The 57,671-nt window shown below is 44.1% G+C and carries 50 protein-coding genes, 3 tRNA genes, 1 other RNA gene, 1 riboswitch and 1 other annotated feature (1 of these 56 running past the window's edge); of the genes, 3 read left to right on the top strand and 51 right to left on the bottom strand.

What is annotated here, in order from left to right; all coding sequences use genetic code 11:
• From BLV86_RS01660 to BLV86_RS01630, 7 genes are all read right to left on the bottom strand, one after another.
• Positions 1–89, bottom strand: the beginning of a protein-coding gene (locus tag BLV86_RS01660) for a C40 family peptidase (protein ID WP_242873210.1). Its footprint begins 1,567 nt before the window's first position; only the first 89 of its 1,656 coding nucleotides appear in the window; its start codon is at positions 87–89; its stop codon lies beyond the left edge, outside the window.
• A gap of 287 nt (positions 90–376) precedes the next feature.
• Complete coding sequence (locus BLV86_RS01655) at positions 377–1,174, bottom strand: ABC transporter ATP-binding protein (RefSeq protein WP_031548547.1); 798 nt, start codon at positions 1,172–1,174, stop codon at positions 377–379.
• A complete protein-coding gene (locus BLV86_RS01650; RefSeq protein ID WP_031548549.1) occupies positions 1,174–2,157 on the bottom strand; it encodes an ABC transporter permease in 984 nt (327 codons plus the stop codon). Before BLV86_RS01650 ends, BLV86_RS01655 begins: the two co-directional genes overlap by 1 nt.
• Positions 2,158–2,321: 164 nt before the next feature.
• The gene (locus tag BLV86_RS01645) at positions 2,322–3,392 is read right to left on the bottom strand and encodes an ABC transporter substrate-binding protein (protein WP_090814910.1); all 1,071 of its coding nucleotides are present in this window, start codon (positions 3,390–3,392) and stop codon (positions 2,322–2,324) included.
• Positions 3,393–3,736: 344 nt separating this feature from the next.
• Entirely contained in the window at positions 3,737–4,777 is a 1,041-nt protein-coding gene (locus BLV86_RS01640; protein WP_090814909.1) for a TIGR03943 family putative permease subunit, read from the bottom strand.
• Positions 4,778–4,885: 108 nt separating this feature from the next.
• Positions 4,886–6,226, bottom strand: a complete 1,341-nt coding sequence (locus BLV86_RS01635) for a GTP-binding protein (protein ID WP_090814908.1) — start codon at positions 6,224–6,226, stop codon at positions 4,886–4,888.
• 217 nt (positions 6,227–6,443) lie between these two features.
• Positions 6,444–7,196 carry an HAD family hydrolase gene (locus BLV86_RS01630; protein WP_090814907.1) on the bottom strand — a complete coding sequence of 251 codons (753 nt, stop codon included), beginning with the start codon at positions 7,194–7,196 and terminating at the stop codon, positions 6,444–6,446.
• Positions 7,197–7,621: 425 nt separating this feature from the next.
• Here BLV86_RS01630 and BLV86_RS01625 point away from each other — a divergent pair, with 425 nt between their 5' ends.
• Positions 7,622–8,392, top strand: a complete 771-nt coding sequence (locus tag BLV86_RS01625; protein WP_090814906.1) for a ribonuclease H family protein — start codon at positions 7,622–7,624, stop codon at positions 8,390–8,392.
• Positions 8,393–8,466: 74 nt separating this feature from the next.
• Here the strand turns inward: BLV86_RS01625 and BLV86_RS01620 are convergent, their stop codons facing one another.
• From BLV86_RS01620 to BLV86_RS01545, 16 genes are all read right to left on the bottom strand, one after another.
• On the bottom strand, positions 8,467–9,081 hold the full coding sequence (locus BLV86_RS01620; protein ID WP_090814905.1) for an NUDIX hydrolase: 615 nt from the start codon (positions 9,079–9,081) through the stop codon (positions 8,467–8,469).
• A gap of 119 nt (positions 9,082–9,200) precedes the next feature.
• Entirely contained in the window at positions 9,201–10,208 is a 1,008-nt protein-coding gene (gene asnA, locus BLV86_RS01615; RefSeq protein ID WP_090814904.1) for an aspartate--ammonia ligase, read from the bottom strand.
• A gap of 171 nt (positions 10,209–10,379) precedes the next feature.
• On the bottom strand, positions 10,380–11,597 hold the full coding sequence (locus BLV86_RS01610) for a dicarboxylate/amino acid:cation symporter (RefSeq protein WP_090814903.1): 1,218 nt from the start codon (positions 11,595–11,597) through the stop codon (positions 10,380–10,382).
• 137 nt (positions 11,598–11,734) lie between these two features.
• Positions 11,735–12,766, bottom strand: a complete 1,032-nt coding sequence (locus tag BLV86_RS01605; protein WP_242873209.1) for a DUF4186 family protein — start codon at positions 12,764–12,766, stop codon at positions 11,735–11,737.
• 158 nt (positions 12,767–12,924) lie between these two features.
• The gene (locus BLV86_RS01600) at positions 12,925–13,572 is read right to left on the bottom strand and encodes an RluA family pseudouridine synthase (RefSeq protein WP_090814902.1); all 648 of its coding nucleotides are present in this window, start codon (positions 13,570–13,572) and stop codon (positions 12,925–12,927) included.
• A gap of 130 nt (positions 13,573–13,702) precedes the next feature.
• Positions 13,703–13,933: a hypothetical protein gene (locus tag BLV86_RS01595; RefSeq protein WP_090814901.1), complete on the bottom strand. Its 231-nt coding sequence runs from the start codon at positions 13,931–13,933 to the stop codon at positions 13,703–13,705.
• Positions 13,934–14,059: 126 nt separating this feature from the next.
• Positions 14,060–14,932 (bottom strand): peptidoglycan editing factor PgeF, encoded by an 873-nt coding sequence (pgeF, locus tag BLV86_RS01590; protein ID WP_090814900.1) that lies wholly within the window; start codon positions 14,930–14,932, stop codon positions 14,060–14,062.
• A gap of 193 nt (positions 14,933–15,125) precedes the next feature.
• A tRNA-Glu gene (locus BLV86_RS01585) sits at positions 15,126–15,197 on the bottom strand.
• A gap of 26 nt (positions 15,198–15,223) precedes the next feature.
• A tRNA-Glu gene (locus BLV86_RS01580) sits at positions 15,224–15,295 on the bottom strand.
• A 178-nt stretch (positions 15,296–15,473) separates the two neighbouring features.
• The gene (gene aroA, locus BLV86_RS01575; protein ID WP_090814899.1) at positions 15,474–16,799 is read right to left on the bottom strand and encodes a 3-phosphoshikimate 1-carboxyvinyltransferase; all 1,326 of its coding nucleotides are present in this window, start codon (positions 16,797–16,799) and stop codon (positions 15,474–15,476) included.
• Entirely contained in the window at positions 16,799–17,437 is a 639-nt protein-coding gene (locus BLV86_RS01570; RefSeq protein WP_031548577.1) for a cytidylate kinase-like family protein, read from the bottom strand. The genes aroA and BLV86_RS01570 overlap by 1 nt, the downstream gene beginning before the upstream one ends.
• Positions 17,438–17,795: 358 nt before the next feature.
• Positions 17,796–18,917, bottom strand: a complete 1,122-nt coding sequence (locus BLV86_RS01565; RefSeq protein ID WP_242873208.1) for a KamA family radical SAM protein — start codon at positions 18,915–18,917, stop codon at positions 17,796–17,798.
• Positions 18,918–19,191: 274 nt separating this feature from the next.
• Positions 19,192–20,007, bottom strand: coding sequence for an ABC transporter ATP-binding protein (locus tag BLV86_RS01560; RefSeq protein ID WP_090814897.1), 816 nt, complete (start codon positions 20,005–20,007; stop codon positions 19,192–19,194).
• A complete protein-coding gene (locus BLV86_RS01555; protein ID WP_031548583.1) occupies positions 20,000–20,953 on the bottom strand; it encodes an ABC transporter permease in 954 nt (317 codons plus the stop codon). Before BLV86_RS01555 ends, BLV86_RS01560 begins: the two co-directional genes overlap by 8 nt.
• A gap of 263 nt (positions 20,954–21,216) precedes the next feature.
• Complete coding sequence (locus BLV86_RS01550; RefSeq protein ID WP_090814896.1) at positions 21,217–22,344, bottom strand: ABC transporter substrate-binding protein; 1,128 nt, start codon at positions 22,342–22,344, stop codon at positions 21,217–21,219.
• Between the two features lie 152 nt (positions 22,345–22,496).
• Positions 22,497–22,746: a binding site (T-box leader), on the bottom strand.
• 446 nt (positions 22,747–23,192) lie between these two features.
• Positions 23,193–24,224, bottom strand: a complete 1,032-nt coding sequence (locus BLV86_RS01545; protein ID WP_090814895.1) for a sugar kinase — start codon at positions 24,222–24,224, stop codon at positions 23,193–23,195.
• 258 nt (positions 24,225–24,482) lie between these two features.
• On the opposite strand from BLV86_RS01545, the gene BLV86_RS01540 reads away from it, so the two are divergent.
• Both BLV86_RS01540 and uxaC read left to right on the top strand, forming a co-directional pair.
• Positions 24,483–25,511 (top strand): LacI family DNA-binding transcriptional regulator, encoded by a 1,029-nt coding sequence (locus BLV86_RS01540; protein WP_090814894.1) that lies wholly within the window; start codon positions 24,483–24,485, stop codon positions 25,509–25,511.
• A 132-nt stretch (positions 25,512–25,643) separates the two neighbouring features.
• Entirely contained in the window at positions 25,644–27,059 is a 1,416-nt protein-coding gene (gene uxaC, locus BLV86_RS01535) for a glucuronate isomerase (protein ID WP_090814893.1), read from the top strand.
• A 300-nt stretch (positions 27,060–27,359) separates the two neighbouring features.
• Here the strand turns inward: uxaC and BLV86_RS01530 are convergent, their stop codons facing one another.
• The 28 genes from BLV86_RS01530 to BLV86_RS01395 form a co-directional block, all read right to left on the bottom strand.
• Positions 27,360–27,695, bottom strand: coding sequence for a hypothetical protein (locus BLV86_RS01530; RefSeq protein WP_090814892.1), 336 nt, complete (start codon positions 27,693–27,695; stop codon positions 27,360–27,362).
• Between the two features lie 221 nt (positions 27,696–27,916).
• The gene (locus BLV86_RS01525) at positions 27,917–29,098 is read right to left on the bottom strand and encodes a hypothetical protein (RefSeq protein WP_090814891.1); all 1,182 of its coding nucleotides are present in this window, start codon (positions 29,096–29,098) and stop codon (positions 27,917–27,919) included.
• 99 nt (positions 29,099–29,197) lie between these two features.
• Positions 29,198–29,746 (bottom strand): DUF3592 domain-containing protein, encoded by a 549-nt coding sequence (locus BLV86_RS01520; RefSeq protein WP_090814890.1) that lies wholly within the window; start codon positions 29,744–29,746, stop codon positions 29,198–29,200.
• Between the two features lie 186 nt (positions 29,747–29,932).
• Positions 29,933–30,364, bottom strand: a complete 432-nt coding sequence (locus BLV86_RS01515; protein ID WP_049962239.1) for a DUF3021 domain-containing protein — start codon at positions 30,362–30,364, stop codon at positions 29,933–29,935.
• Positions 30,365–30,517: 153 nt separating this feature from the next.
• Positions 30,518–30,988 (bottom strand): LytTR family DNA-binding domain-containing protein, encoded by a 471-nt coding sequence (locus tag BLV86_RS01510; RefSeq protein ID WP_090814889.1) that lies wholly within the window; start codon positions 30,986–30,988, stop codon positions 30,518–30,520.
• A 12-nt stretch (positions 30,989–31,000) separates the two neighbouring features.
• Complete coding sequence (locus BLV86_RS01505; RefSeq protein ID WP_090814888.1) at positions 31,001–31,198, bottom strand: hypothetical protein; 198 nt, start codon at positions 31,196–31,198, stop codon at positions 31,001–31,003.
• Between the two features lie 92 nt (positions 31,199–31,290).
• The gene (locus BLV86_RS01500) at positions 31,291–31,560 is read right to left on the bottom strand and encodes a hypothetical protein (protein WP_090814887.1); all 270 of its coding nucleotides are present in this window, start codon (positions 31,558–31,560) and stop codon (positions 31,291–31,293) included.
• A gap of 14 nt (positions 31,561–31,574) precedes the next feature.
• A complete protein-coding gene (locus BLV86_RS01495) occupies positions 31,575–31,838 on the bottom strand; it encodes a hypothetical protein (RefSeq protein ID WP_090814886.1) in 264 nt (87 codons plus the stop codon).
• 248 nt (positions 31,839–32,086) lie between these two features.
• Complete coding sequence (locus tag BLV86_RS01490; RefSeq protein ID WP_090814885.1) at positions 32,087–34,270, bottom strand: ATP-binding cassette domain-containing protein; 2,184 nt, start codon at positions 34,268–34,270, stop codon at positions 32,087–32,089.
• Between the two features lie 5 nt (positions 34,271–34,275).
• Positions 34,276–36,456, bottom strand: a complete 2,181-nt coding sequence (locus BLV86_RS01485; RefSeq protein ID WP_090814884.1) for an NHLP family bacteriocin export ABC transporter peptidase/permease/ATPase subunit — start codon at positions 36,454–36,456, stop codon at positions 34,276–34,278.
• Positions 36,453–36,935: a hypothetical protein gene (locus BLV86_RS01480; protein ID WP_090814883.1), complete on the bottom strand. Its 483-nt coding sequence runs from the start codon at positions 36,933–36,935 to the stop codon at positions 36,453–36,455. Before BLV86_RS01480 ends, BLV86_RS01485 begins: the two co-directional genes overlap by 4 nt.
• A 627-nt stretch (positions 36,936–37,562) precedes the next feature.
• Positions 37,563–37,910, bottom strand: an RNA gene (gene rnpB, locus BLV86_RS01475) — RNase P RNA component class A.
• 275 nt (positions 37,911–38,185) lie between these two features.
• Positions 38,186–39,838, bottom strand: a complete 1,653-nt coding sequence (locus BLV86_RS01470) for a nucleoside kinase (protein WP_031548616.1) — start codon at positions 39,836–39,838, stop codon at positions 38,186–38,188.
• A 161-nt stretch (positions 39,839–39,999) separates the two neighbouring features.
• Entirely contained in the window at positions 40,000–40,872 is an 873-nt protein-coding gene (locus BLV86_RS01465) for a Nif3-like dinuclear metal center hexameric protein (protein ID WP_090814882.1), read from the bottom strand.
• A complete protein-coding gene (locus tag BLV86_RS01460) occupies positions 40,866–41,555 on the bottom strand; it encodes a tRNA (adenine(22)-N(1))-methyltransferase (protein WP_090814881.1) in 690 nt (229 codons plus the stop codon). The genes BLV86_RS01465 and BLV86_RS01460 overlap by 7 nt, the downstream gene beginning before the upstream one ends.
• Positions 41,555–43,318 carry a DNA primase gene (gene dnaG, locus BLV86_RS01455; protein ID WP_090814880.1) on the bottom strand — a complete coding sequence of 588 codons (1,764 nt, stop codon included), beginning with the start codon at positions 43,316–43,318 and terminating at the stop codon, positions 41,555–41,557. Before dnaG ends, BLV86_RS01460 begins: the two co-directional genes overlap by 1 nt.
• A 137-nt stretch (positions 43,319–43,455) precedes the next feature.
• Complete coding sequence (locus BLV86_RS01450; protein ID WP_090814879.1) at positions 43,456–44,514, bottom strand: deoxyguanosinetriphosphate triphosphohydrolase; 1,059 nt, start codon at positions 44,512–44,514, stop codon at positions 43,456–43,458.
• Between the two features lie 182 nt (positions 44,515–44,696).
• Positions 44,697–45,065: a RidA family protein gene (locus BLV86_RS01445; RefSeq protein ID WP_090814878.1), complete on the bottom strand. Its 369-nt coding sequence runs from the start codon at positions 45,063–45,065 to the stop codon at positions 44,697–44,699.
• A 97-nt stretch (positions 45,066–45,162) separates the two neighbouring features.
• Complete coding sequence (gene ilvN / locus BLV86_RS01440) at positions 45,163–45,651, bottom strand: acetolactate synthase small subunit (protein WP_029201123.1); 489 nt, start codon at positions 45,649–45,651, stop codon at positions 45,163–45,165.
• Positions 45,652–45,661: 10 nt separating this feature from the next.
• Positions 45,662–47,296: a biosynthetic-type acetolactate synthase large subunit gene (gene ilvB, locus BLV86_RS01435; protein ID WP_090814877.1), complete on the bottom strand. Its 1,635-nt coding sequence runs from the start codon at positions 47,294–47,296 to the stop codon at positions 45,662–45,664.
• 16 nt (positions 47,297–47,312) lie between these two features.
• Entirely contained in the window at positions 47,313–48,521 is a 1,209-nt protein-coding gene (ilvA, locus tag BLV86_RS01430; protein ID WP_031548630.1) for a threonine ammonia-lyase, read from the bottom strand.
• Between the two features lie 169 nt (positions 48,522–48,690).
• Positions 48,691–48,945 (bottom strand): acetolactate synthase small subunit, encoded by a 255-nt coding sequence (gene ilvN / locus BLV86_RS01425; protein ID WP_029201126.1) that lies wholly within the window; start codon positions 48,943–48,945, stop codon positions 48,691–48,693.
• A 117-nt stretch (positions 48,946–49,062) separates the two neighbouring features.
• Positions 49,063–50,721 (bottom strand): biosynthetic-type acetolactate synthase large subunit, encoded by a 1,659-nt coding sequence (gene ilvB, locus BLV86_RS01420; RefSeq protein WP_090814876.1) that lies wholly within the window; start codon positions 50,719–50,721, stop codon positions 49,063–49,065.
• A gap of 568 nt (positions 50,722–51,289) precedes the next feature.
• A complete protein-coding gene (locus tag BLV86_RS01415; RefSeq protein ID WP_031548670.1) occupies positions 51,290–52,609 on the bottom strand; it encodes an ATP-binding protein in 1,320 nt (439 codons plus the stop codon).
• A 287-nt stretch (positions 52,610–52,896) separates the two neighbouring features.
• Entirely contained in the window at positions 52,897–53,916 is a 1,020-nt protein-coding gene (gene ilvC / locus BLV86_RS01410) for a ketol-acid reductoisomerase (protein ID WP_031548671.1), read from the bottom strand.
• A 193-nt stretch (positions 53,917–54,109) separates the two neighbouring features.
• Entirely contained in the window at positions 54,110–55,489 is a 1,380-nt protein-coding gene (locus BLV86_RS01405) for an NAD(P)/FAD-dependent oxidoreductase (protein ID WP_031548673.1), read from the bottom strand.
• 36 nt (positions 55,490–55,525) lie between these two features.
• A riboswitch (purine riboswitch) is annotated at positions 55,526–55,624 on the bottom strand.
• Between the two features lie 89 nt (positions 55,625–55,713).
• Positions 55,714–56,985, bottom strand: a complete 1,272-nt coding sequence (locus BLV86_RS01400) for an O-acetylhomoserine aminocarboxypropyltransferase/cysteine synthase family protein (RefSeq protein WP_090814875.1) — start codon at positions 56,983–56,985, stop codon at positions 55,714–55,716.
• Positions 56,986–57,200: 215 nt separating this feature from the next.
• A tRNA-Pro gene (locus BLV86_RS01395) sits at positions 57,201–57,274 on the bottom strand.
• Positions 57,275–57,671 lie beyond the last annotated feature (397 nt).

Here is a 57,671-nt window from a genome sequence, read left to right as displayed (position 1 = left end):
ATAATGGCTATGACCAGTACACATAGAATTCCTGCCGAAACAAAAAGCATTGTATGTTCTCTGTCATAATTCATTTTTGGATTTCCCATATATTGATACTCCTGTGAAAATTGGCATGAGATGTATTATATCATATATATTTTAGCATAATTCTGAAGTTTTGCTGAACATGTATTTATGCATTGAGAGTGTAAGTTTAATGTTGGATTTAAATAGCGGGAATCGTCTGAGAAGCGCCTTCCTATGATAGATAGCTCCACAAAATCTTTCATGCTTCACTGACAGTTATTCTGACACACAGGGCCGGCAAGAATCGTCCCCGGTGGTTATATATTAAAAAAGGTTGCAGCGTTTTACTGCAGCCTGAGAGTTTTTGTTATTTTGACAGGAGCATTCTGTCGTTTGCAAAGTTTCCGCCGGATAGTTCTTCAAACTTATGAAGGAGATCCTCAACGGTAAGTTTTTTCTTCTCTTCACCTGAAATATCAAGAGCAACTCTGCCTTCGTTCATCATTATGAGACGGTTACCGTGGGCTATGGCATCACGCATGTTGTGTGTAACCATAAGAGTTGTAAGGTGATGTTCTTCTACAACCTTGTCGGTTGCTGCAAGAACCTTTGAAGCAGTCTTGGGATCCAGAGCCGCGGTGTGCTCGTCCAGGAGCAGAACCTTCGGCTTTTTCATGGTGGCCATAATAAGTGTAAGAGCCTGTCTCTGACCACCGGAGAGGAGTCCTACCTTTGCTGTAAGCCTGTCCTCAAGTCCAAGATCAAGATCCTTAAGGTACTCCTGATACTGCTCTCTTTCTTTTTTGGTAACGCCCCAGCGGAGGGTGCGCCTCTGACCTCTTCTTGCGGCAAGGGCCATGTTTTCATCGATCTGCATGTCGCCTGCGGTTCCTGTCATAGGGTCCTGGAAAACTCTGCCGAAATAAGGAGCACGCTGGTACTCTGAAAGTCCTGATACATCAACTCCGTCAACAAGTATCATGCCTGAATCCAGAGGCCATACGCCGGCAACAGCATTCATAATTGTGGATTTTCCGGCGCCGTTACCGCCTATGACTGTACAGAAATCCCCGTCATTAAGGGTAATGCTTACATCGATGAGAGCCTTCTTTTCGTTAATGGTACCGGGATTAAAGGTTTTGTTAATGTTTCTGATTTCCAGCATTAGTCTGCCTCCTTACCGTTATTTGCTGATTCAGCCTGAAGCTTTGCGTTTCGCTTGGCCAAACCGGAAAAAGAATTATTGCTGCGTTCTTTTAGATAAGGTACTGCAAGGAATGCTGCAACCACGATTGCTGTAAGAAGCTTCATATCGTCAGCAGGGAACTTAAGCCACAGAACGAATACATAAACCATGTAGTAGATGATGGCACCGATAACAGTGAAGCTGAGTCTCATGATAAAATTGAGACGTTTTCCTACGAGGGTTTCGGCAAGAACTTCACCGATGATAACGGCAGCAAGACCGATAACGATGGAACCCTGTCCCATCTTAACATCAGCAAAACCCTGATACTCTGAAAGGATACCGCCTGAAAGAGCTACGAGACCGTTGCCCAGCATAAGGGCTATGATCTTCATTTTGTTTGTGTCGATACCCTGGGCTCTGGACATATTCGGATTTATACCCGTGGCACGGATGGAGCTTCCAAGCTCTGTTCCCAGGAACCAATAGATAACGGCGATGATACATATGTCAACTACCAGTGTTAATGTCAGAGTCTGTCCGAGATAACGGATATTTGAAGTAAAGAATACTCTTACCGAATTTATAGGTACAGCCTGGTTTGCCTTTCCCATTATATTGAGGTTTATGGAATAAAGCGATATCTGGGTGAGGATTCCTGCCAGAATATCCGGGATACCGAGTTTTGTGTGAAGGATACCTGTTATGCATCCAGAAAGGATACCGGAGAAAAAGGAAGCTATGAGAACTATCTGAGGATCTACTCCGTTTAATATGAGCATAACTGCAACAGCTCCTCCAAGTGAAAAGGAACCATCGACTGTCATATCCGCAAATTTAAGGACACGGAAGGTGATATAGACACCCAGTGCCATGATGCCCCAGATCAGTCCCTGGGCAATACCACCCGGAGCTGCATTCCACAGAGCTACAGGATTAAGTGAAGAAAAATAAGCTTGCATTTAGTGAATCTCCGTTATCTTGAATAATTGATTTTAATGTTTCTAAAGCAACACGCAGAATTGCGATGCGCCTTATCCATAATGAAAAATAATTCAGTGCAATATATGTAACAATATTGCACTGATCTTTATTGAATATGATTTGATACTATAGATTTAAGATATTACTCTACTGCTGTGTAAGAATCAGGAATTGTGATACCGATAGCATCTGCATAAGCCTTGTTGTATTCCTTTGTTGTAGCTTCAGCGTAAGCGATAGGCATTGTAGAAACGTCTGCACCGTTTGAAAGGATTTCGATTGCCTGCTTACCTGTTGCACGTCCCAGATCTTCATAGCTGATGGAAAGTGTAGCAAGAGCTCCGGACTTCATCATGTTCTCTTCTCCGCAGATGATAGGGATACCTGCAGGCTGAACTATGTTATTGATAACAGTCATGTTGGAAGCTGCTGTATTGTCGGTAGGGATATACATAGCATCACAATCTGCAACAGCTGACTGAACTACTGACTGAAGATCGTTTGAATCCGAGAATGTGAACTCCTTATAAGCGATTCCGTCTTCTTCAAGATATTTCTCGATCTGGGATGCCTGGTACTGAGAGTTGGCCTCTGCTGAGCAATAAAGGATAGAAACATTCTTAACATCAGGAACGAGCTCAAGGATCATATCTTCCTGCTGATCAAGCGGAGCAAGATCTGAAGTTCCGGAAATGTTTATGCCTGTACCCTTTGATGCGTCAAAGTTGTCCATCGCAAGTGCTGTGCCGTAATCTGTTACGGAGGTACCAAGGATTGGGATATCCTGAGTAGCATTCATGGCTGACTGAAGTGCAGGTGTTGCATTTGCAAGGATGAGGTCATATTCATTGGATACGAATCCATTGATGATGGTTGTACATGTAGCTGAATCACCCTGTGCGTTCTGCTCGTCAATGAATACATTGTCGCCGTACTCTTCCTTAAGGACGTCGATGAAGCCCTTTGTAGCTGCATCAAGTGCACTGTGCTGAACAAGCTGGCAGATACCAACTTTGAGCTGCTTATCTGATGCTACACCATCAGCCGGAGCTGCGGATTCTTCTTTTGCAGCTTCAGTTGCGCCTGCGGCTTCAGCTTTAGTCTCCGCTGCAGAACTTGCTACAGGTGTTGTTGATGAACCACAAGCTGTGAGTGAAGCTGCTGCAAGAACAGCTGCCATGGAAACTGCTGTCAATTTAGTCATTTTTTTCATAACTTTTTCTCCCTTTTCCAGATGATGATTCGCGCCGATACTTTAGCGCTTTAAATCGTTTTATTTTTTATATTATAGGACATGGAAACAGCTATATCAAGACAGTTTTTATGATATTTTTTTTTGATATTACAATTGGTTATACAAGGGATGAATAATTTATGAAACGTGAGAGAAACCGAAGCGGATGGGTGCCGAGCTTGCGAGTTGGAAGAACAAATAGCCTGACATGTACGTAGCCGACACACGTCAGTGTGATCGGATGCGAACATGTCAGGCTATTTGTTCTTCCAATCGAGTGGGCCGGCACCCATCCGCTTCGGTTTCTCGTACCATTTAATTGTTTAAAATGCCACAGGCTCCTCGATAGGACCTGTACGAACGATAGTCTTAAGCTCGAGGACAGGCCCCTCTCCGCTGTACTCTTCTCTTTCTTCCATACCTACAGTGGCAGTGATCTTGACCCAGTCCCTTGTGTTGAAAGGAGCAAGAACTTTAGGATCGCCCTTTGTTACGAATCCAAGGAATGTCATGTCCTGAGCGCAGCAGGTCATTGCCATACGACCGGGTACACACTCGTTAGCAGGCATGTTCTTTCTTTTCAGCATCATGCCGGTAAAGGTAATGTCTTTGCCGATATATCGATCCGGGTTATCCATGCAATCCATAAACCAGGTTCCATAGTCTTCCGGTTTAACATCGATTGAGGAGGCATTGATATCATAGGGAAGATCTTCAGGAAGTGTATCCTGAGGAATCTCACCGTCTTTGCCCTCAAGGACTATAACAGCATTCTGTCCCATGGCTCTTATTTTGCGGCGGTAGTCTACAAGCTTTTCGTTGGGAATATTATCACAACGGTTCACAATGGCAAGTTCTGCAGAACGGAGCATCTGACCGATAAGGCTCTTCATGTTGTTTAAATAAAGATCAAAGGTTGAACCGTCAATGATAGTTATTATCTGATAGATTGCCCAGGATTCCGGAAGTGAAAGCTCGTAAGCCGGCTCGCGGTTCTGCTGCTCTGCAAGAGCTGTTTCTGACATGGGGCCGTCCAGAAGATCATCCTGGTTCCACATTCCGTTCCACTCAATGATTATACGCTCAGGATTATACTTGTCCTGAAGCTTCTTCAGGTTCTCTTCGTTGAAATCAGTCTCATTTTCTATAAGAACCTTAACTGTGTTGTATTTTTCAAGAGTGGCATCATCGAATTCTGACTCACCTTCTTCGCAAAGAAGCAAAAGTGTGGTGCCCTGTGCCTGAAAGTACTCCTGTGCCATGGTGAATTTTAAAAAATCAGTTTTTCCTGCCTCGAGAAATCCGTTAATGAGGAATACGGGAATCTGATCGTCTCTTAATTCATAATTATCACTTGTTGCCATATTGTCTCCATTTCAATTTTTTATCTGTTGATATAAATGGTTTTTACTTTAACCTGTCACGTCATCATATAATAAATCGACGGTGATGAGAATCACCGTCGTCAAATATTACATTCCTGCAAAAGCTTCACGGAGTTCGTGCTCGTTGAGATCCGCACCGATAACTACAACCTTTCCTGTATATTCAGGTGAGCCGGTTCTGATTTCGGTCTGCTCCGGAACGAGGTCAAAGTACATCCATTCGCCGTCCTTTGTAGGAAGCATTCCCTTACATCTTACAACCTTGCCGTACTTCTCTGAGTGAGCCATCTCCTCAAGGATCTGGGAAAGTTTGTCCTTCTCGAAAGGATATGGAGTCTCCACGCCCCAGGTCTTAAATATTTCATCTGCATCGTGGTCATGACCGCAGCTGCATCCCTCATGGTGATGCTCGTGCTCATGATCGTGATCGTGGTGGTGATGCTCGTGCTCCTCGTGGTCATGGTGGCAGCAGCACTCTTCGCCATCCTCGTGATGATGGTGATGCTCGTGCTCCTCGTGGTCATGGTGGCAGCAGCACTCTTCGCCATCTTCGTGATGGTGGTGCTCATGTTCGTCTTCATCATGATGATGGTGTTCATGTTCGTCTTCATCATGGTCATGATGATGTTCATGTTCTTCATGATCGTGGTGATGATGCTCATGTTCATGTTCATCGTGATCATGATGGTGATGATGATGGTGTGAATGGCTGTGATGGATCTGAACGCCGTTTGGAAGTGTCTCGACCTCATCATGCTCATCTTCGTGCTCATGATCTTCATGCTCGTGAACACGCTCCATTACATCCTGAAGCATCTCCTCTGCAAGATCATACTTCTTTGAGATAATGTTCACCAGCTGCTCACCTGTAAGCTTATCTGCAGGAGTTGTGATAACAGTGGCTCTTTCATTGATTCCCTTTATTATGGAAACAGCCTCACCAACCTTTGCTTCATCAGCGATATCTGTTCTTGAAAGTACAACGGTTCCAGCGTATTCGATCTGGTTGTTGAAGAACTCACCGAAGTTCTTGGAATACATCTTTGCCTTCTTTGCATCCACAACGGTAACTGCTGCGTGAAGCTCTACATCAAGGCTTTCTGAAACTGACTTCACAGCACCGATGATGTCTGAAAGCTTACCTACACCTGATGGCTCGATGATGATACGGTCAGGTTTATAAGTATTAACAACTTCTGTAAGAGACTGCTCGAAGTTTCCAACCAGTGAGCAGCAGATACAGCCCTGATTCATCTCACGGATCTCAATTCCGGAGTCCTTGAGGAAACCGCTGTCGATTCCTATCTCACCGAACTCGTTCTCGATGAGAACTACCTTTTCTGTTTTTAATGCTTCATCCAGAAGTCTCTGGATAAATGTTGTCTTGCCGGCTCCAAGGAAACCGGAAACGATATCTATACTTGTCATGATTACTCCTTCCAGTATAACATTTATATATCAAGATGATCGATTAATCTCATAAGGAGTTAACATAATCATCGGGCAAGCGAATCACGTGTATACAAAATTAGCACTCTTGATTCGGCATTGCTAATTATAGGTTTATGAAATTTTATTGTCAACCGATGAAACCGCCATAAAAAGTGCGAAATTGTGAAAATTCTGTAAAATCGGTTTTACACAATCATTCAGCTTCAAAGTATTCGATTGCCTTTCCGATATCTTCCGCACTTTTTATCAGCACATCGGCACCGGCTTCCTCCAGCTCTTTCTTATCGCGGAATCCGTATAGACAACCGATGGACTTAATGCCGGCTCTTTTTGCGGTTTCCATATCTGTGTTGGTGTCACCGACATAAATACATTCCTCTTTTTTGCAGCCGATGTGATTTAATGTATCATCCACTACACCTGTGTCAGGCTTCAAAGGATGGGTTCCGTCGTCACCTGAAATGTAATCAAAATACCCTTCGCCAAAGGCATGATTAAGAACTGTCACAGCCTCTGCCATTGGCTTGTTTGTAATGCAGGCAACCTTCCAGCCCTTTGCCTTCAAAGCATCAAGAGATTTTCTCATTCCGGGATACGGTTCTGCCTTATATATGCAGTTCTCTTTAAATATCTCCATATATGCATCGTGAACATCATCGATCTGCTCCATAACCTCGTCTGCCTGCTGGTCAAGGTCAAATGCTTTATCCTCGTCTTTCTCTTCCCACTTTTCTGCTTCCCTGTAGAGACGATTGGCGGTGGCTTCCACAGAACGCTCAACAAACTTGTGGCTGCCGATGCCTACGTACTTTTTTGTCTGCTCCAGGGTTACCGGGTCAAAGCCGAAACGTTCCAGAGCTTTATTCACAGTGTCCTGAAGACTGTAGAGAGTGTTTACAAGTGTGCCATCGAGATCTAAAAGAATTGCATTGAATTTCTGCGACATGGTGAAGGTCCTTTCTTAATTAATATCCGTTTGATGATATATGACAGAAATGTTAATATACAAATATAAAAGAGGTGTTGCCGATAGACGGCTAGCCCTTGGATGATAAGTTGCAAAAATAACTGCTCAAGTTTCTCAGGCTTAGGGGCGGTTATTTTTTTGCGAGCCTGTATCCACCGGGGACGGTTCTAGCCGGTGAGAATCGTCCCCGGTGGATATCTTTTGACGCTCACATCATAACACTAAATCTTAGGCATCTAAAGAGGATTTAGAATCTTTATAAAACATTTACTTCTTAATCTGTGGTAATGTTTTTTACTTTTAGGTAAAATGAGAAACAGTTTAGCGGGTTCAGGTTTTTATACATAATCGACGGAACTATTTACCGGCATATTTTTTTAAGCTTGAAATACAGGAAGGAATATATGGCATTTTATTACGCAGTTCAAAAAGGAAAGAAACCCGGAGTTTACAGCAACTGGAATGACTGCAAAGCCCAGGTGACGGGATTTTCCGGAGCAGTATATAAGAAGTTTGGCACAAAAGCAGAGGCGGAAGCATTTGCGGCAGCAGACACTGGATATGATATAAAAAAAGATTCCGGAGAATCCTCCGGGGTAAAGAAATCCGGATCGTCTACCGGTATGTCAGGCAAGGCGAAAGGTTTGGCAGATGGACGTTCTTCTGCATCCGCCAAGGTTCCCGAGGGTCCTCAGTTCCATTCTGTGGATGACATCAAAAGTGAAGATATAATAGCTGAGTTTGCGGGGGTAGATACGGAAGCTCTTGCCTATGTTGACGGAAGCTACAATGTAGTATCAAAGAAATTCGGCTACGGCGGGATTCTCATGAGGAGGGACGGAACCTTCGAGACGGTTCAGGGTTCAGGTTCAGACCCATCTCTCGCTTCCATGAGAAATGTTGCCGGCGAGATTCACGGTTCCATGGCAGCCATCAGGGCAGCCGCAAAACAGGGCGTAAAAAGCATTACCATCTTCTATGATTATATGGGGATTGAGATGTGGGCCGATGACAAGTGGAAGGCTAATAAAGAAGGAACCATTGAATACAAGGCGTTTATCGCTGAAATGCGAAACAGTATGGAGATACGTTTTCAAAAGGTAGCCGCCCACACCGGCGTCAGATTCAACGAACTGGTGGACAAGCTGGCGAAGGGTTCTGTTGGGATATTGTGATATGATTTAAGTTGTAATTGCCATATCGTTTTGTCTTTTATGCTAATGTTTATGAATGTTGTAATCATTATAACTTATTTCTGAGCCAGCAGCCATGCCATGATATGCACTGCCTGCTGGAATTTACCGGCAGAGATCATTCCCTCGATTTCGTCGGGAGTATATTTCTTCATATTCAGAAACTCTGTTTCATCCAGGGCCTGATCGGCTACTCTTCTGCAGTTTTTTGCCCGGTAGATATAGGCATAATTGTCTGCGATGGTTGCATTGGAGGGAACAGTGATGAGATGGCTCCATTCATCGGATTCATATCCGGTTTCCTCAAGCAGTTCCCGTTTTGCAGCCTGAAGTGCATCTTCTGAAGAATCATCTTTGATGTCTCTGTATTCTTTATTGTCCTTACGCTCAATGCCTCCGGCCGGGAACTCGGTGGTCACTTCCTTTATTCCCTGCCGGAACTGCTTAACACATAGATAATTCCCATCTGTGTCGGAAGCCACGATAACAACATAATTTTTGCGGCTATAGCAGTAGTAAGGTTCAAATATACTTCCGTCCGGGAATCTGTAGGATAATCTTTTGAAATCTATCCACTCGTCTTTTACTATATGCTCGCAGCTGACTTCCTCCCAGGCAAGGGGATCTTTCCGGCTGTTATCAGTTAAAGAGTTATTTTTATTCTCATCCATTTTTATACCTCAACATATACTATTGCTAGTATAATTAAAATAAAAAAATCGTTCAAGCCACTGGATGACTTGAACGATTTTTTCTTTTTTGGGATTAATATATCGTTTAGCTCAATACATCAAAGCAATGTGATATTATGCTTTGCACACTCATCGATCATGTCCTGAGGCCAGATACTTGCCTGAACCTCGCCGATGTGTGCTCTGTCGAGAAGGAGCATGCAGAGACGGGACTGTCCGATACCACCGCCGATGGTGTAAGGAAGCTCGCTGTTAAGGAGCATCTTGTGGTAAGGAAGCTCTGCTCTTTCCTCACAGCCTGCTTTCTTCAGCTGTTCTGCAAGTGACTTCTCATCAACACGGATACCCATGGAGCTTACTTCAAGGGCACAGTTAAGTGTAGGATACCAGAAAAGGATATCTCCGTTGAGAGCCCAGTCATCATAGTCCGGTGCTCTTCCGTCATGAGGTTCGCCATTTGAAAGCTTATCACCAATCTTGCTGATGAAAACGCAGCCGTGCTCCTTGGTGATGGCATTCTCACGCTCCTTGGCAGTCTTGTCAGGATACATCTTGAGAAGAGTCTCTGAATCGATGAAATAGATATCATCAGGAAGCTTGTTTACGGCATTGGGATACTTGTACCAAACCTCATGCTCCATGTGCTTGATGATACGGAAAATCATGCGGACAGTACCCTCGAGAGTTTCCTGTGTACGCTCTTCCTTATTGATGACCATCTCCCAGTCCCACTGGTCAACGTAGCAGCTGTGAAGATTGTCAAGCTCCTCGTCGCGGCGGATAGCGTTCATGTTGGTATAAAGACCTTCACCCGGTTTGAAGCCGTAGCGCTTAAGAGCCATACGCTTCCACTTTGCAAGTGAATGAACAACCTCTATAGTTTCTTCCGGCCACCATGGAACATCAAAGCTTACCGGACGCTCATAACCATTGAGATTATCATTGAGACCGCTGCTCTTCGGTACGAAAAGTGGTGCAGAAATACGGCTCAAGTTCATCTCACGGCCGAATTCTTTCTGGAATGTATCGCGAATGTACTTGATGGCTTCCTGTGTTTCGCGAACAGAAAGTCGTGGATCATAGTCCTTAGGAAAAATAAGTCCCATAGTTGCCTCCCTATTGTTATATTCTTTAAAGCACTATCTTAGCGCTATCGAAAACCCACTGCAAGTATTAATCTGCAAGACATCCATGACTTTTTGCATTTTTATAAGTAATGACTAAACATAAAAAATGGGAGTGTTGCCACTCCCATAGAATAATAAAGACTATTTTGATTACTTCATCTCGTGAATTTTTGAAATACATACTGCGCAGGAAGCGTCGCCGGTAATGTTAAGAACTGTACGACCCATATCGAAGATTCTGTCAACGCCCGCAACCAGAGCGATACCTTCAACAGGAAGTCCTACGGATTGAAGAACCATTGCAAGCATGACCATGCCGGCACCCGGCACACCCGCTGTTCCGATGGAAGCAAGTGTAGCGGTAAGAACGATTGTGAGCATCTGAGACATTGACAGGTCGATGCCGTAGCAGGCTGCTATGAAGATTGCACACACGCCCTGATAGATAGCGGTTCCGTCCATGTTTATGGTTGCTCCCAGAGGAAGTACAAAGGATGAAACCTCCTTTGATGCACCGAGGTTCGTTACACATTCCATGTTAAGTGGTAATGTTCCCACGCTGGAGGCGCTGGAGAATGCGAACATCATGGCCGGTGCCATCTTCTTGAAAAAGTGGATCGGACTTATATTTGCAATGAGTTTTACTGTTAATGAATATACCACAACTGCATGAACTATATAACAGATATAGGCTGTAAGAAGCACCATTGCAAGTGAGCCAAGGATCATGGGACCGTTCTTTGCGATTACGGGGCAAAGGAGACAGAATACACCTATAGGTGAAAGCTTCAGGATCATTTCCATGACACGCATGAATACATTGCTGAGGTCGTTAATGTCATTGATGATTCTCTCATTGGCATCCGGTGCAACATCTGCGATGAGAATGACTGCAAATCCAAGAAGCAGAGCCATAACGATGATCTGAAGCATATTGGCATCCAGAAGCGGTTTTACAAAGTTGCTTGGGAAAATATTTACGATGGTATCCATAAAGGATGTGGGTTCAGCGGCCTCGTAACTAAGGTCTGTGGTGGAAAGTGCAGGGAATCCGCCCTTGAAGATATTTCCGAAAACAAGACCTATGGTTATGGCAAATGCTGTGGTTACGAGATAATAGGCAACAGTCATACCGCCGATAGCGCCTACCTTCTTTATATCCTTCATGGAAACAACGCCTGCCATGATGGAGAAAAGAACGATAGGACAGACAATGAACTTGATCAGATTGAGAAAGATCGTTCCGAATGGCTTGATGTAGTCATTTGCAAAGTCGGCATTGTTCTGCATGAGAAGGCCGACAATGACAGCCAGGATCAAAGCAACGAAAATTTGCCCGGCTAAAGATAATTTGTTTTTCTTTTCCATAGTTCCCCCTTTAAAAAGCACACGTAAACAAATTGATGATAATATTTTACACTACTATGGGAACTGTTGAAAATATTTTTCTTTATCGGAGACCTAAAAAATAATTACATTTTATTAACGGTTCTGGCGTTTCTTAGTCAGCTGTCTTCTGTGGAACTGTTTCTCATATCATTTCTGATCCAGGACAAAAGGATTTTGACTATATACTGCTGTTCGCTTTCTGTCAGAGGCCTGTGCTCCGGGACATGGTGCCACTTATGGAGACAGCCCCGGCAGCAGCAGGCGGTGGCATGCTGGGCGATAAAAACGGGATGTCCCTTCATGGGAGTCTGCTTTCCGTCATTCTCTGGCTCGGCAGGCGCCAGTTTTTTGGAAACAAAATCCATGGCATGTTGTTTTATGGTCTCTTCACTATGTGACAGGCAGTAGCTTCTCTCCTGCTCACGTAAGTGAAATGAGGAACGGAATTTGCTATGGCTTATGCGGTTAAAAAGTTCATCAATGTATCTGTCCTCAGGGTCTATTTCAATCTCATAGTTGATGCCGGGGATGGAAATGTTTTCGGCTTCGGAAGTCACTACGGGGATAGTGTGTTCAGATTCGAAATTTTCATCCGTCGGGTTAGAGTCTTCGAAGTTTAAAGATTCTTGAACACAGGAAGTGTTTGTGTTTTTAGAAGAAGGGGCTTCATTGATTTTGGTATCTGTGTCATGAATTACAGAGCTTGTGGGTGCGACTGTGGTTTGAAATACAGGCGGATTGAAGGCTCGGGAAACCGGAAAGTAATGAACATCAGCTTTTGCGGCCTGAGATTCACGGAACTTTTCGCCGATATGATAGTCACGTCCCCTCATGCGGAAGTTAGCACCGGTTGAAGTGAAATAAAAGGGGATGTCATGAAGGATGCATTGGCGCCTCAGGTCCAGTACCCAGTCGAAGTCAAGAACAGAGCCGTCATCAGCATTATCCCCGGAGCAGCTAAGGTATGAAATGTTTTCGAAGTCAAGAAAAGAAGCGATATCTATTTTTTCTGTCAGGGGCTCTGCCAGAAGCGCAACGCCATCCGGGATTTTTTCAAGATTAAGTTCGTTGATTGCAGACAGCTTCTCGTCTGCCTCCCTTTGATTTGAAAAACTAATGGATAAAGAAGCTTTTACAGGAATATCCATTTGATGCCTCCATTAATGTGACATGATAGTTTTGATCTGAAATACCTACAGCAGGACAGGTATTTCAGAATAAAATGCGGAAAAGTTCAAAACTCAGAGCTGAAATTGTTTGTCCGGTCCCCGTGGGAATGACTCGATTCCGTCGTATACGGAAAAGATTATAATACGGTACTGAAAACGGTCCAGGGTTCTTCTGCAGGTGGATCGGCTGTGAAAGCGACCTCTGTTTTCTCAACAGAGTCATAGAAGCTCAGGCTCCGGCAGAATAGACAGAGACTTTTCGTTTTGATCCTTGAACCGTATTTTCCGTCTCCCAAAAGCGGCAGGCCGCGGGACGCAAACTGGCAGCGGATCTGATGGAAACGACCGGTTTTAAGGCTTATTTCCAAAAGGGATATGACATTTCCGTCCCATTCTTTAGTGTCAGCAACTTTGAAACTCAGGACAGCTTCCTTTACACCCTTTCTCATGCGCTTCACCGGGAACATCTTTTGCTTTGTTTTATCTTTATATAAAAGATCCCTGAGAATACCTTCAGTCTGTTCCGGTATTCCCGGGACGATGGCGAGATAAGATTTCTTCAGAGTGCCCTCCTGGAGCTGCTTTGTGAGCTCTGCGGCGGCAGCTTTGTTTTTGCCGTAGACCAGAAGTCCTCCGGCGGTTTTATCAAGTCTGTGAATACAGAGAAAACCAGTGTTTTCTTTCTTTAGTGCCTCTGCCAAAAGGCGTGGAACGTCATGCTCGGAGTCTTCTCCCGGGGCTTTATTTACAACTATATAGTTTTGGGTTTCTTTAATGATTTCCATAGGCGTTAAAAAAACTCTTAGCTATAAACCAAGAGTTTTGGGAATATTAAGTGATTTGTTTTTGGAATATTTTATCCGATGCTTAACCGCTGTTGTTCCGGTTTATCGGAATAGTTCATCCGGTGCCGGACTACTTTTGTTCAGATTGAACTGAGGCTTCTTTATCGATGGTACTGCATTTACCAAGCTTTGAATCATTGCAATAGTGAGACATCCTGCAAGTGGAGCAGCGTGACCTGATGATGGTCTCCTGTTCTTCTTTTGTAAGCTTGTCCATGCGGGCTCCGTTTTTGAAAATATAAACGGTGATGGATGCCAAAAATATGATGATCAAAATAGCTAATGGTAAATTCATAGTCATAGTTAAAGTCTCCTTTTCGTGATTCTAACACGAAACAGAAAAAACCACATCAAAGTTTTTTAAAAAGTACTTATTTAGTGACATATAAACCGGCTTGAGCCTGATTCCACAAGGTCGGAATGCATCTTATTTTAGCATTATAAAGGCTCCGTTGTTTCCTCTTTGGCCATGGGTGAACCTGTGGCTGAAAAGAAGGTCCGGATTACAATTGGTACAAAGATCAGTGATGCAAATGTTTTCGCTCTTTACACCGGCTTCCTCCAGTAGGATTCGGTTGGCTGCCCAGAGATCAAGATGGTACTTGTGCTCGTTGTTTTCATTGAAACCGTCATCTGTCAGAATCTCATCTTTGTGATTGGGAAATGCTTTTATAAATTCCATAGCAACATCCTCTGATATCTCATAACAATGTCTGCAAATGCTGGGACCTATGGCGCAGATCAGATCCTCCGGCTTTGTACCGAAGTGCTCCTGCATCTTCTTTATAGTTACCTCTCCCATGCGGTTCACAGTACCCCTCCATCCTGAATGGCTGGCGCCTATGGCTTTCCGTACAGGATCCAGAAAAAGTAGCGGCACACAGTCGGCTGCGAAAACTCCCAGAACCAGGCCGGGAACATCAGTTATGAGACCGTCCACATCAGTATAGTCTCTTGGAACCGTGAAGCCTTTGCCACCATCTTCTTCCGTTACATAACGGACATTGGTAGTGTGTGTCTGGAAGGTGAAGACCATACGGTCATCTGATACATTAAAGAGTCTTGCGTATCTGTGGAAGTTCTCATAAACAGCATCCGGATCATCGCCTCTTGTGAAGCTTAAGTTCATGGTGGACCAGATGCCCTTGCTTACACCCCCAAGACGGGTTGAAAAAGCATGTTCGGCAATGCCTTGAGAATTAAAAGCAGGGAACTCAAGATAGGTCAGGTCGCTGCCATCATCGTTTTTTGCTGCTTTTATTTTCATGACAGAGTTGTCGGAAAAACGTCTTATTTTCATATGAACCTCCGGATTTCGGAATTTGTATAAGTCCTCTGCATAGAATTGATAACCCTCGTTGGTGATGTCATCACAGTGTAATTCACTTCATGAGATCTGAAGCTATTTGGCTGGTTATATAGGAAAATCTACCGCAAACCGAGATACAGGACTAATAAACTAAAAAGCCTCAGGTCTTAGACCTGAGGCTAAGTGACGGATCCGGGAATCGAACCCGGGATTCAGCCGTGAGAGGGCTGCGTCTTAACCGCTTGACCAATCCGCCATAATATATAAATTTTTGAAATCAAGTGACGGATCCGGGAATCGAACCCGGGATTCAGCCGTGAGAGGGCTGCGTCTTAACCGCTTGACCAATCCGCCATATTATCAAGCCGCTTTTTATGCGACTTGAATAATTTATCAGAGAGTCACTAGAATGTCAACAACCTTTTGATATTACATTTGGTTATCAACTATGTGTGTTGTATAACTTGGCCAGAATCGCCGACAATCAGGTGGAAAGAAACATCAGCAGTGCGATTCAGTATGTGTTTTATGATCAGAGACTTGCCAAATCCTCGTAGAATGTCGGATAGGAAATATTGATACAATCTCCGTCAATAAGTGTCACCTCGGTATTCTGTGATCCCGCAAGGGCAAGTACAGCAAAGGTCATGGCGATACGGTGATCCTTATGGGTATCGATCTCGCCTGAACATATCTTAAGTCCACTGCCCTGTCCTTCGACGATCATTCCGTCTTCTGTTTCGGTGGCTTTAACTCCGACTTTTTCAAGACCATCCACCATAACAGCAATTCGGTTAGATTCCTTGACCTTAAGCTCCGATGCATTTTTTATCACCGTTTTTCCTGAAGCACCTGCAGCCACTGCAGCTATAACAGGAAGCTCATCGATAAGCCTCGGGATAAGGGATCCCCCTATCTCAGCTCCGTGGAGTCCTTCTGTGTATCTCACATGAACATCCGCAACATCTTCAGAACCTGAAACTCTCTTATTTTCAAGAGTTATATCCGCACCCATACTTAGATAAGCTTCGATGATGCCGTCTCTTGTGGGGTTAATGCCTACATTTCTGATGATCACATCAGAACCCGGCACCAGAAGAGCCGCTGAAATAAAGTAAGCTGCAGAAGAAATGTCTCCGGGAATCTCCAGAACTTCCTTAGGCGCCACCAGCTTATCACAGTGCTCAATGCTTATCTCCGCTCTTCCGTCTGGAAGCATACGGGTAGAAACCTCGGCACCAAGGGCTCTCAGCATTCTTTCACTATGGTCCCTTGATAATGTGGGTTCTATAACGGTGGTTTTCCCATCTGCGTAAAGTCCGGCGAAAAGTATGGAAGACTTTACCTGAGCACTGGCTACAGGGGATTCATAGGTTATGCCGTGAAGTGCCTTTCCGTGAATGCTTAAAGGCGCGCAGTCATTACCCTTTACAGAAGTGATATCAGCTCCCATTTCCATAAGAGGCTTCATGATACGTTTCATGGGACGCTTCTGAATGCTCTCATCTCCAGTGAGTTCTGAGTCGAAGCTCTGGGCTGAAAGAATGCCTGATATAAGTCTCGTTGTGGTGCCGGAGTTTCCGCAGTCCAGAACCCCGCTGTAGGCATTAAGCCCATGGAGACCCTTTCCGTGTATGGTAACTTCCTTTTCGTCATCACTAAGCTCTATCTCTATTCCGAGATTTCTGAAGCATCCGATGGTAGAAAGACAATCGGCTCCGTTAAGGAAGCCCTTGACACGTGTTACCCCTTCAGAAAGTGATCCCAGCATCACGGCACGGTGGGAAATGCTTTTGTCTCCGGGAACAGTGAGCTCTCCCCGAAGTGGTCGTTCGATGCCTTTTACAGTTTTATTCATCAGTCGATAAATCCCTTCATGCGAATATAGTCTTTCATAAGGACTTCCATCTCATCGTAGCTGATACGGGAAGCATTGATCATAAGGTCATAGCTTTCAGGATTCATCCAGTCCTGACCGGTATAGTATTTATGGTATTTCTTTCTTTCGTTGTTTATGCGCTTGATGCGCTTGATGGCTTCTTCTCTTTCGATCTTATTGTAGTCCATTGCCCTTTGGATACGGGTCTCCTCGTCTGCATATACGAAGAAGTCTACGTGATCATCCATTTTAGCCTCGGACAGTACGAAATTACTGCAGCGGCCGGCGATGATGCAGGTCTCGTTTTTAGCGATCTCACGGATTACTTCGGCCTGGAATCTGAAGAGATTTTCCGGGGATACGATGTTTTCGTCAAGCTTCGGGCTTGAGATATCCGGAGTCAGGTGTGAAACGATCTTATAGAGGATGTTGTTGCCTGCTTTTTCGTCTGCAAGACGGAAGTACTGCTCTCCTATGGCTGTGCGCTCCGATGTGAGTTTCAATATGTCATTATCATAAAAATGAATGCCTAATTCTTCTGCGAGGCGCTTACCAACTACACGTCCGCCTGAACCATACTGTCTGTCAATGGTGATGACAAAATGCTTTTTTATCATAATTGCCTCCTGAAAAGTTTTTTCTACATAAAGTATATATAATGGTACAGAAAATGCAAGGGATGCGCGGCGGCCCACGGGATTGAAAGAACATCTCGTGCCGTTTGTTCGTCTAGTTCGCACTGACGTGCGCCCTAGCCGTACAAACAACACGAGATGTTCTTTCAACCCGCAAGCCTAGCCGCACATCCCTTGCATTTTCTTCCGCTTTCTATATATTTACAGATAATGCAAAAAACCATTCAGGAGTTCTTTCAACCCGCAAGCCTAGCCGCACATCCCTTGCATTTTCTTCCGCTTTCTACATATTTACTGTTTGTTAATGCAAAAAAACATTCAGGTGTTCTTTCAACCTTTTTTAGTTCCCGTTGGGTATATGATCCTCTAGCCAGCAATTGTCTTTGGGATCGCAGAGGAAAATCCTGGATTGATCCTGCGGGGCTTTGGACTGGTGATATTTGAAGAGCATGGTTTTACCGTCCGTCATAGGACCGAGGATTTCAATCTTCCCTGTCCTATGAGACATGACGTAATGAAGGCTCTTGGACTGGCCGTTCATTCGTTTCCTGGCTTCCTCAACCAGCCTGGAGCCTTCGCGGATAGGAATCTGGAATTCGTTAAGAACGCCCTTGGCCGGACGGCACTGGAATATGTAATAGGGAATGACTCGATAGCTGAGTAATCTGTTCTGCAGGGTGCTCAGCACCTCAGGGTCATCGTTGATTCCCCGAAGGAGAACCGTCTGGTTTCGAACTATACAACCTGCTGCATGAAGGGAATGAATGGCTTTTTTTGCTTCCGGAGTGAGTTCTTTAGGATGGTTAAAATGTGTGACTATGATGATTTGTTTTACGGCGCAGTATTTCCTGAGTATTTCCAAAAGCTCTGCGTCATCATAAATCCGCATGGGAAGTACAACAGGTGTACGGGTTCCGATACGGATGAAATCCAGTTGCTCAAGCTTACTAAAGGTTTCGAGATAGCGTTCTATGACTTCGTTTGAGTTGATGAGTGCGTCTCCACCGGATAGCAGGATATTGTCGATTTCAGAATGGTTTTTGATATATGCAAGCATTGCAGGAATTTGAGAGGCGATCTCATCGGAAGTGTTGCCGACCATACGTTTACGGAAACAGTGGCGACAGTACATGGCACACTGGTTGGTGGTCAGAATCAGGGCTGTCTGTTGATATTTATGCTGTAAACCTGCGACAACAGTGTTGTCCGTCTCACCTGACTGATCTTCCAGGCCGCCATCGATAAATTCCGCCGCAGTGGGAATACACATTTTGCGGATGGGATCCTGATCGTCATTTTTGTCTATCAAGCTCAGGTAGTAGGGAGTGATACAGATAGGGTATTTCTCTTCGATATGTCTGATCTGATCAGCAATTTCGGGTGAAAGACTGAAGACTTTCTCTAACTGGTCGACAGATCGGATACATTGGGACATAAGGAAAGATAGTGTAGAATTACTCATATGCGCTCCTTTCTTTTTCTCTGGAAAGATGTTTTCAAAACCATTTTTGTTTAGTGAATATGGACATTGATAAAAAGAATTTCTTTATCGACTGTCACGATAGCTGCACTGTTTTAATAACTAACTATAAAGAAATTATATACCAAATAAAAGAAATTCACGATTCAAACGATAAAAAAAGAAGTGATTTTTTTCGCTGTCAGATAAAATACAGCCGGGACATGATCATAAATACGTCCCGGCTGTATTGATTTATCAGCGATCGAGTTTGTGATCAAACTCTTTCTTTTGTTGATAGTAATATTCTGTCGTTATTGAGACCTTTTCCGGCGCGCTCCTCAAACTTATCAAGGAGGTTCTGGATGGTCATGTGGGAGCGCTCTTCGCCCTTGACGTCGAAGACGATGTTTCCGCTGTTCATCATCAGGGTTCGGTTGCCGAGCTCCAGGGCCTGGTTCATGTTGTGAGTTACCATGAGGCAGGTAATGTGGTTCTCCGCAACTATCTTCTTTGTAAGTTCAAGGACTTTGGCGGCGGTAGATGGATCCAGAGCCGCGGTGTGTTCGTCAAGAAGAAGGATCTTCGGAGTTACCATGGTAGCCATCAGGAGTGTCAGAGCCTGGCGCTGTCCTCCGGAAAGAAGTCCCACAGGGTGATCCATACGATCCTCAAGTCCCATATCAAGAAGTGAAAGCTGCTGTCTGAACTTCTCTCTTTCTGCCTTTGAAACATGGCTGAAAAGACCACGCTTATGCTCATTGGCCCTGAGATATGCAACGGAAAGGTTCTCTTCTATGGTCATGTGTGGTGCTGTACCCATGAGAGGATCCTGGAAAAGGCGTCCGATGTAGCGGCTTCTCACATGCTCCTGCTCGAAGGTGATGTCCTTTCCGTCAAGCTCTATGAAACCCGAATCGGTGTAAAAGGAGCCGGCGATGGCATTGAATAATGTAGATTTTCCGGCACCGTTTGAACCGATAATGGTTGCAAAATCTCCATCCTCAAGAGTGAGGCATAGGTCTGTCAGAGCTCTTTTTTCATTTACTGTTCCGGTGTTAAAGGTCTTAAAGATATGTTCGATCTTAAGCATCTGCCCTGCCTCCTCTCATAGCTTTTCTTTCCTGCATTGCAGTGAGCTGCTTATGTTTAAATGCAATAAGCTGTTTCGCCCGTGGTGCCGCGATTGCGATGGCAACGATAACTGCCGATACCAGCTTAAATGCCTCGGTAGGAACATTGAGACGAAGGGCAATGGAAATGATGAAACGATACAGGCAGGAACCGATGACCATGCCAAGTATCCTTACTATCATCTTTCCTTTTCCACACAGGGTTTCACCGATGACAAGGGATGCAAGTGCTATGGTTACCATACCTGTACCAAGGTTAATGTCACAGGTCTTGTTGTACTGGCCGATGAGGCAGCCTGCGAGACCGGTAAGGGAATTTGAGAAGCAAAGTCCCACTGTGATGGTAAATATCGGGTTGATGGAGGAAGCTCTCACCATGGCAGGGCTGTCGCCGGTTGCACGGATGGAAAGACCGAGAGTCGTTCCCAGGAACCATTTGATAAGTGCGCAGACCAGTATAACTACAACTGCCAGCAGAATAAGTGCGGACCAGTCCTTCCAGAAGGCAGAGTCACTGAGTCCCTTGAATAGAGAAAAAATGGTGTCTGTGCCGAAGATGGAGACATTGGAACTGAAACCCATGACGGCCAGATTCACCGTGTATAGTCCTGTGTTTACAATGATTCCGGCGAGAATGCTTTCAACTCCGAATTTTGTCTGAAGCAGAGCCGTTACGTAGCCGGAGCAGATACCCGCCAGCATTGCGGCAGGGATTGCCAGGAAGGGGTGACCTGCTATGGTAATGATTGCGCCTACTGCACAGCCAAGGGTGTAGCATCCATCAGTTGAAAGATCGCAGATGTTAAGGATTGAGTAGCTGATGAAAAGTGAAAGTGCAACAAGTGAATAGATAAGTCCCACCTCAAGGGCGGTGCGGACTATGCCTGCTGTTAAAAATCCGGTCAATGGAATTTCCTCCTGAAATTTCGACCACCGGGGTTGTCTACCGGGGAAAGTTCTCGCCTACGAGAGCTTTCCCCGGTAGACAGGTAAAAACCGTCCCGGTGGATAAGTGTTACAAAACAAAGTGCTTCCCGGTCGGTTTCCCCGGGAAGCTTGAGAGTGTATTGCTGTTATGATTATAGGTTAAAAAATCAGTTTTGAGAATAACTGAAAAACTTCGGAATGAAACCGCTGAAAGTCAAAGGAAGCGGCTCAGGGCTGAAGCATTATTTTGAGAATTCCTTCTCTGTCTTTGTCTCCACGATCTGTGTGCAAAGCGGCTCGATGGCTTTCTTTACATCATCAAGGTTGAGACCGAGAACCTCGCAGGTATCTGTGTTAATGGTTGCGATACCGTTATCGAAGGTCTGAACTGAAGTTGTTGCAACATCATTGCCGTTTACAAGAATATCGGCAACCATATCAGCTGTAGCAACTCCGAGGTATGAGTAGTCAACTCCGTAGCCCATGAAAGCACCGTTAAGAGCGAAGCTGTCGGCACCTGCGTAGTGAGCGATCTTTGCATCCTGGAACTTCTCGTAGATACCAAGCTCAGCCTGCTGGATGGTATTGTCGGTCGGTGTAAATACCGCATCAACGCCTTCTGCTACAAGTGCATCTGCCGCTGCCTGAATCTCGTCAGTCTTTGTTCCTGTTTTTTCAATGTACTTGATGCCCTTATCGTCAAGATACTTCTTGGCATCCTCTATAGGCTGCTTTGAAGCATCCTCTGAATTTGAGTAAAGAAGACCTACATAATCTGTTTCCGGGTTTACTGCAAACATGAGATCCATGATGGCATTTGTATTAAGTGCATCTGAGGTGCCGGTAATGTTTGAGCCGGGAGTTTCCATGGAGCTTACCAGCTTTGCTGTTACAGGATCTGAAACTGCTGAGAATACAACCGGAATACCCTTATCTTCCACAGCTGCCTGTACAACCTGTGCAGCAGGAGTTGCGATTGGGATGATAACGTCAACTTCATCAGATATAAGCTCACTTGCGATCTGATTGAGAACCGTTGCATCTCCCTGACCGTTGAAGGTGTAGTCTGCATAGTTGAAGGTTACACCCATATCTCCGGAAAGCTTGTCAAGCTCAGAGGCAACATTGTCCTTGATCTGATTAAGTGACGGATGATCCATGAAAAGGACGATACCAACTTTGAAATCTTTCTTATCAGCTGAGTCTGCATCAGCATTTTCTTTTGAGGTATCTGATCCAGCTGCATCAGTGGCTGCTGCTTCAGAAGCTGCGGCTCCGGATGTAGCCTCAGGTGCTGTGTTTGAACTGCAGCCCATAAGAGATGCTGCTATAAGAACTGCCATAGATGCTGCGATTAACTGTTTTTTCATTTGATTTTTCCTCCATAATGTAAAAAGATGTTTACTGGAGCGCCATTGTGATACAGATTTATCGTCCTCCCCGGGGTCAGGCATCGTACTTGGATTGATAGCCTGCCAACCTTCGGACTAAAAAGAAAAGCCCCATGTCAGGATCACTCCCGACATGAGGCGAATATATAAATCCGTGGTACCACTCATATTACCTTAATAAAAAGGTCACTCTTCACATACCAGCATATGTGCTGCCTGATAACGGTGCAGAACCCGTTGCCGCATACTCGACTCATGATCTTCAAGTCTTTCTGAGCACCCTCCAGAGTCCATTCACTTATCCGCCCGTACCGCAATCCCACCACCTGCGGCTCTCTGTGACGATAAAGATAAACTACTTCTCTCTGTCATCGGTTTGTTTTATTAATTTACACGTACTTTAACACGTTGAACTTTTGATGTCAAACATTTTTTTGGATTACTAACTCCGTACCCATGGTCCATCAAGAAATATAGGTCAAGATGAAACAGGTTCTCACATGACTCATAAGCATTTTTTTTGAATATAGGTCATGGCGAAACAGGTTCTCACATGACTCATAACCAGTTTTTTTGAATATAAGTCATGGTGAATCATGTTAATCCATGACCTATATTTCTTTTTTTGAGATATAGGTCATAGTAAAAAACGCTCTTCATTGACCCTATATTTAGAAATTGAGTTTTGAAGTCAATCGATTATTACTATTGAATTGATTCAAAAACGCTAATTCTAATATGTGGTCAATCCTAACACACTGATTATTATGGAGCGTTGAGACTTTAAGTCAATTTCTGTGCCATTTCATCACTTGACGGTAACACAGTCACCTATTCATTTCGCTGTGGAATCCAGTGGAGTAATGGTCCTCAATAACAGCATTGATCTCCTTCAGATTGCTCTGAGGAAGGTCGCCGGGGATGGTGTTCTTCATTGCGGAGGTAGCATTACCGTACTTCACTGCTTCTCTCACGTCTCCGCCGGAACTGATGAGACCGTACAGGGCGCCTGAAATGTAGGAATCGCCGGAACCGATACGATCTACAACGTCGATGTTCTCGTATGGCGGCTCCTCGAAATAAGCATCCTTTTCGGCATCGTAAGCAAGTGAGCCGAAAGAATGAGATTTCGGACTATGTACTGTTCTCTGTGTGGCAAATACCGCTTTAATCGGATAGTCCTTTGTAAAACTCTTTATCATTTCGCGGCAGCTACCTTCTTTAAGGAAGGTGAGTTTTGCGGTGGACTCTGAGCAGAAGAAAATGTCTACGTAAGGAAGGATTTCAAGAATAGTTTCTCTTGCCTCGTCTCCTGACCAAAGGTTGCCGCGGAAGTTCACATCAAAGGAAATAAGGGCTCCGTTTTCCTTGAATTTTTTTATGGCCTCAATGGTTGTCTTTCTGATCTCCGGTGAAAGCGCAAGGGTGATTCCGGAAGTGTGGAAACACTTGGTTTTTTCATAAACTTCCTGAGGAATTTCTTCAGGGGATAATGAGAAAAAGCTGGAATTACGTCTGTCGTAGATTACCTGCGGTTTTCTCGGATATGCGCCGTACTCGTAAAAGTAAACCGCTACTCTCGCTTCCGGTGAATCATCATATATAAAGAAATCATCGGAAACACCGTAGCTTCGGATGGTTCCCTTCATATACTGACCGAGGTCGTGTGAAGGAAGCTTTGAAATGATACCTGTGTGTAGGCCCAGAAGGGATGCTCCGACGGCAACATTAAGCTCTGCTCCGCCTACATTTTTCTCAAAAACATCGCTTCTTGCGATGCGCTCATTTCCCGGAGGAGAAAGTCTCAGCATAAGCTGTCCCATGGTAACAAGGTCAAAAGAACGGTTTGGAAAATTCATGATAGGCTCCTTTATTGATATTTAAAATACATGTCTCAAATTTTTCATAATGCATTGATTTTATATCAAGATATGGTTATAATCAAGAAGAAATGTAAGCGTTTACAGCGAGGACTTTGCATCAGCAAACGTCCGAGCGATATGGCAAGAGCTTTTGCTCTTGTCCCGAAGGGATCAGGTGAGGCTATCAACGCCGAACCTGACCGGCGGAGCGCCAGCGGGTATGGTCAATTTAACCAATTCAAAAAGGAAATTTTTATGAATATTTACGACATATCAAAAGCAGCAGGCGTGTCCATAGCCTCTGTGTCCCGTGTTATCAACGGAGCGGATAATGTCTCTGAGAAAACACGAAAAAAAGTCATGGATGTTATAGATGAATACGGATACACTCCCAATGCCTACGCAAGAGGTTTGGGACGAGGTTCCATGAAAACCATCGGTATCATGTGTTCGGACTCTTCCGATATATATCTTGCCAATGCCATCTACTATCTCGAAACCGATCTCAGGAAAAACGGTTATAACAGTATCCTGTGCTGCACCGGCTACGACCTTGAGAATAAGAAGGCAAGCTTTGAGCTTCTGAAATCACGTCAGGTAGATGCGGTTATTCTTGCCGGTTCAAAATATGTTGAGAAAAATCCTGAGGACCATCAGTACATAATCGATGGTGCAAAGGAACATCCGGTGATGATGCTGAACGGCTTCATTGATGCGGATAATGTTTATTCCGTGGCCAGTGATGACAAGGGCGGAACAAAGGATGCCTTTATCAAGCTTCACGAATCAGGCGCAAGAAAAACCATCTATGTTTATTCCAGTGACAGTTATTCAGGATCAAAGAAAATAGATGGTATCAAAGAAGGCGCAAAGGAATGTGGTATTCCTGCGGATTCCGTGCGTATCGTCAAGGGTGAAAAGAGCTATAAGGGTATAGAGGAACTTTTAACCAGGGAATATGAAAAGGAACCCTTCGATTCCGTCATCTCTTCGTCCGACACTACCGGTGTAGGTGCTCTTAAGTTCGCTATTCACAAAGGACTCAGGATCCCGGAGGACATTCAGATTATAAGCTTTAATAATTCAAAGCTTGCCAATGCGGTGAACCCGGAGCTTACCAGTGTGGACGCAAGACTGGAGGAATCCTGCTCGAAAGTTTGCAAGCTCATTATGAAGATACTTAATCCCCCTCTTGATGAGGAGGGCAATCCGGAACCGGTTTCCATACCTAAGAAAACAAAGGTAAAGACAAAACTGGTTACCAGAGAAACAACACGATTTTAACGTCGGATATCACGACGTTTAAATATAAAAAAACGTAACAGCTCAGCCGCTGGAACACTTACCCTGTCACCATAGTTCACCGGCGAACTGGTACAAGAAAACAATGTATTATGCTTATGGAGGTAATTTAAAATGAAACCATTTATGGATAAGGATTTCCTGCTTTCAACAGATGTAGCAAAGCAGCTTTATCATGATTATGCTGAGAATGCACCTATTCTCGACTATCACTGTCACATCAATCCTCAGGAGATTGCTGAGGATCGTCAGTTTGATAACATTTTCCAGGTATGGCTTGGAGGCGATCACTACAAGTGGAGACAGATGAGAACAAACGGTGTTCCTGAGGAGTATATCACAGGTGACAAGTCAGATCGTGAGAAGTTCCAGAAGTGGGCAGAGACCATGCCTAAGCTTATCGGAAACCCTCTTTATCACTGGTCTCACCTTGAGCTTCGTAAGTATTTCGGATATGAGGGTTACCTTAACGGAGATACAGCCGAGGAGGTTTGGAATCTTTGCAATGAAAAGCTTCACCAGAAGTCAATGTCTGTAAGAAATATCATTAAGGCTTCCAATGTTACTCTTATCTGCACAACAGATGATCCTGTTGATACTCTTGAGTGGCATCAGAAGATCAAGGATGACCCTACCTTTGATGTTCAGGTTCTTCCTGCATGGAGACCTGACAAGGTTACTAATATTGAGAAGCCTGAGTTCCCTTCATACATGAAGAAGCTTTCTGAGAGATCAGGCATCGAGGTTAAGGATTTCGCATCACTAAAGGAAGCTCTCAAGAACCGTCTTGATTTCTTCCAGTCAATGGGATGTATCGTAACAGACCATGCTCTTCGTTATGTTATGTACGCTCCTGCTACAGATGCAGAGGTTGATGAGATTCTCAAGAAGGGTCTTAAGGGCGAGACATTAACACAGGAGGAATGTGCAAAGTACAGAACAGCCGAGATGCAGTTCCTTGCAAAGGAGTACAACAAGAGAGACCTTGTATTCCAGATCCACTTCGGCTGTGTTCGTGACAACAATGCTGATATGTATAACAAGCTTGGCGCTGATACAGGTTTTGATGCTGTTGACAACTACGCTCCTGCTGACCAGCTTGCTGCATTCTTCAATGCACTTTCAGCAACAGATGAGATTCCAAAGACCATCCTTTACTCACTGAATCCTTGTGATAACACAACCATTAATACAATCTGCGGATGTTTCTGCAAGGCTCCGACACAGAACCGTATCACTCAGGGTGCTGCATGGTGGTTCAATGATCACAAGCAGGGCATGACAGACCAGCTTATCAACTACGCTAACCTGTCAACACTCGGAAACTTCAACGGAATGCTCACAGATTCACGTTCATTCCTCTCCTACACACGTCATGACTACTTCCGTCGCATCCTTTGTGAGCTCGTAGGTGGCTGGGTAGAGAACGGTGAGTATCCTTACGACAAGAAGGCTTTGGAAGAAATTATCAAGGGAATTTCTTATAATAATGCTGCAAGATATTTTGGATTTGATCTTGAGCAGTGCTGAACTGTATAATTTGAATCAGATTTAAAGGTAAATATATACACTGAAGAAAATAAAAGGGACGTGTGCCAGGCTTGCGAGTTGAGAGCACATCCCGCGCAGATTGTACGGCTAGGGCGTACGTTAGTACGAACTAGACGAACAATCTGTGTGGGATGTGATATCAATCGAGTGAGCCGTCACACGTCCCTTTTATTTTCGCGATAAAGCTGTCACGCGGGCGTTGTGCTTGTACAAACGCACATGTGACGGCTAACGTGAAATCGAGTAGAGGTCATCCTCTACTCGATTTGGAGTAAACCATTATTTTGGAATCTGATTCCACCATACAGGATAAACCATTCCCTGTGTCATACCTGTAGACTCAAGAACCTTTAACAGTTCAATATATTCTGCATCAGACATGCACTGATATGTATTGCAGGAAGGACATACCCAGGTTTTATCACCATACTCGCCATTTGCGTTAACAACGTTCATAGGTGTGCCGCATTGAGGGCAGGTTGCTTCATTAGCTCCGCCTACACCGCCGGTCACTTTGGCCATTTCTTCATCAGAAATTGCGGTATTCTTTGCCTTGAACTTCTCTACTTCTCCGCGATGCTTCTTGATAAACTCGGTAAACTTGTTGTCTTCCATAAAGTACTCCTTTCATGTTTTGTACGCCTTCAGGAATCAGCAGTTATATTTAAAAACTAAACTATGTTTTTCATTGCCTTCCTGTCTTTTAATTGTTGAATCGAGTATAACATTGCATTAATTTAAGTACAATATTTAATGTCTATTCGGTAGGTTTTAATGTCTGTTCGGTCACGGTTCAGACATTTCCACTATGTTTCTGATCTAAAGCCTGATTTCAATCACGGTGATACCTTTACTGTGCTTATGAGTACTCCATCGTAGTAAATACTTGCCTCTTCTTCAGGTGCAAGATCCTTTGTGTCCACGAGGGTGAATGAGTGGGAGGTCTGAGTATCGCTCTTTACGGTTACGACACCATCATCATCCATGAGGCAAGGATATACGAGTTGACCGCTCTTGGTCTCGATCATGAACTTTGTAGGATCAAAATCCTTTGGCTCACCGGTTTCATTGTAAAGGTAAAGACAGAACCAATACATCCTTTCTCCGGTAGCACCATCTCCATACTTGATTTTTACTTCACGGCACTGAACCTCATCCTTTGTAACGAAGTGACCGTCCTCTAAAGAATTTACATCGTCAGAGGAATCCTTCTTATCCAGAGTGAGTTTTGTGTTTGCAACCTTCTCAGCTATCATAGCCTGAACCATCTTCTGATACTCTTCCGACATAAGGAAGGAGTAGTCAGGAGTGTCACCCTGAGCCTGGGCTTCTTCAGAAGCTTCCGTAGGTGTTGTGGTGATACTGTTTATGATGGCCTTAGTAAGCTCCTCAGCTTCATCGCCGTCCTGCCAGAAGGACAGCTCTCCGAAATCATTACCGGAAACGAAAATGTAGTTTGCTACTATATATTCTTTTTCACCTTCGTACTTCTCTTTTGAGAAATATAGTCCAAGATCGGTATCATTTATGGTAACTTCTGTAATGCCGTCAGCATTATACTGTTTGGCTTCAGTTTCGGTATAAGCGTAAAGGTCTCTTCCTTCGTTTGGAAATTGATACACATCGAAATCCATCAGGAATTCGTCGCTCTTATAGTATGCGATCATATCATCCTTGCGTTCATTATCCTTTACATCTCCCTGATAGTAGCTCTTCGGGACTTTGATGAAATATCCGGTGGTTCCGACCTCCATGTATTGGGCGTCTTTGAATATTTCCTGAAAAATAACAGAGCTGACGTTTTCTTCTTTAGCTTCGGAAGTTTCTTCCTTGACAGCTTCTGTTGTTTCGGCTAATGTCTCTGCCTTTGTTGCTTCAGTCGTCACCTGAGCTGTGGTTTCCACAACTGTCTCTGCAGACTTTGATTCAGCAGAGGTTTTCTGAACTTCACCACATCCGGAAAGAAGGGCTGCTGAGCAGGCTGCTATCATAAGTGAATATAACGCTTTTTTGTTCATGTTGTTCCTCCTGGTTTGTAACAGGCTTTTCAGAAGCCTATGTTAAAAGATGATGATTAATGCTTTTTCTAAAACTTTGGATTTTTTTAAAGATGTGGATTAACTCTGCTGATCTTTCTTCTTGAATAATTCCATAAGTGCCAGACCTATAGCTCCTCCTATTGCAATCACCACTGCCAGAGAAATCATAAATGATATGATTCCAAAAACAATAAGGCCAACTCCGCCCCACCTTAATATTTTCAGGATGGTTCCGTCTGATTTGGAGATATCTTCTGAATACAGCTCCATAGGATCGTTAGGATCTACATATATAGTGTATTGACTTCCTACCCTGAAAGTATCCTTAAAAGTACTGCTGTAGGTGGTTGCGTTAGATGAATAGGTCTTTCCGTTTAAATCATATTCAAATACCGGTGTTACTGAGGACGAATTCGAACTTCCTTTTTCAGAGCTTTCCGATCTTGCAAAACCGGTTACTGTTGCCTGTACCTGAGTTGTGCAGCGTTCTTTTAATGCGGCATTTTGTTTTGTTATAAAGGATGATGCAAATATAAATATTATTCCAAGTATCACCATGATGACAGATCCAAATAGTCCTCCTAAAGGGCCGCTATTCCGACGGGTTGTAGTTGTAGTGACTCTCATGATAAATCCTCCTCGAGATTTTTATTGTTCCTTGGAATCTTCCTTCGATTCCCGGCTCGGTTTCTTTATGAGTTGACTGTACCATGGCTGGATTTTGGTTACAATAATTCCTGTCTATTCGGTCGTTTTTCCTGCCTATTTGGTCAAATTACTGGATTTTTTTCGTTTTTCACAGTAACTGTGTGGCTATGTCGGTATATTGGAACTGAATTTTACGAGTTCCAGTTGTCCGTTGATTTTTGCTATCTCCTTCTTCCAGAGATAGTATTCTGTCAGCCAAATGGCCAGATATACTATAGAAAAGGCTAAAAATACCCAGAACAGAATTCCCTGTGGGAACCATCCCAGAATCTTACTTGTGATAAACATGGAGACAAATGTTACCAAATAGTGTGTGAGCGTGGCTCTTCCGAGGCTCCAGGATTCAAAGTCATATACGATGGCTCCTCCGTTTGCTATAGCACCATATAAGCCTGAACCAAACAGCTGCATCAGAAGAAATCTTTTGTTAAGTGGTTCGGTTTCACTTGTAAAGATAACATAGGTGATGGCACCGATCGAAATTCCGAGAGAGAAACCAACCAGAGCCCGTATTATAAATTTTGTTTTGATGTTCATGACTGACCTCCTCCTCATCTATAAATGCATGTTTTCCGCCGTTTATCTCTGACACACAGATGTCAATCTAACCGGCTCTATAAATGTATGTTTTCTGTTGTTTATCTCTGACATACAGATGCAGATCTATCCGGCTCATCTATAAATGTTGATTTAAATGACTGCCTTTGAAAGAGCAGCTTTGATTTCCTTTACTCTTCTTCTTGAAACGTAGGTTTTTTCTCCGTTTTCAAGTTCCACCTCTATAGTTCCGGTGGAAGAAAAATCAAAATTCTTAACCCTTTTTATATTCAGAATCTCTGACTGTGAAATACGTATAAAGCTTTCCGAATCCAGCAGTTCTTCGAGGTCTCGGAGATTCTTTCGGACTTCATATAGTCTTTCTGAGGTCTGGATCAGGATCTTTCTGTTAACGATGTAGATTCTGAATATCTTCCTCTGTGGCAGCATAACAACGCTACCCTTGAAATATGCCTGAATCATAGGTTTCTGATTATTGGCATAGCTCTGGATAGCGTTTATTACGCCTTCGACATCTTCATTATTTTCCCTGTTTTTTATTATGACAGTCAGTTTCTCAAATGCTTCATCGATAATGAGCTTAATATCTGGTAAGTCGGACATTTTTTAAATCCTTCAATTGGTGTCGTTTTTATCACTATTGCTGCTTTCGTCTTTATAAAACATTGAAACTATGGTCATGGCTATTCCGCCTGCAAAAACTGCAAGCCAGGCATGCTGGTAGGATCCGGCAACGGTTCCCCATGCAATCATGACAAAAACTGATATCATGGCTATAGCTGCAATGATTTTTGATTTTTTCTTGTCTTTCATTTTTTCACCTCATCAATAAACGTAGGTAATTCACGGGTTATCTCTGAAAAACAGAGTCTTATCCACAAGGATCCCATAGGATGTCGGTTTAATCAGTGTTTTCCCGGAACCTGCAGTATCCAACCGCCTGTAACAGCATAAAGACCTACTTTTAAGTTTGCGGGTAGTATATCGTCCGTCTGACTGTTGGCAACCAGTTCTGCACCGTCACTGAAGCGTACCTGATAAAGCCTGCCTCCCAGGTGCATTACGATGGTCCCCATGGCATCATATTCAGGGTCTTTTTGTCGGTCTATAGAAATTCCTCCATTGGCCCCCATCAGCATTTCATCCGAAAGCTGTATGTTCTTTTCGTCGTTCATGGTATTTCCTTCTATCAGATAAATTCAGCAATTTCCCACTTGCCCATACCTACAAGAGCGATCATTACTCTGGTTCCCGGTTTAAGCAGTGGTCCTACTCTATCGTATGAAGCAATAGCTTCAGGACCTTGATCACGCTTTACTCTATATGTATTCTGTGACTCATCAAAAGGCCCTATTACTGTTCCGGGTTCTTTACGTACCCTGCTCTCTCCTTCGCCGCCTGTTACGTTCTCCATCAACTCATCATTGAGTTCCATATTCTTATTTTCTGACATTTTGATCTCCTCCTCATCTATAAATGCATGTTTTTTGCTGTTTATCTCTGACATACAGATGCAGATCTAAGTGGCTATTAGAATTTTGCCGGCTGTTCTATAGAATCATTCGAAGATTCCGTTTCTTCATGATTCGACTTTACCATGTATAGGTTGACCCTACAATATTTCATGTCTATTCGGCTGTTTTTCATGTCTATTCGGTCATTGCAGTGTCTGAAGTTTAAGGGGTACTTCCAATACAGGTTTTACTTATCCAGTCTCTGACGGGAAACAAGGTCTGCAAAATAACCATTCAGTGCTATAAGCTCATCATAGGTTCCGTCTTCGACTATATGACCTCCGTCGAATACCAGAATTCTGTCGCATTGCTTTATGGTTGAGAGTCTGTGGGCAATGACGATCCTGGTGCAATTCATCCGGTCGAGAGCATTGGCTACCTTTTTCTGGGTAATGTTGTCGAGAGCTGAGGTTGCCTCGTCAAAAATAAGTATCTTCGGCTTCGGTGCCACGGCTCTCGCTATCATAAGTCTCTGCCGCTGCCCTCCCGAAATGCCTCCGCTGCCTTCTGAAATAAGTGTGTTCATACCCATAGGCATACGGCGTATGTCTTCGTCGATGCCTGCGATCTTTGCAGCTTCCCAGGCCTCATCAAGAGTAAGCTGAGGAGCCGAAATCACGATATTGGAGTATATATCGCCGGAAAACAGCTTTCCGTTCTGAGTAACAACCCCGATATGCTTTCTGAGGGAATTAAGATCCACCGTAGAGAGATCCTTTCCGTCATAGAATATGTTTCCTTTTGTTGGTGTTTCAAAACCTATGAGAAGTCTCACCAGTGTGGATTTTCCGCATCCGGTCTTTCCCACGATGGCAACATACTGTCCCGGGTTTATCTTCAGGGAAAGGTTGTCAATGATTATCGGTGAGTTTTCAGTGTACTTGAAGCTGAGGTTTACGATTTCTATCATTCCGGATAGTCTTGACAGGTTTTCCTTATTTCCGGAAATCTCAGGTTCCGCCTTAAGTATCGGCTCAGCCATCTCCAGGGTAGGTTTAATGTTTGCGGCCGTTATCGCTACGCTGAAAAGTGCCATAAAGGCTCCGAAGACCATTGCGTAAGCTGTATTAAAAGCGTAGTACTCAGCAGGGGACACATGGTTCACTATAGCCTGATTGTAAATCACAATAGTACCGATAAGGGTTATGGCTATGCTTATAACACCGTTGATCTTTATGAACAAAGGCGGATTATACAGAAGCTCGGCATTTTTTGAATAAAGGTCTCCCCATCTTGCAAAAACACGCTTCTCCGCGCCGGTAAGCTTAACCTTCTGGATTCCGGAAACAACCGCATAGCTCATACCATTTTCCTGAGAACTAAGCAGCATCTGTTTTTTGGTTATCCGCATCTGTACCAGAGATGATATAACTGAAAAACCCACTGTGATGATAATGATGGAAAGAGCCGGTATCACAAGTCCCGGTGCAAAGGCAAAAATCTCAAATATGTAGACCAAGGAGAATACCGAAGTTAAGCCCGTGTTCAGCACCACAGAAACCAGCGTGGAACATAATGAGTTAACATGATTTGCTCTTGCTGCAAGATCGCCGGAACTAAACTTCTTAAAGAAGTCTGCCGGTAATGACAACACTCTCATCATGGTAGCTGCTTCAACACAGATACTCATTTTGGTATCTATCCTTGTGGAAATGAGATTTCTTGCCGCACTGAAAATAAGGGTACTCCAGGACACACATAAAAGAAACATTGCAGTTGTCACAAGAAGTGATATCTTTCCGTTGTCTATTACGTTACGGAACAGAAAGAGGTTGATCCTGGGAGTAAGAAGCCCCACAAGAGTCAATGCCAGTGTGGTCAGGAATACCATCACATAATCTGAAATATCGATGACACCAAGGATATATTTTGAAAGCTCCAGTAAGGAAAGCTTTTTAAGCGGGAAGGGTTTATAAAAGGCGTAAGCCCTTTGGGAAAACATAGCTTCGGTTTTCTTTGTGACAATCCGGTATTTATCAGAGGTATCATCATAATATTTATAGCTGCTGAGGCCATAAGGGATAAGTACGACAGGGTAATTATCCTTCTTCTTAAATCCCAGCATCAGCCCGTAGGCATCCTTGCTCCACCCGGGGGTAAGATTCACCGCCCTGTGCATAACCCCATGAGGATGCAGAGCATAATCAAGCTTATCCTCTATGGAAAACAAATTTTCGGGCAGCTCTTTCTTAGGGATATGAAGGTGCTGAAGGATATCGTTTATCGCACTGTCTTCTACGTCGGATTCCTCCTCCGTGGATGCTCTGTACTTTATACCTGTAACAGCTCCTGCGATGTTTCGGAAGGCGCGATCAAAAGCCTGAGCATCTTTTTGTTTTCTCTGTTTTATTTGATCATCAAACCAACCCATATATCTTACTCGCTTTGTACTAATTCTCTGTAATAGTCGCTGTTTTGGAAAAGCTCATCGTGGGTTCCTCTGTCCACTACTTCTCCGTTTTTGAGGACGATTATTTCGTCACAATCTCTTATGGTGGACAGCCTGTGTGCTATAACTATGGAGGTAATGCCTCTGTCCTTTATGGCCTTCACAACATCATATTCTGTTTTTGCATCCAGGGCTGAGGTGGCCTCGTCAAGAACTATGATGGTTGGATCCTGGGCAAGAACCCGGGCGATCTCCATGCGCTGCCTTTGACCTCCCGAGAAGTCTTTACCCCCTTCACTCATTTTATAATCATAGCCATTTTCTCTTGCGATTATATCCTTATGGATTTGAGCGTCCCTGGCAGCCATGATCACTTCGAAATCCTTGATGGTACTGTCCCACATTCTGATATTTGCGGAAATCGTATCTTCAAACATAATGATGTCCTGATCCACTACCGCAAGGGAACCCTTGAACACGTCTTTATCGATTTTTTTAAGGGGAGTTCCGTCAAACAGGATCTCGCCTTCCCATGGATCATACAGACCGGAAAGTATCTTTGCCAATGTTGACTTTCCGCAGCCGCTTTCGCCAACGAAGGCAATCCTCATTCCGGGTGAAAGCTTTAATGAAAAGTCTTTGATCAGCGGCTCTGCAAGCCTTGAATATCCGAAGGTGACATTACGCAGCTCTATATCACCGCTGAGCTTATTGTATACTTCGGCTTTTACGGTTGATTTTGAAGCACCGTTTTTATCCTCGGGGTATTCCATAACATCTTCTATACGTTCCATCTCAGTCCTTAACTCCTGTAAGGTCTGCCCTGTGGAGATAAAGGTTTCCGCAGGAGCCGAGAAGGAACTGAGAAATCCCTGAAAGGCGGTGACCATACCAAGAGTAAATTTACCCTGTATCACCAGAAGGACGCCCATTGAAAGTACCAGGGTATTGGTCACGGCAGATACCACTCCGGGAAGGATTCCCAGATATTGATTAAGCTTTGCAAATCGAACCTTCTGGGTGTTGACGCTTGCCTGGTAGCCGGCCCACTTTTGGAAGTATCCGTTTTCTGCACCGCTGGATTTAATGGTTTCGATCATCTCTATGCCTGCTGTAGTGGAGCTTGCCAGCTTTCCTGCATCTCGCATCTGTATCCTTGAGATGTTCACCCTGTACCTGGATATGATACGGGCTATCAGCATATTTATAACAATGGATGATATACCGATCATCGTGAGCAGCACGCTGTTCTTAAGCATTACCACAAGGTAGAAAACCATCATGAATGCATTAAGGAAAAGCGGTGCAAAGGTGTTTATCAATGAATTCGAAATGGAAGCATTACCCATCCTTCGCTGAAGTATATCGCCTGCATATCGTTGAGAGAAGAAATCCATGGGCAGATTAAGAACCTTCCACATGTAGGAGGTAGTGCCCTGAACTGCCATTTTACCGTTTATACGAAGGGAATAAACTGTTCGTATGAGCTGTGACACTATCTGTATGATTGCAAACACTGACATAACAAGGATAAATGGAATGTGCCACCCGGGATCCTTTCCTGTCAGAAGCCGGTCCATGAAGATCCTTGAAAAAACCGGGTTTATAACTCCGATCAGGGAATATATGATGTTTGTAAGCACAACGAAGGCGATGGCAATGCCGCAGCCTGTCAGTCTGCTTCTTGCAAAATCAAGGGTGGATCGTTGTTTTCCGCCGGGTTCAAATGTTTCTGATGGGGAAAAGAGTATGCATAACCCGGTGAAATTCTCATCGAAATCTTCCATGGAAACAAGTATGGTTCCTTTTGCGGGGTCATTTAAAGATACCTTTCCATTTTTGAATCCGTTTACCACTACAAAGTGATTGAAACCCCAATGGGCAATGCAGGGGAAAGTTCCGTTGTCACGAAGGTAATCAGGCTCATATCTGTAGCCGGTGGCATTAAGCCCGTAATTCCTTGCAGCCTTCATAACGTTTAGTGCATTGGAACCGTCTCTTGACACTCCGCAGTCACGACGTACCTGAGGAAGTGGTATCCACTTGTCATAGTAAGCCAGGATCATGGCAAGGCAGGCAGCTCCGCATTCAAGCATTTCAAGCTGCATGATAAAAGGTACCTTTGCCACCTTTCCCTGTGTAGGTTGTTTAAGTTTAGTATGTTTCATTGCTTACCGAATAAAAATGAAAGTGGTGAGATCTTTTCGGTTACAAGCTGCACTTCGTAAATGCCTTCAGCAATCTCCCCGTCAACAGTAACCTCATATACCCACTCGCCTATCTGCATGTTTCCGGTAAAAAGCGCGTAGGAATCAAAATCGGGAGTGAGAGCTATGGGCTTTGCATCACTAAGGGATACTTTATATTCCTTTCCGTTTGATCTTATAAACATATCTCCGGAGAAACGGTTTTCGAATTCCTTTTTAACGAGGCATACGGCATGGTTGTCTTCTGAAATCATTACTCCGGGAACATAGGAGTCAATATGCCCTACAGTGCCGAAGATGCAGGCTCCGGCCAGCAGGATAAGTATGGCCAGAAGGATGAACCAGACACCGGGGTTTGCCAGTTTAATGTAGTCATTAAGCTGATCCGGTGAGGATATCCGTTCTATGGATTTATCTCGGAATATGGTTTTGTTTTCCATCAGGCAGTACCTCGTATTGAGAGATTTAATCTAAGGATAAAATACGGAAATATTAATATAATTCTATTGAAAAAGTGCACAATAAGCTTTGACTCTATATTCGACATTATTCTTTTGTTTAATAACTATGTTTTTTTTCATGATATAAGCCTTTACCTTTGCAAAAGGAATTAAAAAGTAAGGAGTCTCCTTTTTAAAGAGGCTCCTTTTAACGTGACATTGAATTGATTATTATGAAGGAATCAGCATACTTTCATATCATCATTAAGTTCCATGTTCTTATTCTCTGACATTTTCTTATCCTCCTGTCTTAGTCGAAATTTTTTAGGAATCTTTCTAATTTCTTTTTGTTCACGTTTTTTTTGATAGATTTACTGTACCATTAATGCATTATTGGCACAATGATTCTCGCCTATTCGGTAAATTTTAATGTCTATTCGGCAAAAAACTCTGATCCTATGAGTTTGAGTTCATTTATTAGTCTTAATTTCCATATGAATCCATTTCTTATTTAATGCTTTCTTCAAAGTATCTATAAAAGGTTAAGTGATTTTTGTGTTTTTTGTACATCAAAAAGAGGATGTGGAAATGATCTCTCATTTTCACATCCTCTTTAACTGTCTAAAACAATCGAGTATCGTAATAAGCCGGGTTATGTATCAAGTGGTCATCTATCTAGGGCGTATGTTGCCATACGTCTCAATCAACCTACCCGGAAACTGACGAGCAGCCATATGTTTCCTGTTTGGTCTTTCTTCAGATGGGGTTTATAATGCCACAGCTGTTACCAGTTGTGCGGTAGTCTCTTACACTGCCCTTTCACCCTTACCGGTCGAAACCGGCGGTCTACTCTCTGTTACACTTTCCTGTGCGTCACCGCAACCTGCCGTTAGCAGGCATCCTGCTCTGTGAAGCCCGGACTTTCCTCTCCCAGCCGGTTTCCCTTATACTGGCAGCGACCACATCCGATACTCGAGACTAGAGTGTACTATTAAATGGTTTACATTGCAAGGAAAAAATGCAAGGGATAGGTGGCGAGGAAAAAATGCAAGTGATGCGTGGCGGCCCACGAGATTGAAAGGACATCCTGCTCGAAATGTTCGCCCCAGCTGCACTATGTGCATCTGGTTCGTACATTTCGAGCAGGATGTTCTTTCAACTCGCAAGCCTAGCCACACATCCCTTGCATTTTTTCCAATATACGTATTGGCTAGCCTGATCCCTTGCATTTTTTCCAATATACGTATTGGTTATCCTACGTCTAAGCAACTGCCACCGATGAATTCGCGAATAATTGAATTCTGGGGTATTAACTCGGGGCTGATGGGGAGGATGTAGTCCAGGAATTTCAGGAGGCGCTTGGCTTCCTGGTATTCTGGATCGGTGGGTTTTATCTGGAAGAGTAAGGGGGCTGCGAAGATCTTCAGTACCGGGAGCTCGTAGATCATGCTGGAATTAACCATGACATCTGCGCTTTCCTGATAGGGGAAGATGTTCATGTTCTCTCCTCTTCGCACGTTTTCCCACATGGCGATGGTATCCTTGGCTTTATAGCCTCTGGTTCGATTATCACGGACTATACGTCTCAGGAGACGACCGTCTGTTGTCGGGATGCGGTTGTGGCTGTCAACATTGACCTGGGTCAGGGCTGAGATATATATGCGGTATTTAGCGTCTTTTGATAAAGCATAGGACATTTCATCGTTCAGGCAATGGATGCCTTCGATGACCAGAACGTCATTTGGTTTTAATCTGCAGAAATCACCCTTGTATTCTCTCTTTCCGGTGAAGAAATTGTACCTCGGGAGCTGGATGGTTTCTCCCTCCAGAAGTTTCAGCATATCATTGTTGAAAAGCTCAACATCCACACACTTTATGGATTCGAAATCCTTCTTGCCGTTTTCATCCAGGGGAGCAAGTTCGCGATCCCGGAAATAATTATCAACGGAAATAGGATGAGGGTTGAGACCCAAAGCTCTCAGCTGAATGCTTAAGCGTCTTGAAAAAGTGGTTTTTCCGGAGCTTGAGGGGCCCGCGATCATAACCACTTTTTTCTTCTTCTCTTCTATGTCCATGGCGATGTTGCCGATGGTTTTCTCGAACAGTGCCTCCTGCATGAGGATGAGGTCATCGGAGTGACCGTCCACTACCATTTCATTCAGTGATCCGATACAGGAGCAGCCGATTTTTTTTGCCCACTTTGAGGAGGTCTGCTGAACGTTATAGAGCTTATCAAAGGGGACAAAATCCGTTACCTTATCAGGTTCCTGACGGGATGGAAGGAGCAATACAAATCCTTCACCGTACTGTATAAGATCATAGGACTTTATATAGCCTGTACTCGGAACCATATATCCATAGAAGTAATCCCTGAAGCCGTCCATGTCATAAACATTAACATTGGCAGTCATACGGAAACGGAAAAGCTTTTCTTTACTGTGCATTCCGACCTTACGGAAAAAATCCCTGGCTTCGTTGGTTCTCATGGAGCTTTTTGTGATGGGGATATTCATCTCGTGATAAACGTCCATCTGATCCTTGACCTTTTTCAGAAGCTCAGGCGTGATTTCCACGCCTCCGTTCAGGTGACAGTAGTATCCACGTCCCAGGGTATAGTCTACTATAACTTCAAAACCTTTTACGTCGGAACACAGCTTATAGAAAGCCTTCAGCATCATGAAGATGGCTGAACGCTCATAGGTCATCTGGCCTATCTTTGACCGTCCGGTTATGAATTGTATATTCCCGTCTTCCTTACAGGGGTTAAAAAGCTCATATAATACGCTGTTAAATCTGGCAAGTAAGATATCTTCCTTGTAAAGTGACTGGAATTCTTTTGCCATATCAAGAAAGGTTGTGCCCTCCGGGAACTCATAGTTATCTCCGTTTAATGTAATGATCATAATAAACTCCGTTCGTAAACAGCTGTTGGACTTTTTTTCAAAAACAGGATTCCCCGGAAAGCTGCGGGAAATCCTGGGATAGTTTTTTCTATAGTTGTTTTTAAGATGTGAAGTATATCGCTCTCATGAAATCCGGATCAATAAGCGGAGACTATGAAAAATCACAGGGCCTTGGCCGGAAAACGGTAGTAGTCCTTGACGATGTCAGCCTCAGGAAAACTGTCTCTGAGGAAATTTCCGATATGCTCAACAAAGATGTGCTCCAGACCATAGTGTCCGGCATCGATGAGACTTACACCTTCTTCGTTAAGATCGATTCCTTCATGATGCCCCATATCACCGCTTATAAATGCATCAACATGAAGATACAATACTTCTTTAAGCTCGCTTCTGCCTGAACCCGGACAGCAGGCGATAGTTTTAATTGGTGCCCCTGCGTCATAAAAGCTTACAAACGGAAGGTCAAATTTTTCCTTCACAAGCTGAGCCAGTTCATCACAGGTCATGACATTGGGAAGCTTTGCAACAAATCCGATGCCATATTCTTTTATTTCGACAGTATTTCCGGAATTATCAGTTACGAGCTCCGGGGCAGAAATGCTGAGACCTTCCGGGGTTCCGTTTTCGTTACCCACGGGAACATATCCTGTGGGGTCCATGATCTTGGATTTCTCGAAGCCAAGTGTCTCGCATACTATGTCTCCCATGCCTCCGGGACAGCTGTCATAGTTTGTATGCATAGAATAAACAGCTACATCGTTATGAATCAGATCCATGAGCTTGATTCCAAGAGCCGAGCTGTCATTTATGCATTTGATTCCTTTAAAAATGATCGGGTGGTGAGTTACAATCATGTCGCAGCCGGATTCAATGGCTTCACTGATTACATCCATGGTTGCGTCCAGTGCAACACATACTCTGAAAACCTCTTTGTCTCTTCTGCCCACAAGAAGTCCGGGATTATCCCATTCGCAGGCTGAAGCCGGTGGTGCCAAAAGGTCAAGTCTGTCTGCAATATCCCCTACTGTTAACATAAGTACCCCTCCAATGCTTTTAAACAGTGTTTATGTGCTTCTTTTATTGAAACATTCTGCGTTTTCTGAAGGATGCTTTCATATCGGTTCTTCTCTTTCAGAAGAAACTTATGAAGTGTTTCATCCTTCCTATGCAGCAAAATTCCTCCATAGATGAAGTCTTCTTCGTTTTTATAGAAGTCTTCGGCTGATGGTTCTTCTTCCAAGGAACTATCAGGTGAAATAACAGTCATCACTGTATAATATTTCCCATCCTCCATGAGCATCGCCTCGTCTTTGATGATCATGTGGTTATCTATGAGAAAGTGCCGGAAATGTTCTATATCCGATTGCGGTGAAAGAATAAAAGTATCAAAATCCCGAAGGCGGTCCTGAAGTATCTTTTCCATCAGAAGTCCGCCCATGCCGGCAATGACTACGGTGTCTGCTTCGTGAGGCAAAACCTCTTTTAATCCGTCACTTAGTCGTGTTTCTATTTTGTCTGCAAGACCGGCGTTTATAATATTACTTTTTGCGGAACTAAGCGGTCCCTCATTGATGTCACAGGCGAGAGCTCTTTTGGCGTTCCCCTGCAAAACCAGCTCGATGGAAACATAAGCATGATCACAGCCTATATCTGCCACCGTTTCTGACTCCGGAACCAGTTCCACGATTTTTTTAAGTCTGTCAGGTAAATTGGTCATTATAGTTTAAGGTTCTGAAGATCCGACTGCTGCTTGAAAAGCTCTGTAAGTCTGTGCGGATCTGTTTCGTTTTCTATTTTCGTATTAAGTGAGGTGAGTTTAATGTTTCTGATGATGTCTTCAAGCCCCCGCTTAAATTCATTTTCGTCGGTATCCTCCGAAAGAAGATTTCCGTTAAACATGCCTGCCACTCTCTCATAGTCCTCATCTGAATCACGGAACCGGTCAAGAATCTCATTGGCAGGAGTTTCGTTATAAACCATGGTGAGAACCGTTCCCATGATTTCATCACTCATATCCTCCGGAAGTATAAATTCATGAACCTTCGGGATAAGCTCAGGTTTTTCCTGAAGCCAGGTTATAAGCTGCTTCTCTGATTTCTGCAGAGCCGTTTCCTTCCTGCGAACCTTGTCCTCCTTTGGAGTGAAGTTTGTCTGAGTATACATCCTTTCATTAAGAGGTGATGACTGACGTTCCCTGAGATCGCTCATGTTATTCACAAGCTTTCTCAGACTGTCAAGGTCGATAAGCTGCTCTCTTGCAACGGCCTTCACATAGTTTTCTCTTTCGATAGGTTCTTTTATGTCACTAAGCTTTGAGGCTACTTCATTTGTGTACTGTGTCATTCCGGCAGGATCGGAAAGATCGTAATCCTGCTTTATTACATCTATGAGCCACAGGAAACTGTTTTTCGCATTGTCTATGCGATCCTGAAATGCTTCAACGCCCATTGCCTTTATAAACTCATCAGGATCCTTGTAGGGCTTCAGGTTTATGACTCTTGTGTTAATGCCTACGGCCCGAAGCATTGGCATGGCTCTTTTGGCTGCATTGATACCGGCACCGTCCGAGTCATAGGTTAATATAACATCATCCACATATCGCTTTATAAGGCGGCACTGCTGGTCGGTAAGTGCGGTTCCCAGAGAGGCAACGGCATTGGTAAAGCCTGCCTGATGCATCTGGATAACGTCCATATAGCCTTCACAAAGAATGAAATACTTCTTTCTGGATTTCTTCGCGTAACACAGACCGAAAAGGTTTCTTGATTTTTCAAAGAGCTTTGTCTCGGGACTGTTCAGGTATTTCGGTTCTCCGTCACCGAGAACACGGCCTCCGAAACCTATAACCCTGTTATTGGCATCCATGATAGGGAACATGACACGGTTAAAGAACTTGTCATAGATTCCTTTTTCCGAGTAATTAATAAGTCCGGACTGATGGAGTAAATCCTCGGAATATCCTGCGGACTTAAGGTACTGATAGAGTCCGTCTCTGGTCTGATCCGCATAGCCGAGCCCCCAAAGCCGTAAGGTCTCATCACTGAGCTCACGCTTCTTAAAATAGTTCATGCCGATCTGGCCTTTTTTGTCCCGCAGAGCATTGTAAAAATAGACCGCAGCCTTTTTATTGATATCAAGGAGCTGAACCCTGAGGTCATTTTCCTTTTTTTCTTCCTCCGACTGATTTATCTCGGGAAGCTTATAGCCTACATCATCCGCTACTTTTCGGATAGCCTCGGGAAAAGTAAGGTTCTCGTATTCCATGGTGAATCGGATCACATCTCCGCCCTTACCGCAGCCGAAGCAGTGAAATATCTGCATCCTGGGGTTAACGGAAAAGGATGGAGTTTTTTCGCCGTGGAATGGGCACAGCCCAAAGTAATTGGCTCCCTTTTTCTTTAAATTCACGTACTTTCCGACCACGTCAACTATATCTGCCCGTGACCGGAGTTCCTGAAGTATTTCATCAGAATAACGCAAGGTGAATCTCCTCATCTATTAACGCTGCTTTTGGAGCCTTGATATCTGACACACAGATGCACCTCTGACCGACTCTTCAAAGCATGTTTTTTTGTTATTTTTGGCTGACAAATGTATGTCGGTCTATCCGGCTCCTGTTAGAATTTCTGCCATCCTATGGGGACAAAATATTCTTTAAACTTGTATATACAGTAATCATCCGTCATGCCGGCAATGTAATCACATACACTTCTCTCATGTGCCAGCCGGATCTTGTTTTCTTTATCAGGGTCATCTTTACTGATGGCGGAAAGAGCATTCTCGAGCATGCCCATGTATTCATTGGTCATGGATCCCGGATTCTCCATATAGTATTTAAAAAGAAGACTGATCATACGGTGAACCTTGATCTCTTCTTTTCTGGCTTCTCCGCTTATATACACGTGATCAAACATCCACTGACGTAGTGTCTGCATCGCCTTTTCTGTTTTGGGTGACATTATGAGCTCATTTTTATCTTTTGAGCTGTATATAACATCATGAATGAGCGTGTTAAGTCGTTCTTTAACGGAGTGTCCGAGAACATCGGTGATCTCCTTTGGGATCTCACTTTCTTTTATAAGTCCCGCACGTATGGAGTCATCGGTATCATGATTGATATAGGCGATCTTATCTGCAAAACGAACGGCCTGTCCTTCAAGAGTATGAGGGTGACCTGAGGTGCGGTGGTTAAGTATACCATCCCTTACTTCTTTTGTGAGGTTCAGCCCCTTGCCGCCTTTTTCAATCACTTCAACAACACGTACACTCTGTTCAACATGAGAGAAACCTTTGTGGCAAAGCTCATTAAGGATCCGTTCTCCGCTGTGACCAAAGGGAGTATGACCGAGATCATGTCCCAGTGCTATGGCTTCAATTAGATCTTCATTGAGTCTTAAGGCTTTTCCAAAGGTGCGGGCAATCTGACTTACTTCCAGGGTATGGGTTAATCTGGTGCGGTAATGATCTCCTTCGGGAGCGATAAATACCTGTGTTTTGTGTTTGAGTCTTCTGAAGGCTTTACAATGCAATATCCTGTCTCTGTCACGTTCATAACATGGGCGGATGTCATCAGGATCTTCGTATGTATCACGGCCTGAGGACTCGGCTGACAGGGCTGCATAGGGTGACAATGTGATCCGCTCAAGTTCTTCAAGTTCTTCACGTATACAGCTCATATTTGCCCCCATATTATAAAAAATTTATAAATAAATAATAGCATTTTCGGGCTTTATCCGCAATATATTGCGACCATTTGAGCAAGCTACGCTACAGAGTGTAAGGCGTTTGTAAGCCATAATTTATGTATCGTAAGGTATAAAAAATGCCGCCACAGAGGGGCGGCAAGGATAGTTTTGATTTACAGTTCAGCGATGGCTTCGATCTCGCATTTAACACCCTTTGGGATGTCCTTTACGGCGACGCAGGATCTGGCGGGATTTGAAGTGAAGTATTTTGCGTAGACTTCGTTGAAGGCTGCAAAGTCGTTGATGTCGCTGAGGAAGCAGGTGGTTTTTACTACCTTGTCCATTGAGCTTCCGGCAGCTTCTACGAGGCCTTTGATGTTCTTGCAGCTCTGCTCTGCCTGTTCAGCTATGGTTTCGGGTACGTTTCCTGTGGTGGGATCTACTGGGATCTGGCCGGAACAGAAAACGAGGTTTCCTACCTTCATAGCCTGTGAATATGGGCCGATTGCAGCCGGTGCATTACTTGTTGTAACTTTCTCCATGATTGTTAGTCTCCTTATACGTTTATTTTTTGAATTAGAAAAAATCTGATATAAAAAAGTATTTGGTACAGATGGAATTCGCCATCATAAATTATTTTTATTCTCCCTGCTCTTTTATCTTTGTTATCGCCAGGGTTCCGGTGCGGGCAAGCTCGATGATGCGGATGGACTTGAGGGTGTCAAGGAACATTTGGACACGCTCGGGAGTATCGCACATCTTTATGGTCATCATGGTCTTTGAGAGATCGATGATCCTTGCCCCCATGATCTGGCAGTTTTCCATGATGTCTTTTCGGTTGTCACGGTTATACTTTATTTTAACGAGTACCAGTTCCTGGGACAGTCCTTCGCTTTCGTCAAAGGTTTTTACTTTTATGATATCAAGTTTTTTGTTTAACTGCTTTTCTATCTGTTCAAGAGTCCGCTCGTCTCCGCTTGAAACGATGACCATGTTGGAAATGTTTTTATCTTCTGTTTCTCCAACTGTCAGTGAATCGATGTTGAAGCATCGTCTCCAGAAAAGACCTGCTACTTTTGCAAGTACACCCGAACGGTTCTCTACAAGACATGAATATATTCGTTTCATTCGGACCTCCTTAAGATATCTCAGATGGATCAACATCAACTTCCATAAGAACAGATTCATCCATCTTAAGGAATTCCTCCAGACCCGGGTCGATGCTGTTGTTATTTGAAACTCTTATATATTTCATGCCGTAAGCCTCGGCTATTTTGTCAAGCTCGGGACTTCCGGAGAGATCCGTTACAGAGAATCTGTCATTGTAGGTAAAATGCTGATACTGTCTTACAAGTCCCAGCCATCCGTTTTTGATGACGGCTATCTTTACAGGAACATTGTACTGACGCATGGTGGCAAGCTCCATCATACACATCTGGAAGCCGCCGTCTCCAACAACCGCAACAACCTGCTTTTTCGGATCGGCAAGTTTTGCTCCCAGGGCTGCCGGTACGGAATAGCCCATGGTTCCCATGCCGCCGGAGGTGAAGAATTTGCCGTTACGCATTACGTAATTACCGCAGCTCCACATCTGATTCTGGCCGACGTCAGCTACGTAGATGGCATCATCCTTAATTTTGGTACTGAGCTGGATAACGAATTCTTCGGGTGTTACAAGCTCAGACTTTCTCACTCTTTCAAGCAGATTCTTGAGCTTTTTGTCTTCGGATTCCTTTTTGTAGTTTTTCAATACATCAACCCATTCGTGATAATCAGCATCGTTCTTCTGTTGATTAAATTCTTCGAAAACGCTTGCTATATCACCAACCAGAGGAATCTCGGGACCTGCATTTTTGCCTATTTCCGCAGGATCCACGTCGATATGAACCAGGGTCTTGTTTTCTGTAATGAGATCAGGCTGGCTGATGGATCGGTCCGCAACTCTTGCACCTACCATGATGATCATGTCTGCTTCATTCATGGCTCTGTTTCCATAAGAGTTTCCGTTATTGCCCACCATTCCGAAGAACATGGGATCCGAAGATTTCATTACACCGATTCCCATCATGGTGCAGACAACAGGAATTTTGTTTTTGTCTGCAAAGGTACGAACTGCCTCTTCTGCTGCAGCGAGGTGAACGCCTCCGCCCACACAGATAATAGGCCTTTCGGCATCCTTAAGTCTTGCGAAGACTTTCTTTATCTGTACGGCATTACCCTTGACTGTCGGACGGTATGTACGGAGCTTGGCTTCCTCAGGGTAATGGAAATTTTTGATCTCCGTCTTCTGGATATCGATAGGAATATCAATGAGAACAGGTCCCCTTCTTCCGGAGCTTGCGATATAAAATGCCTCTTTCATGATACGGGGAATATCCTTTGCATCTCTTACGATATAAGAATACTTGACAAAGGATTCGCAGGCACCGCAGATGTCAGCTTCCTGGAACACATCCGAACCCACCAGCTGACTGTTAACCTGCCCGGTTATGACTACTATAGGGATACTGTCAGCAAAAGCTGTTGCTATTCCGGTGATGATATTGGTTGCACCGGGACCCGAAGTAACCGCAGCAACTCCGACTTTTCCTGTGGTTCTGGCATAGCCATTGGCCGAATGAGCAGCATTCTGCTCCTGACGAACAAGTATGGTTTTAATGTCGCTGTCTAGGATGCTATTGAAGAACGGAGCTATAGCTACTCCTGGATAGCCGAAAACATATTCAACCTGTTCCTGCTCAAGACATTTAACTAAAGCGTCTGCACCTGTCATATGAGGGAATCTCCTTTCAAGGCCTGTTTATGAGTTTGAAGCCTTCCTCCACAAACTTCTGGCGGATTGCTTCGATATGCTCGAAGTTTCTGGTCTCCATCTGGAGAGTGAGGTAACAACCGTTGATGTCTGTTCCCATGGATATGGAGTTATGGTCAACCTTTGTGACATTGGCACCCATGGACGCAACGATGTGTGAAACCTCCTCAAGCTGACCCGGCTTGTCCAGAAGCTCTATAGTAAGGTCGGCCTTTCTTCCGGTCTTGATGAGACCGCGGTTTATAACTCGTGAAAGGATGTTAACGTCGATATTTCCGCCTGATACTACGCAGACTACTTTCTTGCCTGCTACAGGGATCTTGTTGAAAAGAACAGCGGCTACTGAAACCGCACCGGCACCCTCTGAAACCACCTTCTGCTTCTCCATAAGTGTAAGGATTGCAGCAGCTGTCTCATCATCTGTAACGGTTACGATCTCATCAACATACTTGCTTACCATATCGTAAGTTACATCACCGGGACATTTTACAGAGATGCCGTCTGCGAAGGTATGAACTGTCTTGAGAGGCTCGATCTTCTTGTTCTTAATGGCCTCAGCCATACTTGGAGCACCATCTGCCTGAACACCGTAAACCTTGCAGTTAGGGTTCAGCTTTTTAACAACGAAACTTACACCTGAAATGAGTCCACCGCCTCCGATGGGAACTACAACTGCATCGGCATCTGCAAGCTGATCACAGATTTCCATACCGATGGTTCCCTGTCCGGCAATGACATCGATGTCATCGAAAGGATGGATAAATACAGCGCCTGACTCTTTCTGATATGCAACAGATGCTGCATAGGCATCATCATAAACACCATCAATCATGCGAACCTCGGCACCAAAGCTCTTTGTGGCTTCAACCTTTGAAATAGGTGCGATGGCAGGAAGGAAAATAGTTGACTTGATGCCTGCTCTCTGAGCTGCCAATGCTACGCCCTGTGCATGATTTCCTGCGGAACAGGCAACGACTCCCTTTGCCTTCTCTTCCGGTGAAAGGGTTGAGATCTTGTAGTAAGCACCTCTTATCTTGAAAGAACCTGTATTCTGAAGATTTTCAGCCTTCAGATAAAGGTCGCAGCCTGCATCGATTCTTGTTGCGTGTACAAGCTCGGTTTTGTTGATGACAGGCTTAAGTACGTGAGCTGCCTGGTATACGCGGTCTAGTGTAAGTTCGTTCATGTTTTTTAGTCCTCCCAAATTTTGCGATCTTTGGGTGTTTTCCTGAAGAATTGATCTTCTGTGTGAAAGCCTCGAAAATCGTAGATTGATTTCAATCTCAGAGAGCTTTCCATGCAATATGTTGATTGGTCTCTGAGGATGAGTTTGAGGGATAGTGCCCTCTATTGGTTTAGTCTTCTTTGAATTCAGTTCTCAGGTCAACTTTTCTGATGTCGTAAAGCTTTTCAAGCTGTGAGATTACCTGAGTTCTCATATAATCGTCTCCGGTGGAAACGATCTCTATCTTGGTCACACCGGGAACATCCGTCGGGCCGGCGTGGATTGTTTCGATATTGTAGCCTCTTTTTGAGTAAAGACCTGTAATTCTGTTAAGCACACCGAAGCGGTTATTTACCCAAAGATCAATGATAAATTTCTCTTCCATGATTAGCTTCGTTCCTTTCAATATATTGTTTTCGGCAGTCTGTACTAAACTGCTTTGAAATATCATTATAAATGCTTTCAACCTGCAGCTTCCCCGATCACATCGGGGAATGAGGCCTTAATCCTTCAGGATGATGCTCTTTATGGACTTTCCGGGCGGGATCATAGGAAGAACCTTTTCATCCTCGCTTATATGACAGTCGATAACAAAGGATCCTGCCGGATCTTTATCGGTCTCTTCCAGTACTTTCTCAAGCTCCTCAAGAGTTGATACAGAGTAACCCTTTGAGCCGAAGGCATCCGCAAGGGCTGCAAAGTTTGTCTTTCTTGCGAGAGTAGTCTGGGAATATCTGCCTTCATAGAAAATACCCTGCCACTGACGTACCATTCCTAGAACATTGTTGTCAAGGATTACAACTGTGATAGGAAGCTCCTGGCTTACCACTGTACAAAGCTCATTCAGATTCATACCGAAGGAACCCTCCGAAGTGAAAAGAACTGTTCTCTTACGCCCTGAACCGATGCAGCCTCCGATGGCAGCGCCGAGACCGTAGCCCATGGTTCCGAGACCACCTGAAGTAAGTAAGGTACGGGGCTGCTCGAAATCGTAGAACTGCACTGTCCACATCTGGTGCTGTCCAACATCCGTGGCAACAACCGTGTCATCCTGTGTATGCTTTCTGACAGTTTCGATGATATTCTTCGGACAGAATTCTCCGGGACGATCCGGGATTCTGGTCTTCTTGAACTCTTCAACCTCTTCTCTCCATTCCTTGTGACGAACCCCCTGGATGTCCTTGAGAAGATCCTGAAGGATACCCTTTATCTCACCCTGGAGACAGACATCGGGGCTTACATTCTTTCCGAATTCAGCCTTGTCTATGTCAATGTGAATGACAGTACATTTTCTTGTATATTCACCGATATCTCCTGTGGCACGGTCTGAGAAACGAACACCGATGGCAAGCATCAGATCACATTCTGCCTGAGCCTTTGTGGCTGCATACTGTCCGTGCATTCCGCACATTCCGAGATTGTATTCGTAGGAATCCGGGATGGCTGTTCTGCCCATCATGCTGAGGCCTACCGGTGCATCCAGTCGATGTGAAAGCTCCAGAACTTCCTTCTCTGCACCTGAAGCGAGAACGCCGCCACCGCAATATATGAATGGTCTGTGGCAGTTCCTGATGGCTTCAAGAGCAGCTTCCTTTACGTAAGGAACCTTTGGCTTATCCGGCATGCGGGGAACAACTGCGATGCCGTACTCACACATATCGGTCTGGACATTCTTTGGAATATCTATAAGTACAGGACCCTTTCTTCCGGAGTTTGCGATGAGAAACGCTTCCTTAATGGTCTGCTCCAGTTCCTGAACCGAACGCACCATGAAATTGTGCTTAACCACCGGCTGGGTGATGCCCACAATGTCTACTTCCTGGAAACTGTCACGGCCCAGAGCATTGATGGAAACATTACCGGTGATGGCAACCAGCGGAACTGAATCAAGGTTTGCATTGGCTATGCCGGTAACAAGATTGGTGGCACCCGGACCGGAAGTTGCGATAACCACTCCGGTTTTGCCTGAGGCTCTGGCATAGCCGTCAGCTGCATGGCAGGCGCCCTGCTCGTGAGCTGAAATGATATGGTTGATCCTGTCACTGTTTTTATACAGCTCGTCATAGATGTCGAGAACCGCCCCTCCTGGATAACCGAATACGGTATCAACGCCCTGCTTAACGAGTTCTTCAATCAGAATCTGTGCTCCCTTTAATCTCATATTTGTTCTCCTTTTAAGGTGAAAATAATCCTATGATATGAGTCGTTAAAACGCTGTAGAATCCAACAGACACCTGTTGGATTTCGCGTTAGCCGTCACATGTGCGTTTGTGTTTACACAGCGCCCGCGTGACGGCTTTATCGCGGAAATAATAAGTTTTTTTCTATAAATCACAAATATAATAATACAACTATTTTAAATAAATATCATGGATTTTTGACGGCTTTTACAGATCAGGCAATGTAAAGAAACACTGCTAAAAAAATAACCTTGCAGTTGTAAAGCTGCAAGGTTCAAAAGCGCGTCATGACTTTATTTCTCCTGAAAAGCTTTACACAAATAAGCATTATTGCTAATGACAATAATGTTCACGAGAATAATAATGACTGCTAGTATAACACTGTAATTATTCATGCTTCTTTGCGTGCCTTTCATTAAAATATAAAATAATTATGACTTTCTAAGTACGGCATGTCAACAATCAATAAGTTATAAGAGCTATGCTATAAGTTATAGCTGTTATGCTTTGGGATTGTAGACCGGGCTGCTCTTTCGGCAGGTTCAAAACTTATGGTGTGGCGTTTTTTCCAGGATTCAGGGAATTAATGAACTGCTGTGCAACTCTTCCGGTGTGGCCGCCCTTTCTCACGGACCAGACATTGGCAGCGGCAAGAAGCTCTTTCTCCTCCATATCAATGTGATATTTCTTTGCGAGATTGATGACAATTTGCTGGAATTCCTGCATGCTTGGCTTGGTGTAAAGAATGTTGAGACCAAAGCGGTCCACAAGGGAAAGCTTCTCTTCCAGGGTGTCGGAGTGGAATACATCTCCGCCTACTCCCATATCGTCACGGTCCTTTGTGTTTTCCTTTATGAGATGACGGCGGTTCGAGGTGGCATAAATCAGGATGTTGTCCGGCTTTGTTTCGAAGCCGCCTTCGATGACTGCCTTAAGGTATTTGTATTCGATCTCGAAATCTTCAAAGGAAAGGTCATCCATATAGATGATGAACTTATAGTTTCTGGTCTTAACCTTTGATATCACATAGGAAAGATCTTTGAACTGATGCTTGTAGATCTCGATAAGTCTGAGACCCTTCGGATAAAATTCGTTGAGGGTCGCCTTGATGGTGGTGGACTTTCCGGTTCCGGCATCTCCATAGAGAAGCACGTTGTTGGCGCTCTTCCCTTCCACAAAAGCCAGGGTGTTGTCATAGACCTGCTTCTTCTGCAGCTCATAACCCACAAGGTCATCGTAGTTTACCGACTCCAGGTTGTTGATAGGGATAAGCTCAGGAGAACCGTCAATATTATTTCTGATACGGAAAGCTTTATTGAGACCAAACATTCCGACGCCGTAGTTTTCATAGTATTCTGAGATGGCATCATAAAAGCGCTCCCGAGTACCGGCCGAGAGAAGCCTGACTTTCAGAGAGTTTACGGTTTTTGAAATGTAGCTGTAGTACATTCTCTCGTGCTTCTGCACAGCCTTATAGGTCTGCAGCTTTTTCATACAGCTGATCCCAAGCTTCAGCTCAAGGAAAGAGAAATCATAATGGATAAGATCCATGAGATATCTGCAGTCGCTGAGAGCTATTTCTGAGGCAGAGCCCTTCGGGATCACAGCATTTTCTGAAACCAGCGCAAGAGGATTTTCATCATTCATGATGAGAAAGCTAATGTAGGCTGCCCAGAGATTCTCGGTGAAACCATACTTTGTTGCGGTCTCCATGATGTAGTGAACTTCATCCAGGCATTCTGAAAGAAGCTCCTGAACAGACTGTTCCTCATTGTATCTCAGAAGATTCTCCGCCTTCGCCAGAGTCCTCAGAGTCCGGTCATGTTTTACATTGTTGTATAAGATGAGATGGTCAAGTATTTCCAGCATTATTGTTCTCCTTTCAGAAAATCACTTAATGTCGAGGTTGAAACAAATGTAGATTGAGCTATAGAGCATCCATTATAAAACGTTGAGCTGAAGTGAGAAAAATCAAAATAGACCCCCTTAGAACCACTTGGTTTCCTTTTCCTTAGCCCCCTCGCCAAGTCAGATTTTTCATAAAGAAAATATCTGACATTGGCGAGGGCCTAGTGGTTCTTAGGGGGTCTGTTTTAGATTTTTCCACTGAAGCGATCCGTTTTATAATGGATGCTCTATAGCTCTAGAGATTTAAATTAGTTATTTACCAGCTTGTCAGATTCGTTGTTCCAGCTGTAAAGCTTTCTGATATCTGCACCAACTGTCTCTGTAGGGTGCTGAGCAGCCTTTGCTCTCATTGCCTGGAAGTGAACCTGACCATTATTCATATCCTGAAGGAACTCTGATGCAAATGTTCCGTCCTGGATGTCTGAAAGGATCTTCTTCATAGCCTTCTTGGTATCCTCTGTAACGATCTTCGGACCTGTTACATAGTCACCGAACTCAGCTGTATTGGAGATGGAATATCTCATGCCTGCGAAACCTGACTGATAGATAAGGTCTACGATAAGCTTCATCTCGTGAACACACTCGAAGTAAGCATTTCTTGGATCATAGCCTGCCTCAACCAGAGTCTCGAAACCTGCCTGCATAAGTGCACAAACACCACCGCAAAGAACTGCCTGCTCACCGAAAAGGTCTGTTTCTGTCTCCGTCTTAAAGGTTGTCTCAAGGATACCTGCACGTGCGCCGCCGATGCCTGCGCCGTAAGCAAGAGCCTTGTCAAGTGCATGACCGGTAGCATCCTGATGGATAGCTACGAGACAAGGTGTTCCCTTTCCTGCCTGGTACTCTGAACGAACTGTGTGTCCCGGTGCCTTAGGAGCGATCATAGCTACATCAACGTCTGCAGGAGGAACGATGAGCTTGTAGTTGATATTGAAGCCATGTGCAAACATGAGCATATCGCCGGCCTTAAGGTTTGGCTCTACATCCTTCTTGTACATACTTGCCTGAAGCTCGTCGTTAATGAGGATCATAATGACGTCTGACTGCTTTACAGCCTCTGCTGTAGGAAGTACTGTGAGACCCTGTGACTCTGCCTTAGCCTTTGATTTTGAACCCTCATAAAGACCTACGACTACATCACAGCCTGACTCTTTGAGATTGAGTGCATGTGCATGTCCCTGTGATCCGTATCCGATGATGCAGATCTTCTTGCCGTTAAGGAAAGATATGTCACAGTCTTTTTCGTAAAATAATCTTGGTTCTGCCATTTTTAAAATCCTCCAAAATATAGTAATTAACTCATAAGCTTATATCGCTTGTAATTAAATAAAATTATAGTTTTTGCACAATCAAAATGCAACAGCAATTATGAAAACAATATATATTATAACTTCATAGAATGTATAACCAAAACTCTGCTACAAAAAAAGAGAATCCTTAAGGATTCTCTTGAACTGTTATTTATTTAATCCTCTCAGCAATCTCTCTTGCTACATATACTCCGCTTGCTGAAGCATGTGAAAGAGAATGGGTAACGCCGCTGCCGTCTCCTATTACAAAGAGATCGGGATAAATGGTTTCAAGCTTCTCATCAACAGAAACTTCCATATTGTAGAACTTAACCTCAACACCGTAAAGCAGTGTGTCATCATTGGCAGTGCCCGGAGCGATCTTGTCGAGAGCATAGATCATCTCGATGATTCCATCCAGGATTCGCTTCGGAAGAACGAGACTCAGGTCACCGGGGGTAGCCTTAAGGGTAGGTCTCACAGTTCCCTCTTCTATACGCTTAACCGTACTGCGGCGTCCTCTTTCGAGATCTCCGAATCTCTGAACGATGACTCCTCCGCCCAGCATGTTGGAGAGGCGGGCAATGCTTTCGCCGTAGCCGTTACTGTCCTTGAAGGGCTCTGAGAAATGCTTGCTTACAAGGAGCGCAAAGTTTGTATTTTCTGTCTGAAGGGAAGGATCCTCATAGCTGTGACCGTTTACTGTGATGATGCCGTTGGTGTTTTCATTAACAACCGCACCACGTGGATTCATACAGAAGGTACGTACAGAATCCTCAAATTTCTGGGTCTGGTAAACGATCTTTCCTTCGTAAAGTGCACTGGTGATATCCTCAAATACAACTGCCGGAAGCTCTACACGGACACCAAGGTCAACACGATTTGACTTGGTCGGGATATTAAGCTCGTCACAAACAGACTGCATCCATTTGCTGCCGCTGCGGCCTACAGAGATGACGCAGTATTTACAGGTGGCTTTACCGTCCTTGAAAGATACCTCGTAGCCATCCTCAAGCTTCTCAACCTTTTCGATAGGTGTTCTGAAGAAGAATTTGATGTGATCCTTCATCTCCTCATACATGTTCTTGAGAACAACATAGTTCTTGTCGGTGCCCAGGTGTCTTACTGATGCATCAAGGAGTGTGAGCTTGCTCTGGATGCACTTCTTTTTAAATTCCGATCCTGAAGTGCTGTAAAGCTTTGTGCCCTCTCCGCCGTGGCTCATGTTAATGTTGTCTACATATTTCATAAGCTCGATGGCATTGTCACGTCCAACGTGCTCATAGAGAGTTCCGCCGAAAGCATTGGTAATGTTGTACTTGCCGTCAGAGAAGGCTCCTGCTCCGCCGAAACCGCTCATGATGGAGCAGATAGGACAATTGATACAGGACTTAACCTTGTCTCCATCTATGGGACATTTTCTCTTTTCCAGAGGATTGCCGGATTCATAGACTGCGATCTGAAGCTGAGGGTCCAGTTTCATAAGCTCATAAGCCGCGAAAATACCTCCAGGTCCCGCGCCGATTATTATAACGTCAAAATTAGTGTTCATTGATTTTCTCCTTAAAAAAGCTGCCATTTGCAGTTTGCTTACGACAAAAAAAGTCATAAGACGCTGTAAATGGCAGCTTGTAGAAACGCCCAACCATACCAAGGGCATATTATGACTATAAAATTTTAAAGGTTTTGTGCTCTATCGTCAAGAGTTAAGTGTATGAGCAAAAGCATCAAGTGTCTGTATAAGATGATAAAGCATTAAATGCCTGAGGATGATCATCAAGCATCAAGTGCCTGGCTTAAATCATCAATTATGTCCTGAACATTCTCGATACCGACTGAAAGTCTGATCATGTCAGGCTTGATTCCGCCTGCCAGAAGCTCTTCATCAGTCATCTGACGGTGAGTTGAGGATGCAGGGTGAAGTACACAGGTGTGTGCGTCGGCAACGTGGGTTGCGATGATGGCGAGCTTAAGGCGCTTCATAAACTCTTCTGCGCTTGCTCTTCCGCCCTTTACACCGAAGGAAATAACTCCGCAGGTTCCGTCAGGCATGTACTTTTTAGCGCGCTCATAATACTTGTCGCCTTCAAGTCCCGGATATGTTACATATGCTACCTTTTCATTAGCTTGAAGGAACTCGGCAACCTTCTGTGCATTTTCACAATGTCTCTGCATTCTGACAGCAAGGGACTCAAGTCCGAGGTTCAGCATGTAGCAGTTCATAGGTGAAGGTATAGAGCCAAGGTCTCTCATGAGCTGTGCTGTGGCCTTTGTAATGAAGGCGCCTGCTTTTCCGAACTTTTCTGCATAGGTGATACCGTGATAGGAATCATCCGGTGTGCAGAGGCCCGGGAATTTGTCGGCATGAGCCATCCAGTCAAAGTTTCCGGAATCAACAATTGCACCGCCTACTGTTGCATCGTGACCGTCCATGTACTTTGTGGTTGAATGGGTTACGATATCTGCTCCCCATTCGATGGGTCTGCAGTTAATAGGTGTTGCAAAGGTGTTGTCAATGATCAGAGGAACGCCATGCTTGTGGGCAGCATTGGCAAAACGCTCAATGTCTAAAACTATCAGAGCGGGGTTTGCGATGGTCTCTCCGAAAACGCACTTTGTGTTTGGCTTGAATGCTGCTTCCAGCTCTTCGTCTGAGCATTCCGGATCCACAAAAGTGAAATCTATGCCCATTTTCCTCATGGTGACATTAAAAAGGTTGAAGCTTCCGCCATAGATGCTGGAAGATGCGATAACGTGATCTCCTGCACTTGCCAAATTGAAAACAGAGAAAAATGTTGCCGCCTGACCTGAAGATGTAAGCATTGCTGCTGTTCCGCCCTCAAGGGATGCGATCTTTGCAGCAACGTAATCATTGGTAGGATTCTGAAGTCTTGTATAGAAGTATCCTTCAGCCTCCAAATCGAAAAGCTTTCCCATATCAGCACTTGTATCGTACTTAAAGGTGGTGCTCTGATATATAGGTATCATGCGTGGCTCGCCATTTTTTGGTGTATAGCCGGCTTCAATGCATTTTGTTTCTTTTTTCATTAGTTTGCGAAGCTCCTTTGGATGATTTGTTAATGTGAATTTAAACACGCCATAAGTGGGTGACAAACAGCTTTGACACCCACTTACTTTTACCTATTCATGATAGCGCATCACCGTTACCTTGTAAAATTAATTATATGTTATGGCTGATATCACCCTTCAATCCACGGGGCACAAAAAAAGAGTTTTGGCAAACCCAAAACTCTTTTTTTTAGTCGATGCGACAAGATTCGAACTTGCGACCTCTGCGTCCCGAACGCAGCGCTCTACCAAGCTGAGCCACGCATCGCTTTTGTGCAAATGAAATCTTAGCAAAGCAATGGAGATGTGTCAAGTTCTGATTATTTTTTTCTGAAATAATTCTCGACAAGCGGTAACAGTTCCGGGTCTTTGACACCCCAAAACCCCAGGAGGCGCTCCACGCCTTATTTTTTTGTCAAATTTCAAATATTTGTAATGCGTAATTGCGTAATTTCTGATATAATTATATCAGATTCATTCTGTTGTTGGAGAATTCGATATGCGTATTACTAAATCCGGGAAAATATACTACATAATTCGTTCGATAAAGCGTGATGGAAAACGTTCATCAGAAGTTGTGGAGCGTCTTGGGACCGATGAAGAAATCATGGCTCTGCATAATTGCACAGACCCGCGTGCATGGGTAGATCAGCGTTTAAAAGAGC

Origin of the sequence: Oribacterium sp. KHPX15, from assembly GCF_900107835.1 — a bacterium.
Taxonomy (GTDB): domain Bacteria; phylum Bacillota; class Clostridia; order Lachnospirales; family Lachnospiraceae; genus Oribacterium.
The sequence above is the reverse complement of the archived record's forward strand: the minus strand, read 5'-3'. Positions and strand labels throughout refer to the sequence as shown.

Bases quoted from the DNA above. Each gene is read 5' to 3' on its own strand.
- BLV86_RS01625 (WP_090814906.1), top strand. From the start codon at position 7,622: ATGGCATTTTATTACGCAGTTCAAAAAGGAAAGAAACCCGGAGTTTAC.
- BLV86_RS01550 (WP_090814896.1), bottom strand. From the start codon at position 22,344: ATGAAAAAACAGTTAATCGCAGCATCTATGGCAGTTCTTATAGCAGCA.
- BLV86_RS01645 (WP_090814910.1), bottom strand. From the start codon at position 3,392: ATGAAAAAAATGACTAAATTGACAGCAGTTTCCATGGCAGCTGTTCTT.
- BLV86_RS01610 (WP_090814903.1), bottom strand. From the start codon at position 11,597: ATGGAAAAGAAAAACAAATTATCTTTAGCCGGGCAAATTTTCGTTGCT.
- ilvC (WP_031548671.1), bottom strand. From the start codon at position 53,916: ATGGCAGAACCAAGATTATTTTACGAAAAAGACTGTGACATATCTTTC.
- BLV86_RS01480 (WP_090814883.1), bottom strand. From the start codon at position 36,935: ATGGAAAACAAAACCATATTCCGAGATAAATCCATAGAACGGATATCC.
- BLV86_RS01415 (WP_031548670.1), bottom strand. From the start codon at position 52,609: ATGCTGGAAATACTTGACCATCTCATCTTATACAACAATGTAAAACAT.
- BLV86_RS01650 (WP_031548549.1), bottom strand. From the start codon at position 2,157: ATGCAAGCTTATTTTTCTTCACTTAATCCTGTAGCTCTGTGGAATGCA.
- ilvN (WP_029201123.1), bottom strand. From the start codon at position 45,651: ATGAAACGAATATATTCATGTCTTGTAGAGAACCGTTCGGGTGTACTT.
- BLV86_RS01450 (WP_090814879.1), bottom strand. From the start codon at position 44,514: ATGAGCTGTATACGTGAAGAACTTGAAGAACTTGAGCGGATCACATTG.
- ilvA (WP_031548630.1), bottom strand. From the start codon at position 48,521: ATGAACGAACTTACACTAGACCGCGTATACCAGGCAGCTCACGTACTT.
- uxaC (WP_090814893.1), top strand. From the start codon at position 25,644: ATGAAACCATTTATGGATAAGGATTTCCTGCTTTCAACAGATGTAGCA.
- aroA (WP_090814899.1), bottom strand. From the start codon at position 16,799: ATGAATAAAACTGTAAAAGGCATCGAACGACCACTTCGGGGAGAGCTC.
- BLV86_RS01515 (WP_049962239.1), bottom strand. From the start codon at position 30,364: ATGAACATCAAAACAAAATTTATAATACGGGCTCTGGTTGGTTTCTCT.
- ilvB (WP_090814876.1), bottom strand. From the start codon at position 50,721: ATGAGATTAAAGGGAGCACAGATTCTGATTGAAGAACTCGTTAAGCAG.
- BLV86_RS01495 (WP_090814886.1), bottom strand. From the start codon at position 31,838: ATGTCAGAAAATAAGAATATGGAACTCAATGATGAGTTGATGGAGAAC.
- BLV86_RS01460 (WP_090814881.1), bottom strand. From the start codon at position 41,555: ATGACCAATTTACCTGACAGACTTAAAAAAATCGTGGAACTGGTTCCG.
- BLV86_RS01620 (WP_090814905.1), bottom strand. From the start codon at position 9,081: ATGGATGAGAATAAAAATAACTCTTTAACTGATAACAGCCGGAAAGAT.
- BLV86_RS01565 (WP_242873208.1), bottom strand. From the start codon at position 18,917: ATGAGTAATTCTACACTATCTTTCCTTATGTCCCAATGTATCCGATCT.
- BLV86_RS01465 (WP_090814882.1), bottom strand. From the start codon at position 40,872: ATGTTAACAGTAGGGGATATTGCAGACAGACTTGACCTTTTGGCACCA.
- BLV86_RS01530 (WP_090814892.1), bottom strand. From the start codon at position 27,695: ATGGAAGACAACAAGTTTACCGAGTTTATCAAGAAGCATCGCGGAGAA.
- BLV86_RS01405 (WP_031548673.1), bottom strand. From the start codon at position 55,489: ATGAACACTAATTTTGACGTTATAATAATCGGCGCGGGACCTGGAGGT.
- BLV86_RS01510 (WP_090814889.1), bottom strand. From the start codon at position 30,988: ATGTCCGACTTACCAGATATTAAGCTCATTATCGATGAAGCATTTGAG.
- BLV86_RS01485 (WP_090814884.1), bottom strand. From the start codon at position 36,456: ATGAAACATACTAAACTTAAACAACCTACACAGGGAAAGGTGGCAAAG.
- BLV86_RS01470 (WP_031548616.1), bottom strand. From the start codon at position 39,838: ATGATCATTACATTAAACGGAGATAACTATGAGTTCCCGGAGGGCACA.
- BLV86_RS01525 (WP_090814891.1), bottom strand. From the start codon at position 29,098: ATGAACAAAAAAGCGTTATATTCACTTATGATAGCAGCCTGCTCAGCA.
- BLV86_RS01520 (WP_090814890.1), bottom strand. From the start codon at position 29,746: ATGAGAGTCACTACAACTACAACCCGTCGGAATAGCGGCCCTTTAGGA.
- BLV86_RS01600 (WP_090814902.1), bottom strand. From the start codon at position 13,572: ATGGAAATCATTAAAGAAACCCAAAACTATATAGTTGTAAATAAAGCC.
- BLV86_RS01655 (WP_031548547.1), bottom strand. From the start codon at position 1,174: ATGCTGGAAATCAGAAACATTAACAAAACCTTTAATCCCGGTACCATT.
- BLV86_RS01400 (WP_090814875.1), bottom strand. From the start codon at position 56,985: ATGAAAAAAGAAACAAAATGCATTGAAGCCGGCTATACACCAAAAAAT.
- ilvB (WP_090814877.1), bottom strand. From the start codon at position 47,296: ATGACAGGTGCAGACGCTTTAGTTAAATGTCTTGAGCAGGAACAGGTT.
- ilvN (WP_029201126.1), bottom strand. From the start codon at position 48,945: ATGGAAGAGAAATTTATCATTGATCTTTGGGTAAATAACCGCTTCGGT.
- pgeF (WP_090814900.1), bottom strand. From the start codon at position 14,932: ATGAAAATAAGACGTTTTTCCGACAACTCTGTCATGAAAATAAAAGCA.
- BLV86_RS01545 (WP_090814895.1), bottom strand. From the start codon at position 24,224: ATGAATTTTCCAAACCGTTCTTTTGACCTTGTTACCATGGGACAGCTT.
- asnA (WP_090814904.1), bottom strand. From the start codon at position 10,208: ATGGGACTTATTTTTCCTAAGGACTATGATCCACGACTTTCTGTTCGC.
- BLV86_RS01560 (WP_090814897.1), bottom strand. From the start codon at position 20,007: ATGCTTAAGATCGAACATATCTTTAAGACCTTTAACACCGGAACAGTA.
- BLV86_RS01635 (WP_090814908.1), bottom strand. From the start codon at position 6,226: ATGACAAGTATAGATATCGTTTCCGGTTTCCTTGGAGCCGGCAAGACA.
- BLV86_RS01505 (WP_090814888.1), bottom strand. From the start codon at position 31,198: ATGAAAGACAAGAAAAAATCAAAAATCATTGCAGCTATAGCCATGATA.
- BLV86_RS01500 (WP_090814887.1), bottom strand. From the start codon at position 31,560: ATGAACGACGAAAAGAACATACAGCTTTCGGATGAAATGCTGATGGGG.
- BLV86_RS01605 (WP_242873209.1), bottom strand. From the start codon at position 12,766: ATGGATATTCCTGTAAAAGCTTCTTTATCCATTAGTTTTTCAAATCAA.
- BLV86_RS01540 (WP_090814894.1), top strand. From the start codon at position 24,483: ATGAATATTTACGACATATCAAAAGCAGCAGGCGTGTCCATAGCCTCT.
- BLV86_RS01490 (WP_090814885.1), bottom strand. From the start codon at position 34,270: ATGGGTTGGTTTGATGATCAAATAAAACAGAGAAAACAAAAAGATGCT.
- BLV86_RS01630 (WP_090814907.1), bottom strand. From the start codon at position 7,196: ATGTCGCAGAAATTCAATGCAATTCTTTTAGATCTCGATGGCACACTT.
- BLV86_RS01445 (WP_090814878.1), bottom strand. From the start codon at position 45,065: ATGGAGAAAGTTACAACAAGTAATGCACCGGCTGCAATCGGCCCATAT.
- BLV86_RS01570 (WP_031548577.1), bottom strand. From the start codon at position 17,437: ATGATAAAAAAGCATTTTGTCATCACCATTGACAGACAGTATGGTTCA.
- BLV86_RS01595 (WP_090814901.1), bottom strand. From the start codon at position 13,933: ATGACTATGAATTTACCATTAGCTATTTTGATCATCATATTTTTGGCA.
- BLV86_RS01640 (WP_090814909.1), bottom strand. From the start codon at position 4,777: ATGGCAACAAGTGATAATTATGAATTAAGAGACGATCAGATTCCCGTA.